Raw genomic sequence first — 57,671 nt, forward strand, 5'->3', positions numbered from 1 at the left:
CCATTTATTATTGTTTACAGGCGATAGTTTCAGGTACAAAGAATCATTAACTCACCGATAATTTAGAGGCGGCAAGTGGCATACATTTTTGAATGCCATTCCCTACATTTTTTACTTGCCAAATACATATTAACTAAACAGTCCTATATGATTGGTGCTTAATTAGCTAATTACGATAAGGAGAAGCATCAGTTCTACCATAATCTTTACGATAAATACTTTAGAAAATTTAAACCAGCTTACTCAAATGGAGATATTGGAAAAAGTAAAGGGATAATTGAGGAATATAAAAAAGGTGTAAAAAATTTCTTAAAAGATATAGAAAATTGATTATTCTTAATCAGCTGCAAAAAAGTTTAACTAGCAAATTATCTTGAATTCAAGTGTTACAGTTTTGGGCGCTAACCTGGAATAAAGGGGAGAGCGCCTTAAGTATATCTTAAGGGAAACTCACTATTGTGTTATTAATGGTCCTTTGAAATAATTGGTAGTAAATTGAAAGGTAGTTTTTATTGAATGTAATTTTAATAGGGGGAGCTTCTTGAAGTAAATAGGGTTAGTAAGTATTATTTTAGGAATTATTCTAATGGCACTTGGTGGCTTAGAGAGAATAATGTTTTTCCAGTCTTATGGTGGTGATATTAATCAAAAGCGGGCTATTATTAATTTAACCCCATCTTACATAGGGAATATAACGAGTTTCACCCTTTGGACAGGTGTAGTAAGTATAATAGTAGGTTTGCTAATGATACTCTCTGAGTTGAATGATAAACGGTTTAGTGAATGAAATTTAACATTGAATAATAGTGGGGCAGATCCAATAATTTGGTATATATAAAGATATTAAAAAGAAGTCTTGAATTTTCTTAAATTAGAAAAGAGGTAGTACTAATGTGTAATAAGCTGAATTTTGAAATCAATGATATCAATAAGGCAGAGATCGAAATAAATATTATGAACTCAAACCCATCTTATAATCTTGTTTCAAAAAATAAAAGCACAATAAAACTCCAAGATATCCATTCAGAATATGAAGAGTCCAATAAATTAAATACTACACGCTTATTAATAAAACAGGATGACGACTATATTGGTTTAGTTGACTATTGCTTAAATAATCCTTCAGATAATTTTCCTTGGATAAGCTTGTTTGTGATTCACAAAGAGTTTCAAGGACGAGGGTATTCAATCGAAGCATATAAGGAATTTGAAAAACTTATAAGAAAGAAAAATAAAGAAAAAATACGGTTAGCTGTTCATAAAGAAAATGAAACAGGGGTAAGGTTTTGGGGGAAATTTGGCTACACCAAGTTCAAGGAAGTATTATTTGAAGGTAAACCTCACTTATGCTTGGAAAAAGAATTAAATTAGTCACTTGTATGCATAATGTAACAATAGCCAAGGATATCTCGACTTTGAGTATTCCGGATAAGACCAGCTATAAACTTAAATAATTAATGGCTTTGTCTCGAGGCGCATATGACTGTAAATATATTATTTCTTTTTATCAAGTTCCCATTTTGTGAATACATTAATTACGAAATAAGTCATTAAGCCAGCAATAAGTGAAATGATTAAATTTCTTATACTTAAAAGACCATAGTCATGATAATAGGAAATTAATGCGTAAGCGTCTTCCTTGTAGAATATCATCATTATCACAAGTGCTATTTTATGTGACAGTGGAAAAAAGAATCCAAATAAAACAATATACAAAGCATATCTTTTCATAAAATGATCCCCTTTTAAGACTATCGTATGAGACAACTATATGTGACAAGCCGTTTAATGATACTAAAAATCACCAAAAACTTACTGTCGAAGATTATACGTCTAGATTTATATATATTAAGTAGAGGAAAAGAGATTTTAACTCGAATACAAGTATTCCATGCGATCGCGCTTTCCTGGAATTAGGAAAGCCTTTTTTATTTGACTTGATTATATAGTAGAGCAGTTTGTTAATTGGATATTTATGTTTATAAGTGAATTAGATTGTGAAGAAATGATCTTCAACTAATGGAGCAGGTTAGTTGCAGCAAAATCGTTATTAAACATAAATTTCTAATTCGGACATACCTATTATTAGGAGGTGTCCAGTTTGAAAAAGAATCCTGAAAGTTTCTCAAATTCATTATTGTACTTTTCTTTAGGTTGTATAATATTGGCTTTTATATTTTCTGGGGTTTTTCAATCGAAAGAATCAGAAAGTTTGCAAGAAAAATTAACAGTATCGACACAAGTACGTTCTCTTCTTAATAATGATTCAAAAGGAATAGAAAATAAACTAAATACAATAGTAGAAAATACTAATCAAATTTCAAAAATTGAAATTTATAATGTTTCAGGTATATCTGAAAGTATAAAGGTATTTGATTATGTCAAAAAAGAGAAACCTAATTTTGAGTATAGTAGAGATTTTGCTTTTACACCATTATTTGTTGACTTCCATCCATCTGGAAGCGGTGACAGTAATTGGTATGTAATAACGGAAAGAAGAAGTTTCCATACATTAAGTGTTTTGGTCTTATTATTAGGTTTTACCCTTTATTGGTTTTCATTCTCTATTTGGGCTTTAAGAAATGCCTATTATCAAAAGAGACTAAATGTTATGTGGGCTTTTTTGTTAGTTTTATTAAATGTTATAGGGTATTCTTTATTTCTATTATATAGAAATAAAACAGATGCAAAGCATGGTTTTTAAATAGCCTTTGTTGAACTAAAGGGTGCTATTGTTAAAGAATAATTTGTTAATTATCTTGAATCCAAGTCTTCCTGATAAGGGCGCGCGCGACAAGTTCTGCTATAAACGCTTTGAGCGTGAAAGGCAGGAAGTTTTACTAGGTGAAATTTCAACTTTATTACGGAGGTTGGGAATGATGGAACCACGTTTCCTGAAACCAACCCGTCAATACTCCTGCATGTGTTAAGACTGACAGGTCTTAGGATGTGAAGCACAGGTAGTCTCGGTAGAACAGAAGCTGAAGCCATTCAACATGAAAAGGTATGCTGATGGATATACCGCACGGCTGAAAAACTAGATAAGGTGAGAATGGTTCTTTGAGATAGGAACTGACGAACTTCCGAATGTAAGGGTCTAATTAAACAACATAGGGAAACCTATGTGTCATCTCACGATGACGTGAGTGGTGTGGAGTAAAATTGCGCCCTCTGAAATACGCTATACCGAACCATGGCGGTATCCAGCTCACAGGCTTATAGGAAGCACCTAACTTTAGAAGGGATAGCTACGTTGTAAGGTACTTGGAAAGCAAGAAACGTCGGTTTATGGGCTGTCACCCTAGACGGTTGCTATAAAGTGAAGACTGAAAAGCATTTATTCTTGTGAGGGTAGGGGAATGACTGATGAATCTCCTGTAATAGGAGGGGAGGAACAGCCCCAAGTCTAATGAATGAAACGATTATTTTCCTAACGTGAATGACACCGATCGGGTAGGAATGTGGGAATATCACTCCACAAGGAGGGATGCCACAGTGTCAACGCTGCGAAACTGGGATTATTACAATATGACGGAGACGTTTACAGAATTACATGAAAAAGCGAGCCAAGGAAATAGCTTTTCTCATCTATATGATTCCATCATATCGAAAGAAAATATCCTGCTCGCTTTTCGCATGATTAAGACAAACAAAGGTTCCAAAACACCAGGGACAGATGGGAAAACCATCGCCGATATGAAAAAGTTATCGGAAAATGAACTGGTAACAGAAGTGAGGGCCAAACTTAAGAACTATCACCCGAAGAAAGTTCGTAGGGAATGGATTGAAAAAGAAAACGGGAAATGGAGACCTCTCGGGATTCCATGTATCTTGGATAGAATCATCCAACAAAGTTTTAAACAAATCCTTGAACCCATCGTAGAAGCACGATTTTTCAAGCATAGTTACGGGTTCAGACCTCTACGGTCTGCTCATCATGCTATGGCTAGGATACAATATTTAATTAACCAAGCGCAATTTCATTTTGTAGTCGATGTAGATATTAAAAGTTTCTTCGATAATGTAAATCACACTCGATTAAACAAACAACTTTGGAATATCGGCATACAAGATAGAAGAGTCTTAGCTTGTATCTCAAAGATGTTAAAGTCTGAAATCGATGGAGAAGGTGTTCCTGATAAAGGCTCACCGCAAGGTGGTATTCTATCGCCTCTGCTCTCGAATGTCGTGTTAAATGACTTGGACCAGTGGGTCTCAGGACAATGGGAGACGTTTCCCTTACACAAACCTTACAGCTCAGATGACGCTAGACGACGTGCTAGAAAAACTACCAATCTTAAACATGGCTACCTTGTGAGATATGCCGATGATTGTGCGCCACGAAGGCGCGGCGCGTAAGCGCCAATGCTATGCTGTACAGAAGATGAGGGAAGGCCCCTCGGAGCCGCTGTGCAGGCGGAGGCTTCAAACCACCTTAAGCTGCTGTAATCAAAAGTTATGGTAGTGAGCGTTAAGGAAAAGGTAGGGCAAGACCCTATCAGGTACATATCACGGAGACGAACACCATTGAAACGCTGATAAAGTGTCGTAAGCATAGGAATGTCATCAAAACCAGGGGGGAGTCGTTAACCTGGGACGAGTCTGGAAGAGACCTGTTTACTGACCAGGCGGTGACCGGCATGAAGGCGGCGTGAACGTGATATAGGCTTCTGTACGGAACGTGGGAACCTACGACTCCGATGCTAATGGAAAAATCCAAGTGGAAACCCCACGAGGATGAAAGTACAGATGCGGAGTATAGGGACGGAACAGCTTGTAGTAGTGATGAGGCTTTTCGAAAGAAAAGAAGAGCAAAGGAGCTGTGTTATCCCGTTTTGAAAACTAGTCAACCAATTATGGGAGGAACTTATGGACAAAACAAAGCCGCATAAAATTTCTAAACAAACAGTGTGGAAAGCTTATAAACTAGTCAAAGCGAAAAAAGGAGCACCTGGCATCGATGATGAGTCAATCCAGTGTTTCGAAGAAAAGCTGAAAGACAACCTATACAAAATATGGAATCGCATGTCTTCTGGATCATACTTTCCGCCTCCAGTTAAAGTTGTAGAGATTCCCAAGAAAAATGGGGGAACTAGAACTCTAGGAGTTCCAACTGTATCTGATCGAATTGCACAGATGACGGCTAAACTTTACTTTGAACCTTTAGTTGAACCATTCTTTCATACTGATTCATACGGTTACAGACCTCATAAGTCTGCAATTGATGCTGTAAGAGCCATAAGAAAAAGGTGTTGGAAGAATGATTGGGTACTAGAGTTTGACATCAAAGGACTGTTTGACAATATAGATCATGAATTACTCATGAAAGCAGTTAGGAAACATACGAACTGCAAATGGTTAATTCTCTATATTGAAAGATGGTTAAAGGCACCATTTCAGAAGAAAGATGGAGAGATGGTTGAGAGAATATCGGGAACACCGCAAGGCGGTGTGATCAGTCCCGTTCTGGCTAATTTGTTCATGCATTACACATTTGATAAATGGATGGAAATCAATTACCCAGATAACACGTGGGCAAGATATGCCGATGATGCAGTAATACATTGTAAAAGTAAAGAAGAAGCCGAGAAGATACTTGAGAATTTAAACCGTCGGTTTAACGAATGTAGGCTTGAACTACATCCCGACAAAACCAAGATAATCTACTGTAAAGACGCAGATCGGACTGAGGATCATCCAAATATCTCGTTTGACTTCTTAGGATATACCTTTCGACCGAGACGATCTAAGAACAGATATGGAAAGTTCTTCATAAACTTTACTCCGGCGGTGAGCAACAAGGCATGCAAAGCCATGAGGCAAACTATAAGAGGATGGCGGCTTCAATTGAAGCCCGATAAAGAGATTAATGACCTCTCTCAAATGTTTAATGCTGTAATTAGAGGGTGGATTAACTACTATGGTCATTTCTACAAATCCCAACTCTACTCTGTCTTACGTCACATGAATCGAGCATTAGTGCAATGGGTAAGAAGGAAATATAAGAGATTTATGAGACATAAGAAAAGGGCAGAGAGATGGCTAGGAAGACTTGCTAGGAATCTACCACAACTGTTTGTGCACTGGCAGATGGGAATTCTGCCTGCGGATGGATAATGGGAGCCGGATGAGCTGAGAGGTTCACGTCCGGTTCTGAGAGGGCCTAAGGGTGAGATTCCCTTGGGCTACTCACCTTAAGATTCTATGTCGTGACGGAAAGACGGCTCAACGTTGGTACCATGCGGTACGCTTATTTCTGAAAGAGCGTTTAAATCTTGATATATCTCCTGAAAAGTCTCAAATTGTGAATCTTCGTAAAAGAGAATCAGAATTCTTAGGGTTTACCATACGTGCCAATCGAAAGGGTAAGAAACGAGTGGCACACACGGGCATTATTTCTTCCAAAAGAATGAAAATAAAAGAGGAAGCTAGGAAATTAATCCGAAGGATTAAGGCTTCCCCAACGGCTCGCAATATCCACCGATATAATAGTTTTGTGTTAGGTATCCATCACTACTTCAACCGAGCGACTCATGTAAGTCTTGAATTCTCACGTCTTGCCTTCGATCTAAAACCATTCTTGTACAATCGACTTCGGACGGTTGGGACACAAGAACATCCATTTCGCCCACCACCCTTATATAAGAAACTTTTCAGCTTGCGTACTAAAACCATCCGTATTAAGGATATGTATCTATTTCCGCTAGGAAACGTTAGAACCATCCATACAATGGGCTTCAGTACAAAGCTCTCCCTCTACACGGAGGATGGAAGGAACCACTTATATAAGAAATTACGTCCTGATATCCAAAAGGAAATTAGTCATCTTATGAAATCCTTTCTACCTGATAGAAGTGTAGAATATATGGATAACCGAATCAGCAGGTATAGTATGAAGATGGGCAAATGCGAAATCACTGGGGAGTATCTTTACGCTCATACCATGCATTGTCACCACTACATGCCTAAATCTCTTGGTGGTAGCGACCAATTTAAAAATCTTCGTATTCTTCATAAGGAAGTCCACCAATTAATCCATATGAAGGATAAAGAGAAGGTGAAACGACTTGTCCAAGTACTAGATATTAATCAATCTCAATTAGATAAAGTCAATAAATACCGAAAGGTATGTAACCTTGAAGGTATCAAAATGTCCCAACTCGAAGAGTAACACTGGAACTTATAATCTAGTACTTAACATTAGATGGAGCGCCGAATGCCGGGAAACTGGCACGTTCGGTGTGGAGCAGGGGAAAAGCTGGAGATAACATCAAATGCTTACCTATTGCTAACGATTCTTTAATAAGAAATTACATCTTTTAATAACTTAAACGGGCTAGGTGGATTAGTTGAATAAGCTTGTATTTAAATAAGCTGTTGGAAAAATACATGGGGGTGTAGATTTGAGTTTAGACTTAAATAGGCTAAATGAAAAATTATTGAATGAGGCAGATGGAATTCTTTATGAGTTAGGTTTGTACGATTCATTAAAAAAGTACGGGGATCCAAAAGTTAGTGGGAGTTATTTTTTAAATTTGATGACTTGGAGAGATTTAGATATATATCTTAAATCAGAAGCAATGGACAATGAAACCTTTTTTGATTTAGGTAAAGAAATTACTATGAAATTGAATCCATCTAAAATGAGTTTTAGAAATGAATTAATTGGTAAAACCCCGCATTTACCAGAAGGATTATATTGGGGGGTACATACAAATCTTTTTGACGAGAAATGGAAAGTAGATATATGGGCAATTAACTCAGAAGAGGTCAAGCGAAAGCAAAGAGAAGTAGAGGAAATAAAGTATAGACTTGATAACTCTAAAAAAGAATCAATTTTAGAGTTGAAAAATCAATTGCATAGTCACCCTTTATATCGCAAAACATTTTTTAGTGTAGATATTTATGATGCGGTACTGAATGATAAGGTAACATCATTAGAACAATTTAAAGAATGGTTATGTAAAAGAAAGGAAATACAAATATAATCCAAGGTTAGGAAAACAGCTTTTTTTATTCTTCGATTTATCAGCTATCTTGGCAGAATAAATTAGTGCTTATCTCGAATGTGAGAGTTCAATAAACGGGCGCGATTCTTTAATAAGAATTTGCGTCTTTTTTATTTAGAACAGAGAATAATTCTTCAGATCATCTATATGGATATAAATGTTAAAATAGTATGGGAATGTAATAAGACGAATGTATAAGATAATTAAAGAATAGGGGGGGATGGGGCGTTGTGAGTTTTGATATAGATAGATACTTTTTAACATTAGCATTAGACGAAGCTGAACAAGCATTAAGTGAAAATACATATCCCATTGGGGCTGTAATTGTAGATGAAAATTATAAGTTAGTCTCCACAGGACGAAACCAAGTCCATCCACATCATGATGCAACTGCTCACGCTGAAATAAATGCAATACGAAATGCAGGTCAAGCAATATTAAATGCAAAAGTTAATCGTGAGAAATTCACTATATTCACTTCTTTAGAACCTTGTCCTATGTGTACAGGAGGAATTTTATTTGCAAATATAAAGAAAGTTGTTTGGATACTTAATGACGATTTAGGATTTGGTGGTTATAAAAAGATTAAAGGAGCTAATGTATTTGATAATAGGTTTAATGAAATTGAAGTAATTGAAGAACCATATAAAGATTTGAAAATAAGACAACAGGAGCTTATGAGTAAATGGGAAGTTAATCCAAATAATATCGTTAATTTGCGAGATGCTTTAATGTAATATCTCATTCTAATTATCGAGCTTTTTTAGAAATAAAGAATATAAGGGGAAGTATTAATGGCTTATCCGTTTGATTGTATTACTGATTTCATTTTCGTAGAAACTGATATTTCTCCAGCAGATGTGATTTTAGTTCCGGGTGCTGACCATCCACAACTAATAGAAAAGGCAGTTGCTTTATATAAACAAGGATTAGCCCCATATATACTTCCGTCTGGTGGATATAAACCACATGTTGGAGCTACGGAATGGTCATATCTAAGTAATATTGGAATTAGAAATGGAGTACCAGAAGGAGCAATTTTAAAAGAAGATAAAGCACAGCACACTTTGGAAAATGCTCGTTTTTCTTTGGAAGTTTTAAAACAAAAGGATATAGCCTTAAATAAAGTTATTATAGTATGTAAAGCATGTCATTCTCGGCGTGCATTGCTATGCTATCAAAAGGTGTTTCCAAAAGAAGTAGAGTTTCTTGTCTCTCCTGTTGTTGATAGATATGGGATAACTAAAGATAACTGGTTTCTTTCTGAAATCGGAATAAGTCGTACAATGACTGAAGTTCAGAAAATCGGTAAATACTTTGGAGATTTTATTCCAAATTGGGTAGACAGATAAATAAACATAGTTCTTCACTAACGGGGCAGTTGAGTTTAAGAGGATTTTAAGGAGGGAGAAAAATAAATATATTAAAAAGAGTAAATGGGGTCATCTTAATCGTAATAATTGGACTTGTTGTATCTTACTTATTTTTGCATATTAAGATACCGATCTATATTGTTCTCGCTCTTGCATCTGTTGCGTATACGCTAACGGCAATTGACATCATCAAATATCGCCAAAACAAGGGCGGCTATAAATATATTGTTGGTGCTATTGTTATGCTTTTCGCAGCGGCTATGATGTTTTTTGAATAAAGGTAATGTAAAAAACTTTAGTACTATCGGGTGCAATAGTGGAACAAGGAGTTGTCGATGCGGCAGCTCCTATTGTGTTAAAGGAGCAGAATAATTGAATAAGAGTTGTTTAGTTTCAAAAACTAAACAGAGGTGATAATTATGAGGAAATTTTCATTTATAATTATAGTCGTAATGTTTCTTACAGTCGCTAACTCACCAGTAAATGCAAAACCAATAAACGAAGCTGATACGGGTTTATATTACACACTTTATTATGCACTTATGAGTAGCCTAAGAGAACCAGTAGATAAAGCGATTGTAGAAATTTATAAGGATGACAAAAACGCCCCAAGAGATCTTAGGTGGGATGCGACTGGAGCAGAAATTCTTAAAATAAAGCAAGTGTATGGTATCGGGGGACTATACGAGATAACTTTAAAGATAATGCCTTTTTATCGTGCTCATATAACATATGGAATTGATGAAGTTGTTATAAATACAAATGGTGAACTGATAAGTTATAAACACTTGAAGACATATCCTCGTTAGTGCAACTAAAGGGTGCAATAGCTGAACAAGGAACTGTCAAATGTGGCACTTAATATTGACAGATGCCAGAAGAAAGTATGTTTACGACTAATGCACAAAGGTTTAACATATGGAGGAGCATATTTTCCTAAAATAAAAGACGTCCTATGAAGTACGTCTTTGCGTATTGCGGCGAGAGACAGCACTCCACATTTGTGCCTTGCCATAAAGGCGTGTCAATCTCGTCTTATGCAAATCAGCTCATCGCGAGATTAGTATAGCATAATGCAACTATTATATCTAATAGGAATTTTCCTTATAGTATTGAACGGGTGAGTTTATTGAAGAGTAAGTTAATTATCTCGAACTCAAGTCTTCCATATTTGGGCGCGAACCTAGAACAAAAGGGGGGAGTGCGTCCCTATTTTTATGGGATTGATTGGGTTAAATATCTAAAGTGGAATAGAAGAATTATCATTCAATAGTTTGATTGCTTTGTAATAATTGGAACTATTTGGATTGTTATAAAGCTTCTGTGAATTTTATTAATTGGGGAAGGTAGGAAAATATGAAGAGAACTTTGATTTTAGTTAATTCTATAATTGTAATAAGTGTGCTGTTTGGTTGTTCAACAAAAAAAGAACAGTTTAATGACGAAAATATAATTTTTAATGTAATTGATATCCAATCTACCAATGAGTTTAATTCCTATAAGATAAAAATATCAAATAAAACTGAATTTGATTTAACTCATCTTTCTCTCGATTTAAGTTATCCAATAAAAACGGTAAACGGTTCTAAAAGTAATCCTTTTGTTGTAGAAGGCGAAGCAGAAAACACAGAAAGACCAGTAAAACTTAAATCAGGAGAGGCAATACAGTTTTCAATTATTGCTCCAATAAATGAGGTGTTTTCTGATAAAGACTTACTTGATTTTGAAAATCCTAGTGTGAAATTACAGGGATATTTTAAAGAAGAAAATACCGAAGTTCCATTTGGTATTTCTGGTGGATTAAGAGTTTTGGTTGACGAGAATTAAATTGTTTAATTTCTATAGTATTTTCATCAGTAATCATTATGTTATCTCGAATTCAAGTCTTCCTGATACGAGGGCGCAAATGTAGAAAAACATACTGTTTTTCATATAGAATTTAAATGTCAAATAAAAGCTTGAAACAACGATTTAATGGTGTAGTAACCAAGCATTTAAAGAAATATCTCAGTTGGTTTCAAGTGATACATCTTCAAAGAATTGAAGATATAATGATTGATATTACAGCGAAAAGGAAATAGTTACCAGTTACCGAAGCGTATGATACAATAAGGTTATCTAGCTTTACAGTGTAACATTATATGGAGTGATTATTTGAAAAATTATTTTTTAGCGTTTGATAATTACTTTGAACCGATTGATTTTAAAAGAGATAATATTCTCACCTACATAGCAATATTTTTATCATTCATTACCAATGCATCTTTTAATGTATCGTCTATTTATATTTTTATTTTCATACCATTGATTCTAATGGTAAGAGGTGCATGGGATATAGCTCAATTTAAATCAAAACAACAAAAGAGGTACAAACAAACATTAAGTATTACTTTACATCTGGCTTTAGTTTTCGGCATTTTATGGTTGGTTCTCAGGGGATTAATCCCCTTTCTAGATTTCTTATTTAAACAATTTAGTTAAATATATCCAATAATAAAAAAATAACATCCTCTAAGGGTGTTATTTTTTTCCTATTTGAACACTGAACTTTAAAATAGTTTGATTTTAACTATTACGCCTCTTTTTATATTAAATTTTGTATTTAAAGGATAATCTGACAGGTTGTTCGAAGTAAATTCATTATATGTAATCAATTTAAATTCATTTAAGGGGGGGGTTTTATTTTGAGATTAGATATAGATAATTGGGATCCAATCACGGTTTCAGAAATAAATGAAGTTTTCTCAAAGATTCCAATAAATTGGTGTATAGCTGGAGGATGGGCCTTAGATATACATATAAGTAAAAAGACTAGAGTACATAAAGATATAGATGTCATCATCTTTAGAGAAGATCAACAAGTATTATATCATTATTTAAATGGAGCATGGGATTTATATAAAGCTGAAAATGGAAAACTTGTGTCTTGGAAACAAGGAGAGTATTTGGGTTCAACTAATGATATTTGGGTAAGTAAGGATGCTTATTCTTCTTGGGCATTTCAAATTATGTTAGTGGACACTGACAATGATGAATGGATATACAGAAGAGACAAATCCATAAGAGCATCGAAAGAGAAGATTATGCATAAATCTCAAGATGGCATTCCTTATATTAAACCTGAGATTCAGCTTCTTTATAAAGCTGGGGCTTCAATAATAAGAAATAAGGATCTTCAGGATTTTCAAAACATTCTTCCTTTTCTAGATACAAGAGAAAAAGAGTGGCTTAAAGATGCTATAAATAAACAATTTCCTTGTGGCCATAGTTGGTTAAAGTGCTTATAGAATTACTTGTGTAGGTTAATTATCTCGAATTCAAGTCTTTAAGATTAGGGGGATTTCCTTTAATATCAAATAGCACTTTTTATTGCTTTATCAATGTATTTGGTGATTTTTTGTGAATTGCTACTTCTTAGATAGTTGAATAAGGTTTGTATGAAAGTGGGGGAAATGTGAATACTAATATTTAGGTGATTTGGGTCCATTTCTAGGAGAGTGAATATAATGCTTCTATCTGTAGTATGGGAGAAATACCAGCTAGATAAAAAAATCGAAGGCTATTCCCCTTTCACAATGAAGTCCTATAGTAATCAGTATAAAATGTTAATTCGACATTTTGGTGATGTCGATATGAATACCATAACAACTGACAATCTTAAGAGTTATTTAGTAGAGTCAAGCGAGCTATTAAAACCTTCAAGTTTAGGTCATAGGATACGTTGTGTAAGGTGTTTGTTTAAATGGGCTTATGATGAAGGATTTATTGAAAAGAACCCCGCAGTTAAATTGAAAGAACCTAAATTGGGGAAGCGCATTCCAAAGTTTCTCTCAGAACTAGAGATAGAACATCTTCGAGAAGCGTGTGAAACAACTATGGAAAATGCTATTTTTGAATTTTTTTATTCAACAGGATGTAGAATTGGAGAAGTAGTAAAGTTAAATCGAGATGACATATCCTTTTCAACAAATTCTGTAATCGTACATGGCAAAGGGGATAAAGAAAGAGAAGTCTATTACAATACCCGTTGTTCACTATGGTTAAAAAGGTATTTGGAGGAACGGGAGGATGATGATCCTTGTTTGTTTTTAACGGAAAGAAGACCTAAGAAAAGAATAAGCAGCGATATGTTGCGTTATATCATTAAACGGATATCAAGTAAGGCTGGTATTAATAAAAACATTCATCCTCATCAACTAAGACATAGCTATGCTACGCATATGATCAACAATGGAGCCCCTGTAGAAGTTATTCAAAGTCTATTAGGTCATGAAAAGAGCGAAACAACTAAGCTATATGCCCAGCTAAGCGGTAAACTGAGACATGATTTATATACTAAATACTTTTAAAAGAACACGTTCATATAGAATGTGTTCTTTTACATTTAGTAAATACAATTAATGATTTTTTAATTTAATACTGAATTCATAAAGAATAATAATGATTATGTTTTTGTGAATTCTTGCGCTTCCGGAGACTTAAGTATATTAACTATAGGATTAATGGATAAATTATCTCGAATTCAAGTGTTCCATATTCGGGCGCGAATCATAAATAAAAAGTTGTGTCCCTTTATACTTTGGGAAAGTTACTATCAAAATGTAATGTAAACAAGGTGGTGCGATTTTTTGGTATCCGTATTAAAAAGGTTTGGAGTTGTTTTATCTTGTATAATTCTTTTAACCGCATGTTCTGAAGCAGAAGAAACAGATGCCAAAACTATTATGGCAACTGGAAAAGTAGTTGAAAAAAACACTGAGGATACAGAGAGATATATAGAAGTGTTGACTATAGTCGAGAACAACAAAAGGAACATAAAGTTACAAGTTAAAAATGAAAATGTATGGAACTTGATCTTAAAAGATAAATTTTACAGGGTCTCATTCGATATTGAAAACGGTACATATAGTCCATTAAAAGAAATAAAGACAATAAAAGTGGATCCTGAAAAGTTCCAAAAAGACTTAATGAACTTAAACTAACATGGAATTATAGTTGAGGGTAATTTGATGATTATCTCAAATTCAAGTATTCCTGATAAGTGCGCAAACCCAGAATAAAAGGGGCATTTTCACTACTCGGGCTACTTTCTTTCATTTTTCCATTACCTTGCTAGATTCAAGTTTTTTCTCCTTTTTAGTGTTTCAACTAGCTTATATGCTTGTTTCTGAAGCAGAGACGCTACCAAACAATGTCAGAGGTGTTGCAACCATAATCAATGTAAGTAGAACTAAAGACAAAATCTTCTTCATAAAGAATTTTCTCCCTTTTTTGGATTCGGTGATAAGGCTATAATAGAGTGAGCTAATAGTAAACAGTTTATAGGAAAATAGTTACTTAAACAGGAGTTGATTACCATCTTTTTTGTTCTCTACGAGAGTTTCGTAGCAAAGTTTTTATTAATAACAATCATTTTATTTTTTACATTGTATATATTACGGAAAAACGGTATTTCTACTAGAAATGCAATTCTAGTTTTAGTAATCGTTTCATTAGGGGCTCTTGTCTTGCTTGGTGTTGTTTTAGCTCCTTTACTAGCTTTGGGAATAACCGTTATATCAAATTTTGTGTATCAAAGTTTTCAAAAAGATTAGGTTATAACAGTAAAAAATGAACTTTCAAAATAATAACCTCACAGCTATTAATCTGGAAGTATTTGTCTTGGTTGTATATAGAGTAGGTAACTAATTAGATATATGTGTTACATTTTGAATTAGATTGTGATGGAATGATCTTAAACGGACAGGTTTCTAGGGGGAGAAAATGAAGAAAATTTTATTTGGTATCTTTATAATTATAGGTATATTTTTAATCGATAGTTTCTCAGGACTGCACTTTAAAGAAATAAATGCTGTACCAGGAGATGTTAAACTGATTAGTTCCAGTGATATTGGCGGTTATGCAAAAGCAGTATTATTTGAAGACAACACTACCAGGAAGTTTGGAGTTGCGGAAATTGAAAAGAAATTTGGTTTTCTGTATCGATATGACGGGGGTTCATGGAGTGGTATGGTAGAGAAAGGTAAACCTTTTCAAGCTAATGGAATTGGCGACGATGATGATTTTTTAGTAGCGATTAAAACTGCAAAAAATTCTAATATTGAGTATATTGCACTAGGAAACCATATGGAAGGTGTAAAACCATCGGATAAATACAAATTAACGCTTGATGATGTAAGAGAAAACATTGACGAATATTATTTGAAAGAAGTAGAAGATAACTATGTGTTGTTTGTAACTGAGGAATATTCAGAGGATACATGGACTATTAGAGCTTTTGATGAAGAAGGTAACTTAATAGCAGATGAATTGTTTGGGGGAGAAGCAAGATACATTGATTGGGAATAGGAGTGTATTTAATTAACGGGTGCTTAAAATAGTAAATATCTCGAATTCAAGTATTCAAGAATCGGGCGCTAAACTGGAGTAACAGTAAATAAACAGACCGCAAAATATGCACATTTTATACAAAACTCATATTTTTTGGTCTGTTTTAATATGCAAAAAACATACTGCCATTTCATACATAAATTAAATGCCAAATACATTTTGGAGAATAAAGTGCAATTTGCACCCTATAAATGAACTACTTTTTTTATGTGTGATTGCAAGCTACATTGTAGAAAAACGCAATTAAAATCGTACTACTAAATAAAGTCAACTTATTTATTAAAGGGATTGGAAATTTTATGGTATTATATATTCAAGAAAAATTCTTTCTTAATGGGAGTGGTTTCTTGAAGAACTGGATTTTAAAGGGGATTTTTACTGTGATTGTAGTAATTCTTTTGTATTCTATTGCCAACAATTGGTATTATTTACAAGATTTAATTCGGAAAAAGAATGACACCCCAATCCCTTATATAAAGTTGACCATATATGGACTTTTAATTGGAATACTCGTTGAATGGTACAGTTTAAAATCTATTTTCCAAGGACACATTAAAGTGAACTGGCTACTTGCGCCTGCATTAGTATTATTAGTGTTAGCTTTTATACCTGACGATAATTGGTTCAAGTGGTTCGGAGTGGGAAGGGACGGATTTGAAGCTGTTATAGCACCATTTAGATTCAGAGAGTCTCAAATGGCTTTTGATATTGTCACAGGAATCTTATTGATCCGTTCATTCACAACGAAGGAATGACATCAAGAGCTTGGACACCTTGCAATATACTCAACGTTTCAAGAACTTTAAACGAGGTTTTTTCCTTCAAAGTAAAGTCAGTAAAACCTTTTATTGATTTCCGTCTAATTTTATAATAAATCTACAATGCAGGATATTTTCAGATCATATATAGGAGAAGCAAATTGAGAAATAAAACAATAATTAGTATTTTAATCTTTTTATTTATTTCTTCTCTCGTTGCTTGTGGTAGCAACAAAGTAGAAGATTCAAATGGTGATAAACAAGAAGTGAATAGTGTAAATGTTTATAAACAGGAGTTCGATGAAGAGGATTCCAAGAAAACATTGCTCTTCACACTACAAAAAGATAAGAATAAGAACAAGTTAGATAAATTTATTAAAGCCGCAAATGAAGTTAAGTATCAAACTTCAAGGGTAGATATGCCTCCTAGTGACTACAAACTAGAATTTGGATTAGCAAATAATAAAAAAGTTTCATATTCTTTATGGCTAGAGCCGAACTTTGAAGGAGGATTTATTATGGAAGACTCCTCGCACTTCGCCCAATTTAATCAAGCTACTTCTAAAGAACTTTTGAACATAATAAACCATAAATAATAATGGTGCTAAATAAATAAACAAAAAGGTTTTATAGTTAAACAATTTACCTTGAATTCAAGACTTCATGAAAAGGGCGCTTTTCTGGAATAAGGAAAGGCCTTTTTTTGTTTAAATTGAACAGGCTATAAACTGGATATTTGTGCTAAAATCTTAAATAGATTGGAGCTTATGTAAAAATTGTAAAGTACGATAAAAAGAATTGTCTATAAGGGGGATGTAAATGGCATCTTTTTTTGTTTGGGTGTTACTCTTGATTATTGGTGGTTTTGCCGGAATTGGGATTTGTAGTGCTTTTGCAGGTAATGAGGTGTTCACAGGATATGCAGCAATGTTAGGAATGATTGTTGCATTATTAAGTGCGATATTCTTTCAATTAAACTTAATGCAGAGGGAAAAATAATAGATTATACGTTAGAATGGATACTTTAGTTGAATACATAATTATCTCGATTTCAAGTCTTCCAGTTTAGGGCGCGATTCTTTAATAAGAATTCGCGTCTGATTAAGAAGTGGTGTACTTTGCCAGGATTGTTTAAGAATAATTTTATCTGGAATGTGGTGTGAAGATGAAAAGAGTATTTGGGGAAAAAATTAATAGAACTGACTATGAAACCAGAAAAGGTGTTTATGCAGTTATTTTCAATTCCAAAAAAGATAAGGTGATGACTGTTCAAAATGGAAGAGGTCATCATTTTTTACCTGGTGGCGGAATTGAAAATGATGAAAGTCACTTCAAATGCCTTGAGAGAGATGTTAGAAGAAACATGTTACAAGGCATTCATTGGTTCCTACATTGGCAATGCAATGAGATAACAGGGGTATATCTACCGCTCAAAGCGATTTGATCACCGTAATAGAAATGGAAACTTAGGGTTTGTTTCAATAATAGTTGACGCAATAAAGCGTTGAGCAATAGATAAAACATTTTAAATCACCATTTCTTTTATTAGGGCTTTATGAAATTACCTTGAATTCAACTCTTCCGTATTTGAGCGCTTTTTTGAAAAAAGGGTGTGCAATCTCAATCAAAAGTTGTATATAATCTCATTCTATTGTTCATATTTTTTTTATTGCCACAAATGTATTATTAATGGCAACTTATAAATGAATTTTGGAGGGATTAGCCTTGGAAATTAGTCAGGTCATTTTGAAAACTAAAGATCTTGAAAGTATGAAAGAGTTTTATACTGAAATTCTTGCAATGTCTTTAACAGAGCATAACAAAGATTCTTTTCAAATTGCAGTTGGATCTAGCCAGCTTAAATTTTCATCAAGGGATGTAGAAGGAGATCCTTTCTATCATTTTGCTTTTAATATACCTTCAAACCAGTTTAAGGAAGCTAAAACTTGGATTAGAAATAAAGTTAGTTTAAATTATGAGGATGGAGAAGATGAAGCGGAATTTTCACATCTGCCTGCACAATCTTTTTACTTTTATGATCCTGCTGGAAATATAGTCGAGTTTATCTCTAGGCATTCAATTGCTAATAATAAGGTTCACCCCTTCTCACCAAACAGTATTCAAAATATAAGTGAAATAAGTCTTACTGTGGAGGATCCTATTAAAATCGGTTATAAGTTATTAGCCATAGGTATTAAAGAGCGTGATAACTACGAATTAAGTGAAAGTTCACTGAATTTTATGGGTGACAATTCTACTGGATCATATCTCCTTTTAATAAAACCAGGTAGAAGATGGATATTTTCTGATAAAATCTCTGTTATTCATCCAATTTACATAAAGGTAAGTAATAATGTTGAAATAGAAGTGAATGACAAGAATGAGGTAGTATGTAGTCAACAGTTATAAAAAACATAACTAAGTTATTCCACATAAGGGCGCGATTCTTAAATAAGAATTCGCGTTTTTTTTAACTTTTGAAAACGATAAGTTGGAATAATTCTCCAATATAATTAGTTAATTATGTTAAAATAATTGCAGATTGTGAATAGTTGATCTTAAACTCTAGGTTAATTAAATTTCGAATTAGCCTGTGAAACATGTGTATAATCAATTCGTCTAATGATTGGGGGGGAGTGTTTTTTGAAAAAAATATATTTTATACTCTTAAGTTTAACATTTGTATTGCTTATGACAGGGTGTGGTTTAAAAGCAAAGTCACTTACCGAATTTTATGAAAAAGATTTAGCAGGCGTGTCTAAAATAGTTTGTTTTTCTTCCGGAATAAATTTTATATCTTTTATCTCATCTAGAAATGAATTTATTTTCTGTTTATCAGTAACTGTTCTTTCGTAGCCTGTATTTCCGTCAACAATTTGGGCGCTAAACTGGAGTAATCAGTAAATAAAAAAACCGCAAAATATGCAATGTTTTATACAAAGCTCTTATTTTGCAGTCTCTTTTAATATGCAATATACATATTGTCATTTCATATTTTATCTCTTTATACTACTTCTCTACTGTAACTTCATTATCTTATATTAAAATCTCAAATTCAACTCTTCCGCAACCCAGTTGAAAAAATTAAACCTGTTGCTTTTTAAAGAAATTCATTATTAATTTTAAAATGATACCCAATAAAACATAAGTAATAAATGAATAGAAAATATTCCAATTTATATACTCATAAACTTCCATCCATCTATAAAACCCTTCAAATAATACTCCAACTACTCCAAATATTATAGTTGCAATTAAATACTTTTTCCATGAACTAAAATGTTGGTATATTAGAATGTACACTGAAGGAAGAATAAAATTAGTTGATACAAAAAAGGAGGGGAAAATTGGTAATAAACTTGTAGGATAACCAGTCAATACATAATTTGTAGTGATTGTATCTATAATTACACCCATATAGACAGTTATACCTCCTAAAGTTAATAACTCAAATAAGCGTTTTTTATCAATTAATTTCCACAGAACAAAAATACTAATAATATTTAGTATTATAATCGCCCACCAAGAAAAATGAAAAAGATTGTTATTAAACCAATATACATTATATTGCTCAATTAATTTTTCTCTAAGATTTATTATATCTTCCCATGTTGGATGTTGTTTCATTATTTTTCTCCTTTATTTTTGATATTAATATCTTTACCAACACCCTTTTCTTTATTACAATTTTAACAAACAACATAATCTTGCCCTTATGGATTCTAAACTGGTTATTACATTGTTTATACATAAGAGGGGAAATAATAAAGGGGTATTAAAGTAACGGGGGCTATAGTGGAAAATCATATTTGCAAGTTATCTCGAATTCAAGTCTTCCTGATAAGGGCGCGATTCTGAAATAAGAATTCGCGTCTTTTTAAGTGTGGTAAAAAGAAAATAAATCTCATAATTATATTGGATATTTATGTTAAGATGTATTGGGATTTAGAATAGTATTCTTCAAATTATGGTGGGATCGGTGGACAAAGTTTTGAAACCTAAAACTTCCGTTTATGTAAGGAGGAAAGTTTGTTGATAAAAGCTAAATTAATTTCTGTGCTTCTATTATTACCTTTCATTTTAATAGGGTGTCAAAATAATAATCTTCATTTAAGTAAAGATGTTTCCAATATTGAGGTTTATAAGTGGAACAGTGAAGAATTGGTCGTTACTATTGATGATAAAGAATTTATTGATGAACTTGTAAAGGAATTAGATAATGCTAAAACAGGTTCCACAGCAAATATGGATTTTGAATCACCTGACTTCGAATTACACTTTAAAAATGAGAATGAAACACTACTTGAAATAGGTTATTACAAAAAAGTGATGAACTTAGATGTAGAGGGTAGATATTGGGATTATAGTGAAGATACTATGTATAACGTGGAACTTCAGTTACCAATTGATTAACTTTATACTCTCCAAGTAACGTTGCGAAGTTGAATAGTAAGTTAATTATCTCGAAATCAAGTCTTCAAGATTTGGGCGCTTATCTGGCACAAGGATCAGCCCCCAATTTTGAAGAACAGGGCATACTATTTAACAATTTTTGGGGCCATTAACACATTATTTAATGTTTTGCCTTTATTATAGTTTTGTAATCTTTTCGTCTGGTATCTATATAGTAACAATATGAAAAAATAACAACTATAGAATTATTCCAATCATCTTTATGATCATTACAGCGCTGTTCACGATCTATCTTTTTTTACATGCTTTGTGGGGGAATAATTTGAGTTAGCTGAAGACTGGTAACGACAAATGTGATGCCTGACACTTCTCGTTCTTTGTCGATTTCGACATATTTCTGATGGCAAAGGCACCTTTATTTTTGGTACATTACTTTTAAAGGAGCTGTATTTAAGGATGGAGGAAAATAAATTTTTGAAATTAATTGGTGGTAAAACCTTTTTTTACATATTAGCTTTCTTTCTTCTTGTTGGAATAACCATTTATATATACACTAAAATTTCATTTATCTTTTATCCACTAGAGGTCATTTTATCTACTATAGTACCTCCAATAATCCTGGCATTCATAGCCTACTATTTATTTAATCCAATTGTAGACTTGCTCGAGAGATTACGGATTAAAAGAATTTGGGGAGTAATCATTCTTATTCTAGGTTTTAGTGGTGCTTTAACTGGAATTATCTTGTTAACTGCTCCATCTATCGAAGCGCAGATTAAAGATTTAGTTCAAACCTTTCCTGATTATCTAAAACAGCTAGGAGATACGATGACTCAATGGGTACAAAGTTCATTTTTAGGTCCATATTATGATGATGGTTATAACTGGGTAATGGAAAGGTTAAGTGAATTGCCACAATTAATTGGAACTTATATTTCTAATGGTTTTCAAGGGGTACAGAATGTCGCTAGTACGATTACAAATACGATTGTGTCCATTGTAACCTTTCCATTTATCTTATTTTTCTTATTAAAGGATGGTAAAAGGTTTCAACGTTTTACCATTAAATTATTTCCACCGAAATTTAGAGATGATACGAAACAGATCTTAACTAATATTGATATTCAAGTTGGGTCATATATCCAAGGGCAGATTATTGTCGCTACTGTTATTGGAATTCTATTATTCATTGGTTACCTTATCATAGGTCTTGATTATGCATTTACATTAGCAATTATCGCCGCAGTAACAAGTGTTGTACCTTATTTAGGACCAACAATTGCAATTATTCCAGCTGCTATCATTGCAATTGTTAGCTCCCCATTTATGTTTTTAAAGCTAGTAATTGTATGGATCGCAGTCCAATTTTTAGAAGGGAATTTCGTTTCTCCGAATATCATGGGTAGAACTATGAAAATTCATCCATTAACGATCATCCTTGTTTTAATGATTGCGGGTAATTTATTTGGTGTTGTCGGTGTGATTCTTGGTATTCCGGGCTATGCAATCGTAAAGGTAATTGGTTCTTATCTTTTCTATAAGTTTAAGAAACGATATAACCAGTATTACGGGGAAGACCGTGGATATTATGAAATGGAAGAGTAATTATGGTTTTTAAGTTAATTAATAGATCCAGCGGTTCATATATACCAAATCAACAAAGTTTTTTGTTTAAGAATGTTTTAGCAAGTTATCTCGAATTGAAGTGTTCCGTTTAAGGGCGCGATTCTTTAATAAGAATTCGCGTCTGATTAAGAAGTGTTGTACTTTGCCAGGATTGTTTAAGAATAATTTTAACTGGAATGTGGTGTGAAGATGAAAAGAGTATTTGGGGAAAAAATTAATAGAACTGACTATGAAACCAGAAAAGGTGTTTATGCAGTTATTTTCAATTCCAAAAAAGATAAGGTGATGACTGTTCAAAATGGAAGAGGTCATCATTTTTTACCTGGTGGCGGAATTGAAAATGATGAAAGTCACTTCAAATGCCTTGAGAGAGAGATGTTAGAAGAAACAGGTTACAAGGCATTCATTGGTTCCTACATTGGCAATGCAATGAGATTTTTCCAATCAACCAAAGGTGAATCACTACTAAGTGACGGTTATTTTTACTTGGCAAATTTATCTAATAAAGTGCAAGAACCAATTGAAGATGACCATTACATAGAATGGATAGATATAGATGGTGCGAAAAAACCTCTATTCCATGAACATCATTATTGGGCAGTAAAAAAAGGTTTAGTTTTATTCCAATAACTGTTGCTTTAATTGAACAACATATTAGTAAATTATCTCGAAACCAAGTCTTCAGCAATCGGGCGCGATTCTTTAATAAGAATCCGCGTCTTTTTAAGTTTGATAAAAAGGTTTAATAAATCCCACAAGTTATATTGGATATTTATGTTAAAATGTATGGAGATTTAGAGGTGGTGTTCTTCAACTAACGAGGCAGTAATGTTTAAGTACAAGTAAACAATTCATAAAAGGTTCTTGTGAAAGATATGGAGGGAATTTAATGAAAATACGTTTGTTAATAATTCTTTCTTTAATGATATTGTTTTCAGGCTGTTCATCTGATAATTATCCAGATTTAATGCCGAACAAACACGGTGATTACTCTGTTCTCTGGATAAAGGATAATGGTGGAGGATATAACGAGTATCCTTTGGTTTTTAATAAAGTAAATAAAGTTACATCTATTATTAGTTTGGAAGAAGCGAAAGATGAATATCCTAAATTAAGCCTAATAAAGCAACCTGCTTTTATTATATTTAACGAGAATGGAATCGTATTAAAAACTTACATTAAGGAAGAAGCGATAGAATTCTTAGAAGAAAACTATAATGATAAGTAAATGATTAGGCTTACGGGTGCTTATCTTTAGGTTCTTTACATAAAATAGGTTCTTATTATGGTGAAAAATTTCATGAAAATGGTGAACCGATATATAGACCTGAATATGAAAAAGAAACAACCCACTTCATTGATGATTGGAAAGTAACTCATAGGCTCGCAAAAATAAGAATGATATTAACAGAAAAATTTGATGCTACACTTGGGGATGACGATATGGATGACTTGGAAAGAGCAATGGAAAGTCTGAGATATTGGTCTAAACCAAGTGATAAAACATAAAAACTCATTTTTCTTATTCAACGAACGGGTGCTATAGTTGAAGATCAAAATAATGATTATCTCGAATTCAAGTTTTCCGCTTTAGGGCGCTAACCTGGAACAAAGAAGGTGACGTCCTTTAATTTTGATTTTTCTTCTTAATATAAATTAACCAAACTGGTGTATATGTTAAAACGTACCATTTTTAGGAGTTATAAGGAGGTGCTATTCTCTATCAAAAAAATATTTCTTTTATTCATGTTAGTATTTATTTTGGCAGGGTGTAACAACCTTCATAAGGAATCAATTTCATATTCTCAAAAAGAACTATTAGAAAGATATACAGATATGGCTGAAGATGGTTATGCAATAAACTATTTTTATGAAAAAGAATCAAATCTTCCTAGTGATATATGGGATTTACATAAGTATGAAAAATGGTCAAGGTTGAGCCTGCATGGTAGTGAAAAGTCAGATAGAATTAATATGTACAAAGAAGCATTTAATAAATCTGAGTACCCTTTTTATATTGTTGTATCAAGAAACGGATTAGAAATACAGACTACCTCAGTTAAAAAAGTTGTTCAGTTTTTTGAGAGGAATGGCGGACAAGTAAAGTAACCAATATCTCGAATTCAAGTATTCAATATTTGAGCGCGATTCTATAATAAGGGTTTGCGTCTTTTTTTACTTATAGAAATATGGGATAGGTAAAATTATTTCATAGTAGACTGAAAATGCGAAGTAAAGTACTGCAGGTATAAAAGAAAAAGAAAGCCCTCAAAAATGAGGGCTAAGATATTAAAATAAGCCTGCTTCTTTTGCAGCATCAAAACTATCTTTTGCAAAATTAAAAGGATTATCAATTTTTTCCCAGTGTATATACATTAACCTTGGTTCATCAAATAGCCAATGGTTATGGAGGGCCGTAACTATTATGCCTCTCTTTCGGAGGGCCGAAATAAATGGATTAATTTCCTTTTGGAGAATTACTGTTTCACCTAGGTTTAGTGTTCTTCCACCTTGTGGATTTTCAAATGATAATGCAAATGGTAAAGATAATGGGGACCTTGTTCTTCTATTTAAGATGGATGCGTCGATGTTTCTTAGTCTCGAAACTACACATACTCCATCTGAAACTTGAGGAGCCCCACCAATAATTCTAGCTAATCTATCACAAGTTGATGCCATTATTTTTCACCTCCTTACACTGTCAAGTTATGCAAGGAGAATTAAGCTTGTATAGGTATTAAACAATGTTTTACAAAAAAACAGACTAAATAATCATCATTTTAATAATGCATAGTTCGACGATTATAGGTCTTAACTTATATAAGACTATTAGGATTTTTTTCTGAATGGAATGTTTACTATTTTTCACTAATCAAATGGTGAATTATGTTGTGTTTAAGATTGAATAATTTTCTAACTGTCAGGAATGTAGAAGAATGAAATAGATTATTATGTTTTAAGAAATAAACTGTAAAAGGGGAGGTTTCTTGAGAAAAGTAGCAATTTATTTTTCTGGTTTAGTGTTAATTGCTATTAGCATATATACCTATAATTATTGGGCAAATTATCAAGCAAGTTATGAAGAAAAATCAATTATTGAAGCAATAGATCTTAAGGACAAGAACATTAACGCTTTGGTATTTATGCCTTCTGGTAAGTCAAGTTGGGATGTACAAGATAAAGAAAAAATAAATGAATTTCTGAAATTTTTAGAAGAATATAGAGTAAAAAAATGAAAATAAGTGGATATGATTGGAAGGGTGAAAATTTTACTATATCTTTATTAACTAAGGATAAAAGTTTTTCAATAAATGTAGAAGAAGACGTTGTTAGGGTGAATCAAGGGGATTTTAATAAAGGACACTATGAAGTACTAAATTCTCCAATAGATATGAAAAGAATTGAGCAATTCAAGTCCAATTAGTTAGTTTTATACAGCTCTGACCCAGTGCTATAGCTCAAGTGCAAAATGATAAAAACCTTGAAATGAAGATTTTAAGATAAGGGCGCGATTATTGAATAAATGGTTGCGTCTATTTTTTAGTAAATGCACTTAAAATGGATATTTATGCTAAAATGAGAGAAGATTTTGAAAGATTGTACTGAGAGTAAAAGGCAGTAGCAATTTAAAAGTGCGTATTAGATTTTATAAAGGAGTGTTGGAAATTAAAAGGATAACATTCTTAGGAGCAACCTTATTTATTACAGGTACATTGTTATTTGGAATTGTACATCTTGCAATCGCCAACTACATTCCAAATATGCATGGTTGGAGTGACCCACCGGGTAAGTTTCAAAAAGCACGAAATGAAATTGGGGTAAATGTTCCTTATATTCTAAGCATTTTTTTTATGATTTTAGGTTTTATTCTTTTAATACTAAACGAGGTCAAAGTAATTAGAAATTTCTTTAAAGGTGAAAAGCAATCTTAAAAAATGGTTACGTTAATTGAAGATCTACTTGTGAATATCTTGATGCTGAGTCTTCCAGAAACCGGCCCTATTATTTAATAACGCGTCTTATGCAAGGGTGATTTATCGAGGATATTTTACCCTTTTGAAATAATTGGTACTAAAGTGTTGAGGGGGGATTATTTGAAGAAGAAAGTTTTTTGGGAACACATCGGAGGAGCCGGATGTGAATATTTAAGTATTAATAAAAATAATTCAAGCTTAATTAGCGAAGGGTTAGTCTTATTCACAACTAACGAAGATGTACATAATTTTTCATATAAAGTTGTAATGGACTCTAGTTGGATAACGAAAAGTGTTGAAATAAGTGATAGAGAAACCAATCACACATTAAACTTGCAATCCGATGGCAAAGGTAACTGGTATGCAAATAAAAGTCAACTACCAGACATGTTTGGGGCGATTGATGTTGATATTTCTATTACTCCATTTTCAAATTCATTACCAATAAATCGATTTAAATGGCGTGAAGGAGAAGAAAGAAACTTTCAAATGCTCTATATAGATATTCCTTCACTTGAATTAAAAAAGCTGGAACAACGATACAAGTTTATTGGAAACTCTACTCAAGGAAGAAAGTTTCAATACAATTGTAGAGATTACGAAACTATAATTACAGTAGATAAGTTTGGTATAGTTGTGGACTACCCTGATTTATTTATTCGTAGGTTTTAAAAGTTATCTCGAATTCAAGTCTTCAACATTTGGGCACTATTGTGGAACTATAATGGCTAGTTTAATCAATGGTAAATTATTCCTAGCTGGGGTGAAAAGGAGTTTTATTTTGAAAAATATATATGAAGAAAGATTGAAAGAAGCATACCCTGAATTAGAAATCAAACATATGGAAGAGAATGAAATTGGTCAGAATAATGATGTGATAATAATAAATAAAGACCTCATTTTCAGATTCCCTAAATACATTGAAGGTATTAAGAAATTGGAAAAAGAAACTAAAGTTTTAGATTATATAAAAGATAGAGCGAGTCTATCTATACCTTTTGCTCAATACAGAGCTTTTGAGCCTAATGAAGTTGGTAAAGTTTTTACAGGTTATAACCTTATTGAAGGTAAACCCTTATGGCCAAGTACTATGAATAGTATTAATAATGAAGAGGTGATACAAAAAATTGCTTCTCAATTGGTCCAATTCCTTGTTAATTTACATAATCACCCTATTAAAGACTTAGAGATTGAAGATCAAAATGTGGATGATATACGTTTGTCTATAGAAAATCTATATGCCAGAATACAAAGCAAATTATTCCCATATATGAGTTTGGAGTCACAGCTCGAAGTTTCTCGAAATTTTGAAAACTTTTTATCCAATGATAAATTTTTGGGTTTTGATACGGTTCTAATTCATGGAGATTTTGGAGCGTCGAATATACTATGGGATCCAAAACGCGAAAGGGTATCCGGAGTAATTGATTTTGGAGAAACTGAAATTGGTGATCCAGCATATGACTTTGCAGGTCTATTAGCAAGTTACGGTGAATCTTTTATCAAGAGATGTCTTAGTTTATATCCAGAGGGAAGTAAAGTTCTTGAAAGATTAAACTTTTATAAAAGCACATTCGCTTTACAAGAAGCCTTACATGGAATTGAGAATAAAGACGAAGTTGCTTTTGAAAATGGTATAAGAACATATAGATAACTTTATCTAAAATAAAGGAACACATTGTAATATGTCAGTTTCAAATATTCAACAATCGGGCGTTGATTGCGGAAGAAGTAAGGAGTGTAGAGTAAGAAATATTAAACTTAAGTATGGGTTACGCAGAAAGGGATGGAAATGTGCTTAGATTACAAGAAGTTGATACCAAAGAGAAAGATGTATTACATAATATAATGCAATTCTATATTTATGAATTTAGTAGATACATTCCTATAATAAAATTAGAACCAAATGGTTCTTTTAAGCCGTTTAATTTAGATAAATACTGGGTTGAAGATAACTGCTATGCCTATTTTATAAAATTAAATGAAGAATTAATTGGATTTGCACTTGTAGAGAGTTCATTAGAGTTAAATTCCAATATAATTCAAGAGTTTTTCATTATGTCTAAACATAGTGGAAATGGATATGGAAAAAGAATTGCAAGAGAATTATTTTCTATCCATCCAGGTGACTGGAAAATAACTCAAATAGAAAATAATGAACCTGCGTATTACTTTTGGAGAGGGTTAATTAATGAAATCAGTAATGGTGAGTTCAAAGAACGATTTGAAGATGGAGAGTTTATTCAAGAGTTTAACACTGAAGTGATAAAAGATTAAACTTGCTCATTTTAGAGCCTAATATAAAATCAGTTATCTCGAATTCAAGTCTTCCTGTTTCGGGCGCTTAACTGGAATAAAAAGTAAATAAATCAACTGTAAAATATTCGAATTAATATACAAAGCTAGGTTCTATTAAGGTATAGATAATATAAGATATATTATCAAGCGGATGTCTCGCCGACCCATTTTAAAGAACATACATCCACATCAACCCTGACATAGCTTTGGAACCTACATGATTAATAAAGGTGCTCCAGTAGAGGTTATTCAAAGTTTACTAGGTCAAACTCCTGAAGTAATTCGTATATAAATCATGTCTCATCTTACCACTAAGTTGTGCGTATAACTTCTTATAAAAAGCGTGTTTTTTTGTGACTTATAGCTTTTTTGGGGCCACTATCTAGAATGCTTGAATTCGTTATAATGTAAAAAAATATATTACTAAGTGGTGCGCCATAGGAGAAATTCGTTTCACCACATTGGTTTTAAAATCAATTATTTATATGGAATTGGTGTAAACAACTATACAACTATAATAGATGTATTTCATAGATTATTCGCCTTTTTCTCTATTATTAGTAAATCCGTTTAGAGCATGTCTGCATTCTATACATAGAATGTGTATTGTAAGAACAACTTAAACTTCTTACAAAATGACATTTATAGGAGTGAGGGAAAATGGAATTAGGATTAGTAACATTTCTAGTTGTTGTATTGTTGCTTGTTGCCTGGCTATTAGTTTCAATTCTTAGCCCAGGAAGTGATGATACTCAGAATGCCCTGAAAAGTGCTGTATGCTCTATTCTTGAATGTGGGAGCTAAAAACTTGAATAAGTAATATAGTAGGCCCCATGTTTATTGGGGTCTACTTTAATAATTTTATAAGATTCCTAGGTTTTTATAAGAAACTTTCCTAAAAAAGTACCTAAATAGAACGACTTTAAACCATAGCTGATTTACTAGGTTTTTAGTCGTTCTATTGGCTACTTACTTAATTTTTCTAACAATAGGGTATTTTGCTCTTTAATAATTTTAAGCTCATCTCGAATCTCTGTAATTTTTAGCACAAGATCCTCTAATAGGTTCGCTTCTGATTCCTCTGTGTTTGTTTCGCCTAATTCACTTGGATTAGTCTTTCCAATGTTTTTAACGGTATCTAATAATTCCTGATCGTTTACTAGGTTTGATGCAACCTTGATAATTGACCCAAAATCAAGGCTTTCTTCATTTTCAAAAAGATTTGTGGCAAGTTTATTAATTTCATCTTCTTTCGCATTACTTACTTTTTTTTGATTTTCTTCTTTTTCCTTGTTATCTTTACCTTCCATTATTAATCCACCTTTACATGATTTAGGAACTGATGGTTTATCATATGACTAAAACTTGTAAATGGAATGGATGTTAGTCCTATCTGTTGCATTAATTATTTTTTAAGTTGCTTCAATTCTTCTAATATTCTTCGTGTCTTTCTGTTGCATTACTTCATGATGTAGTAGAGGATACAAAGTCAAATATTACTGACATAGAACATCAATTTGGCCATCATGTTTGATGGGGTAACTAAAACAGAAAAAGGTTCATTGGACATCTTTTATACTCCCTATGGGAATAATATTATTGCATCGTTAATCCCTTTTCTGATCCAATATTTCCTCAATTTCTTTGATTGCTTTAGAAGTCTGAGCATAATTTGACCATTCTGACTTCACCATATCTTGCTTACTTATCTCAATATCAACGGCTCCTTTGGGTTATCTTGAAGTTATTCCAATTGTGGATTAAGAAAAAATTATATACATCTTCATATTTGCAATAAATAGCACTTGTTCAACGAAATGGTGCTTTAGTTGAAGAACTAATTAGTAGAATACCTCGAATTCAAGTCTTCATGATAAGGGCGCGAATCTGGAAGATATAATTGTCCTTTAATTTTATAAAAAGAATTGTGAAAATTTCACTCATTTGAACTAATAAACTTTATGTACATAAATGATTCATTATTCTTTAAATTTAGGAGTGTTTGTTTTGGCTGTAGTAGGTATCCTGGGCATGACACATGATGAAGAAATGCAGTGGAGATATAATTTCCCTTTATCATTAGTAGAAGAGTTAATAACTGAATTTAACCCTGATGAAATTTGTGGTGAAGTACATCCTGATAGTTGGGAATTTTATCAAAGAAAAGGTGAACCTTATGGAATTTTAGGTGAGACACAGGAAGAATACCCTAGTTTTATTTTTCCCCTATGTGAAGAAAGAGGCATTGAGTTTGTACCTGTAAATTGGTTTGAAGTGGATGTTTTTGAAGAGGAGCCTTTTGATAAATTTGATCATGAAACTAGGCAAAGATTAGAGAATGAATTAAAACAATGGAATGATAAGCAACTTTCTATTTGGAATAATGGGAACATTCCTCTGAATTCATTTGATTACGATACAATAACCAAGGATATGTATAACTGGTTACATACTATTAACCCAGATATTCAGAATATTGTGTGGAATTCCAGACATTATATAATGGCTGCTAGAGTGAAACATACAGTAGCGAATTATCCAGATAAAAGAATTCTTTGTATTCATGGTGCTGATCATAATTACTGGTATTACCAATCACTGAAAAAAGAAGAAAATATTGAATTTTAGTTTACCCTTTAAGGTGATTAATGACAACTTGAATGCAAAAATACTATATTAAGTTAACAAGATGGTTAACATGAAGGTAATAAATACAATTATCTTAAAATCAAGTCTTCCAGTTTCATGCGCTGATTATAGAATTTTTATAAGAAAAATAAGGTCACTTTAAATCTGGTATTTAATAAGAAAGGGGACAAAAAAGGCAACGCTGATATATCAGCGTTGCCTTTTTTGTATGTTCAATTAAATTATAGCACATATTTTCACGAATTATCAGACTTTATTTCTTCCATTTTATTGGTAGTGTTGTATTTAATATAGAATGGAGGTAGGTTGATGATTGATTATAGAATAAAACCAAAAGAAAACTTTACTGAAAGAATTGGGGAACTTGTATGTATGCTTGAACATTCGAGGGAAGTAACATTAAGCGAAATTTCTAATTTAAAAAAAAGCGATTTAGATTATTTAATAAATGATAGTTCAAATTCAATTGGAGCTCTATTATCACACATTACTTCAATTGAATTTATACATCAAATTATCTCGTTTGAAAGAAGAGATTTAACAAATGGTGAATTTCAAAAGTGGGGAACAGCTTTGGAATTGGGAGATAAGGCAAGGAAAGTAATTAGGAATCATTCTATTGATTACTATTTAGATGAATTATCACAAGTTAGACAAAATACTCTAAGATACATGAAATCGAAAAAAGATAGTTGGTTATTTGAAGAGAATAAATGGGGAAATGGTGTATCCTACAATAATTACTATTTATGGTTTCATGTAATGGAGGACGAGATCAATCATCGTGGACAGATTAGAGAAATCAAAAGAGCAATAAAAAAGGGAGAATAACCATGTTTCCTAGATTAGAGACAGAAAGATTAGTATTAAGAGAAATTACAAAAGATGATGCAAAAGGGATATTCGATTGTTTTTCTAATGAGCATGTAACCCGTTATTACGGTCAAGATACATTAGAAAATTTAGAACAAGCAGAAGCCTTTGTCGATTTTTTTTCAAATAGTTACAAAGAAAATAAGGGGATACGTTGGGGAATTGAAAGAAAAGGAACTAAAGGCATAATTGGAACCATTGGATTTAATGCTTGGTCCCCTAAACATAAACGAGCAGAAATAGGGTATGAAATCCATCCCGAACAATGGAGAAGAGGTTATACTTCTGAAGCAGTATTAGAAGTGATTCAATATGGTTTTGATGTATTAGGTCTTACTCGTATAGGAGCTGTTGTATTTATCGAAAATGAAGCCTCCAATAATTTACTTACTAAGATTGGATTTCGGATAGAAGGAGTTCTAAGGGATTATATGTATCAAGATGGTAGAGCATATGATACATATGTTTATTCACTACTTAAAAGGGATAGGAAGATTAGCTTGTTAAATTAAAGGGTAAATATACCATTCCATATATCTCGAATTCAAGTCTCCCGTGTTTGAGCGCGAATCATAAAGAAGGGGTATCTAGTTTTTTGTTAGATTCCTCTCCTTAATATGGAATATTGTGCTAACATTGAACTGTTTAACACGAGAAAATTCAGGTTTTAAAGGGGAGGAAGATTGTGAAAGAGGAACAATTATTTGAACAAATGAAATTGTGGCGTAAATGGACTGTGGAATTTCTTCGTACAATCCCTGAAGAGGTTGTTGATCAAATCCCGCAAGGTCATAATAACAGTGTACGATGGAATAGTGGTCATATCTTGGTAGGTTGGGATAATACATTATTTCCAGCTGTTAACGAGGAGAGACAAATTCCTCAATACTATCATTTGCTATTTCCTAATGGAAGTAAACCGGATGATTGGACAGAAGAACCACCGTCAATGGATGAGTTAATTAAGCAACTTGAAGAGCAACCCATTCTTATTGAACAAGCGTGTAAGGGACATCTTAATGAACCACTTAATGAATCTTTCTTAGGTATGAAAACATTAGGTGACATGCTTGTTTTCCATATGAATCATGAAAATCTACATATGGGGATAATTAAAAGTATGAAACAAATGCTTTTGATTAAATAACCATAATGGTAATGGACTATTGGGTTTAATTGGATAAGAACTAAAAGTCAGCGAACTAACAGGGCTTTCAATTGAAAAAGAAAGAATTAAAGTCAGCATTAGGTGGCTGGCTTATTATTAATTTTGAAAGTGGTGGTATTGATGTAATTCTTGCGCATCCGGAGGCTTAAATGTCTAAACGATAAATTATCTCGAATTCAAGTTTTCCATATTTTGAGCACAAAACTGTAATGAACAGTAAATTACACAACCGTGAAATATGCAAAGTGTTATAAAAATACTTATTATTTCACGATCTTTTTACTATACAATAAAATCTCCCATTTCATAGTTTGGATAGTTAAACTATGAAAGTTTGGCGGCTACTTTGTCTTAGGTGCTTGTCACTTCCTGAACTATATAGAATCTCATAGTTGCAGGAAATATGAATTTTTAGGTGATGACAGAAACTGTTCTAAGAGTAATTCAAAAAATTTTTAAATTCATAGACACCAACCAATCGACTCCTTGCGATTACTAATACGAAGAATACTTATTCGTTATAGTAGAGGGGTCGATAGAAATGAATTATGTTAGTTTAGCGATGAAGCATCAACCGTTTCAAACAAAAGAAGAGATGAATAAAGCCATTAAGTTTCATATTGGAGAGCATGGGAATCAATTATCAGATACGATGGTCGAGATGATTCATCTCCTGTCCAGGTATGCGTGTAAGTATGCAGGCGTTGCTTATCTTAAAAATGATACGATTGCCAAATTAATTGGGAAGAGCAGAAGAACGGTGATTCGAGTATTGAATAAGCTAGTCGATCTTTCTATTATTACACGCCTTGAAAATATGCGTCTTCAACGTGGAGGAAATGGGGCAAATTTATATATTATTAACCCTACTGTCACACAGAATGTGACACACAGAAAGGAAGCTGAAAACGAAGAAGTATCAACGCATACAACTCAGGAAATGCAAGATGAACCATTATCTTTTAAAAACATAAATAAAAAAGAATCTAAAGAATCGTTACAGGTGGAAGGTTCCCATCTTAAGAACTCCTATCGAGAATTTAAACAGTTGGTGTATTGCTTTATTCCAGAAAAGGAGTTTTTCTACCGTTTGTACCGTTCCTATAAAGCGCAAATTAAGTCATTAGAAAATATCTATGCTGAAGAAACGCTGCATGAAGTAGGCATTCATGCTTTAAAAGCGATGTTCTCTACCATGAAAGTGAAAGACGTACATAATCCTGTTGGTTATTTCAGTCGAATTGTGAAACAAAAATTAGATGATCTATACTTGGAGTGTTTGAGGGAATTGGAGGAAGAGCCTAAGGGAGAGTATGGTTACGGAATTTAGAGAAGGGGGAGGTGCCTGAATAATGAAGAACCATTAGATAAAATATTGGGGCCAAATAATGCTCAACCATCACAGTTAGAAAAGATGGATAATGATACCATTACTGAAGTGGATAAATCTATAGGTGAGGGTGATTTGTGTTACGTATATTGATGGAAAACCCATGAATCTTTTTTCAATCTGAATTAAAGGAGATTGAATTAGAATTCGCAGGAGATATGCTAGTTGTCTGAGACGGTTTAAGCTACTTGATGTAAATAGAAAGTAAATGAAGCGCTAAAGATTGTATATTCTTCTATTTCATATTGAGTTCGTTTACTTGTTTTGTAATAATAGATGTTAGTTTAAGACCAAGTATATATTTATTCTGTAAGATGTAGGTGAAAATATGAGCTTAATGAATTGTCCAGCATGTGATAATCAAGTATCTCCTCAAGCGAAGTCCTGTCCGAAGTGTGGTCACCCATTAAAACCAACACCAAGTACACCACCTCCAGTAGAAAAGAAGGAGGGACTAGGATTTTGGGGCGTCGTTGGAGCAGTGGTAGTAGCAATCATTATCCTATCATTTATTTAAACTATTTTTCCATTATTGTCATTGGAGTGTTATATGGGATAAATCGTTTCTACATAAAAGAACTAACGTTACATCCATTCGTCCATGGATATTTACACGATGTGATGGCAGGGTGGTTTATGATTGCCTTCCTGCAAATTGTATTGGCTTGGAGTAAATATAGGTATTCATATGCACTCAATAGTTTGAAGTTTCAGCTATTGGTAGTGATAGTAGCAGGTATCTATTGGGAGCTCTTCACACCTTTATATTTACCTGATAGTGTTTCTGATCCATTAGATATCGTTGCTTATCTAACAGGATCATTATTCTACGGTTTCGTTTTACAATACTTGTATAGAAAAAGGAAATAAGAATCTTAAAACATAATTATTCCAACAAAATAGGGATCGTTTAAGAAACTCTTCATAACTTTTGGTATAGTAGAGTATACAAATGAACGAAAGGGTGTCTGCTATGGATCTTAGGACAATTCAAGATAAGCTAGCCAAACACACACCTTCCATAATTGGAGATGAATCTCTTAAAAGGTATTCATTACTTATACCATTAATGGAGCAGCATGATGAACTACATATATTGTTTGAGGTTCGTTCTTATGAGATGCGCAGGCAACCTGGTGAGATATGCTTTCCAGGTGGGAAAATGGATGGTCAAGATAGTAGCACTCAAGTGACAGCTATTCGAGAAACCAGTGAAGAACTCGGTATAAGTTTTAAGCAAATTAAAAATGTCCAATCATATGGTTATATGGTATCACCATTTGGAATGAAAGTAGACGTGTATGTAGGGTTTTTGGATTGTAAGGAAGAATCATTCTATCCAAATAAAGACGAAGTTGCAGCGTTATTCACGGTTCCGTTAGACTATTTCCTAAAAACGAAACCTGAACTTCACTATGTTCATATGGAAGTAGTTCCAGAGGAAAGCTTTCCAACTAGTATAATTCCGTATGGTGAAAATTATCAATTTCCCAAGCGACGTTATGAGGAGTACTTTTATCACTATCATGAAAGAGTAATATGGGGATTAACTGCACGTGTGCTGTACGATTTTATAAAGAAGATGACATAGTGAAAAAGCCTAATTGCAATTAGGCTTTTTTTATCGGTAAAAAACATCATAAGTACATGTCTATCAACTGGGTCTAAGTAGCAACTTTGAGTCTTGTAGGCCTAAGCATATATGTTCCTAAAGGGGTGTCCTGAGTTTTTGTTCTCTTATAAGGTTAGTGTGACAAGAAGTGCTGTACCATTAAATAAGGCATGAATGATCATTGATGATACAACAGAATTGGTTTTTTCAAACATCCACCCAAAAACAAGACCAGATATAAACACCACCGGTAATGTGTTGTAATGAGGAATGTGGACGATCGTGAAGATAGCGGAGCTACTGAACAAGCTTATTCCAACATTCCATCGGTCGCGGAGCCAGCTATATATAAATCCACGGTAAAATATCTCTTCATAAAATGGAGAAATTATGGTTGCTGATACAAACCCAACTATGAATCTCCATGCTGAAAAACTTGATTCTAGGCTGTCTGTCTTGCTGCTAGAAGAACTAATCCCCAACCACTCCATTACAATAATTACCCCCACGCTACTTATAGTCAACAAAATGAAGTAAAAAACGATTAGTGGAAGTTTTTTTATAGAAAAAGATTGAAGGCCTATGTCATCCCACCCTAAGGAACTAGGTTTAAGTGCAATATAATAGATCCCACTTAAAAAAAGGAGAGCCATAATGAATCCAGTTGTTGTTCCTGCATAAAGTGAATCCTGTAATGTAGCATATAACCAACTTTGCATCCATCCTTCAATAAAAATGGGAACGAATATCAAAACCAATAACAGTAACAACATAAACTCTTTCCATGACCAATTTCTTATAGTTGATTTCCTCAAAACCCAACATCACCTTCCATTTTATGATAATTTCATTGTAGAGGGTTACGTTACGTAAGTAGCAAGGAGGGAAGGGTAATGAGTGTATTTTCTACGGGTGAAGTATCTAAACGATTAGAAATCTCTGTTAGAACCTTACGATACTATGATCAAATAGGATTAGTTCACCCAAGTGTTAGAGCAGAGAATGGCACACGGTATTATTCAGAAGAAGCTATTTTGACGATTGAAAAGATTACGATATTAAAGCAACTATCGCTATCTCTTGAAGATATTCACAAACTTTTAGACCAAGTCTCAATGAAAGAAATTTTAAGAATTAACAAGCAATTTCTAGAAACAAAGAAAGAAGAGATAGACAACTCCATTAGCAAATCCAATACACTTCTTCATGTACTTGACCTAGAAGGGAAGATAAGTTGGGAGCACTTAATACCTCTAATTAAGCAATATCCAATACCAAATGATACATATGAAGATTTATTTACCGAGAAAGAGGAGGAAGCTCTACAAAGGACGCTCCCTAAAATGGAAGAAGACGACGACCAAATAAAAAGATGGATAAATATCATTAAAAGGATAGAGAAATGCCTAGAAAAAAACATAGATGTTTCTTCAGATGAAGGGCAAATTATTGCTTCTGACACCATCCTTTTATCAAAAGAAACATTTGGTGGAGATGAGAGTTTAGCAGAAAAGTTTTTTGATGCAAGAAAGTCTAATAAACAGCCTAATTCATTAAACCTGTACCCAGTAAAAGAAGAAATAATGGAATTTATGGATGAGGCGATTAAGAAATATGAAGAGGATAACTAGGGGAAATTTCTTATTAGGAGAGATATAGATTGTATAACGTGTTAATCATAATCCATATATGCATCACTTTTGTGGCTCTTTTAATTTCTAATGTAAAAGAACAGTCTATCATTACTGATCGAGTAAATAAATATATTTTTTCTGGAATTAGTTTTATTTATAGTTTCATTGGACCTGTTATGATAAGAGATGTTCTATTAACGAAACATCAAAATCCGTTCCTTTATCTCTCTTCATGGAGTATGATTGTAGGTTTTATATTCGTACAACTACTGGTGTACAGGTTGTTAAATAGGGTGGAAATTGCAGATGAGGATTGATTGCATGAACCTTATGCGGTTAGAAAGAAGAGAGTCAGTACTATTGCATAAACAAGTCTGTGATTAGAAAAATAAAAGGAGAGATTTTTCTAGTATGTCAAACCAAGGGAAAGTACTATGGATTACTGTAATCTTTGTGTTGTTCCTAACACACTCTCTTTGGTATTCAAGTTCCTAGGGTGGAGTGGCTATTAAAAACGAGATAAAAGAATCCATTATAGAAAGATACAACAATCATGTTAAATTTGATCAGATGGAATATATTAATCATGGATATAGAGAAACAGGGGAGGAGTGGATGGTGAAATATCGAGTTATAGAGGAAGGTCACTGCAGTTCCTAAAGAGCTTGGTTTTCACCAGATGGCAGTGAGCGAACCCATATTGAACCATTAAACTCATGTAACTAAATACCCTGGTGAGAGTTTAGGGAAGTATTTAGCTTACCGTCTAGAATAGTGATCTAATTAATAGAGAGGGTCGTAAGTAATTGAAAGGGATCAACTTATTTATTTTTACAATCATAAGTAGTATTATTCTTATTTTATTCCGTATAATCTGGCAAGTTATTGGCTTTGTATCTTTATTGCTTCTAAGTCCTTTTCTTGTTGTATTAGCAATCGTACATATCATGTTAGTAGTATGGGCAGTAGTAGTGTTAATTAGAAAGAGGAATTGGAGACCGATTCTAGTTCATGTCATTACGATAGTAGTATTATTCATTCCATTTAATAACATGATGGTACATGTGAAATTCAATATGAACAAATCAGATTTTAAAAAGGTAGTAGAGATGGTGGAAAGCAAAGAGTTGGAACCGAATGTACCGAATCAACCAACACTAATTAAATTGCCAGATTCTTATGATCATTTGTCCAGTGGAGGTGGAGAGATTCGTATAAAAGACAATGGTAACCAATTATCTATCTTATTCTATAGAAATCGGGGTATATTGGATAATTATACAGGTTATTTATACGCTGAGGATTCTTCTGATTTTGGTGAGTTTGGTTTAGAAAGAAATGATGTAAACCAATTAGAAGACTATTGGTATTACGTAACATCCAATTAAGACTTCTTATGACTATATTTTTCTAAAGGAGTGAAAAAAATGAATATCCTAATTCAGTTAGTAGGCACACACTCTTAATTATTGGAGTGATCGTATTCATCCTTTACTATCTACCTATAATATCAAAGGATATATATATAAGATAACGAAACAGAATGACGAGATTATTAGACTTTCAGAAAAAACATCAGATGAACAAAACAAATAATCGTATTCGGTACGACCAAGTTATTGAGGATTAAGAAGCTAGAAAAAAGTTATTAGAGAATCTCGAAGGTATTACAAACAAGGAAGGGAGAGTATAAAAGGACAAACTCTCCCTTATCTTTTACTTCAGTATGTCCTGTAACACCGGGTCCTGCTCCAAAAACTGCAATGCCTTTTGTCGGTATGTTTCCTCATGCAGATAGGTGTATCGATAAGGCTTCATAAGATGACTTTGTTCGATTGCATGAGAAAGGTCTTTTTTATTAATGTGTAGCGTTTTTACATATTCAAAAAATCCAGTACGATGAAACACCTTGCTCATCCGATCTGCTCTGTGTTCTTGGACGTGCGCCATAATGTATGTGGCAATACCGACTTGAATGCCGTGCATGTGAGGATGTTCTGCATATTGGTCGAGTGCGTGAGATATTAAGTGTTCTGATCCACTTATTGGAGCACTATTTCCACTAATGACTGTAGCGACTCCACCCATGGTTAAAGAGCTGACGAGTTCTTTTAATAGCGTAGGGTTCTGAATGTCATGCATCGGCGTCCGAATAAAGCTGTTTACTGCTTTTTTACTTAGCATCGACGCAAATGCATTAACGTGCGTTACCCCATGAGATTCCTCGAATTCCCAGTCATAAAGAGCTGTTATGTTCGACATTAAATCTCCTATACCAGCTAGTATAAACTTAGATGGAGCGCTTTGAATGATGGTTAGGTCTGCAATGATCCCATAAGGAACTTTTGCAGGAACAGTTGTTTTTTTACCATTAATAAGAAGGGAGCAGTTGCTGCTGGCAAAGCCATCGTTTGAAGCAGAGGTAGGAATACTGATAAAGGGTGTCTGTCTTGAAAAACCGATATATTTACCATAATCAATAACAGAACCTCCACCAACAGCTACAATCACATCATATACTTCCATAGAAAATGCTCGATTAATTAAGTCATTAATGTCTAGGTTTGCTTCTAAGCTCATCGTAACGACCTTTGTGTTCGTAAAGGATTCTTTTACCTTCTTTTCATAATGGTGATAGGTGAAATCATCAAATAACATAAGGACATTTCCAAAGCCATGTTTCTCTAGTATTTCTTCTAGCTTATAAATCACATCTTTCTTGATCTCTAAAATAGCAGGTATCGGGACACTTGTAATTGGACTAGACATCAGCTATAAACCCTTTTTGTATTAACGTATCTTCAACGTCTCTAAAGTCGTTAACAGGATTAAAAGAGATATTCTTAGCTTCTAGAATATCTTGTAAGGCATCTTTTGCAAAGGTAAGGTCAGCATAAACGGCAGGATGTGAATCAGGTTCACTGTCTCCTACGAAATGAACCGTATCGTATTCTGTTTGTAATTCTTGTATTACTTTGGATTTATCAATACCGTATCTTTCTGAATAATGTCGGTGTTCTGGATCGATATTCATATGTACATTTTGATTGTGATAGTACCCTTCATTCGAAAGGACAATTACATTCTGAATATCATATTTTTGTAAGATATGATGGATGTAATAATCCGTACCAGCACTTAATATATAGACGTCCCCACCGTTTTGTTGAACGTGATGAATCAAAGAAGGTACGTATTCATCAATTGGGATATCCAGTATATCCTTTATAATTTGCTCTTCATCCTGGTTTATGGAAGAAAAAACAGTACTGAGAAAATCTATATCCTTCATCTGACCTGCTTTCCATTTCTTGAATAGCTCTTCACCTTCAGGAAAATATTTCTCAATGATTACCCAGTAAAAATCTTTGTTGGAAATCGTGCCATCAAAATCGGAAACAAATGCCCATTTCTTCATGTATTTCCCCTCCATATGTATAAGAATTTTCTATTCCATTGTACAGAATTTTATCAATGCACACTACTAATTGTAGAACTAAAAAAGCACCCGTTGTGGACGGGTGCTTTTATGTTATTCGTTCTCTTCGTTTGAGACTTCATTAAACCATAAAGGTGTCTCATTATCGACTTCACCATTGTAGTTTATGAGAACTTCTTCCCCTTCTTCAATATCAGTATAAGCATAAAACTCGAACGTTCCGCTTTCAAAGTTGATTTCATAGTATGCATTTGGTTGATAAGAATGGTTAAACATCATGCCGTAACCTAAAAGAAATGCTGAATGATGCTCTCCGTACTCAAATACATAGTCAGCCAGTTGTGTTTTCTCAATGTGATGGTGTTCATCATTAGGATAAGGAATTACAGGTGCTTCGTGCAATAACTCATCTTTCGGTATATCTTGTTTGGCAAAAACGCCTTTATTTAAATCATCATCTGTAATGGAGGATGTACGTACTTCTATCAATTTTCCACCTTGCCTTTCTAGTCATTTTAGTCTTTCTACAGTTTGACAGGTGATGCGGGAGAATGCAATTTTCTTACTTTTCAATTAATAAGGGGGTTGTGGAATAAGTATTGGTTAGCAGGATTTTTATCTCTTTAACAAGAAAATTTCAGGGAGGTTTCATATCTTATAAAAGGTTAGGATGACAATGTATGGATGCTTGAAGGAATGATTTTTTATTAGATTCCACATCATGAGATATTTGCTTCAAATACAGATTTATATAAACATACAAAATAGATACCAATTCATGTTATAAGAAATGGATGGGAGAGTTTAAGATTTATGTTCTCCCTATTTATCATTCTTGCAAAAGGAGACAAATAATGGAGAAACAACACCCGAAACACATCATTGCAGTATCGGCTTATATTACTGATGATAATGGAGAGGTTCTCTTAGTAAGAACGCATGATCGAGCAGACACTTGGGAATCTCCAGGAGGGCAAGTAGAAGAAGGGGAACCATTGGATCAAGCAGTTTGCAGAGAAGTGTATGAAGAAACGAATATTGAAATAGATCTAATTGGGATAACAGGCATCTATTATAGTGTTTCAAAGAACTTGCTATCGGTTGTCTTCAAAGCAACTTATAAAAGTGGAGATATAGATATTCAAGTAGATGAAATCCAGGATGCAGCATTTATCCCTTTGAATGAATCAAACATTGATGATTACATAACACGTCCACATATGAAGTCAAGGACATTGGATGCAATGAACGCGAAACATACCATTCCTTATGAAACTTGGGATGCAAGAACTCAGCAATTATTAGGTAGAATAAATTGAGGAGGAAGATTATGGGAAAGAATTTATATGTCATTAGACATTGTAAAGCAGAGGGACAGGCATTTGACGAACAACTGACGGATGAAGGACATAAACAAGCTCAACAATTACGCGATTTATTTTCAACGGTTCAAGTAGATCGTATAATCTCAAGTCCGTACACGAGAGCACTACAATCTATTAAACCAATAAGTGGAGCAAAAAGAGTAGAAATAGAGACCGATAGTCGCTTAGAGGAAAGAAAACTAAGTAGTAAGCAATTACCGGATTGGTTAGAAAAACTCGAGTCCACCTTTTCAAACATGGACCTAGCGTATGAAGGAGGAGAATCTAGTAGAGAAGCTACAGCACGTGTAGTTCAACTGATGGAAGAATGTAAAGCAGACCAAAATGTAGAATCTATCATAATTGTTACTCACGGTAACTTGATGTCATTACTACTGAACCACTTCTCGCAAGATTTTGGATTTGAAGGTTGGAAGAAACTAAGTAATCCAGATGTTTATGTGGTGCAATTAGGCGAAGATGGAACTAATGTTAAGAGGATTTGGGAAGAGAGGAGGAAATGAATGTAATCAAAATAATATTCGTTGATATAAAAAAGGAACTTCTTATTTTGGAAGTTCCTGAGCTAGCTATTAAAGTACTATAGGTGAAATATATTCCTCTAATCTCGAAGCTTTAGATTTAACACTTCGAAGCTCGACTTCTTGCCATTTTCATTCATTGTCCAGCTGGTTAACAGTTGGAATGGGCCGAGGTCTCCGATTTCCCAGGTCGATGATTGCCCTTCATTTGTCACCTGATAGTTGTACGTATTCATTTTGGTATCACCGATTTTCTTTTCTCCGTCACCTACCTTCGACACTGTTACATTGGGATGTTGTTTGTCATTATTAAGTATGTTCTTGATGTTCATACCTTCTGTCATGTTGAAAGGCATAAGAAGTAACATGACATAAGATTTTCCTGCCATTTTTAATACTTCTCCCTCCATTACCTCTGTTCCCGATACGAGCTTCTCTGTGTCGCCTTCTTCATTTATCCATAGTTCTATGACCTCATTAGTAGCGGTACTATCCTTCATGTTGACTTTGATATGATTAGTCAATTTGCCATTAATCTCTTCTTCACCAATCAATTGCATCGTAATATTCATACTACTTTCGGGAGTTTCAAATGCATAGGAAATAAGTGAAAATTTATCAAGGATATCAGAAAATCCATCGATTCGCTGCAATTTACTGACATCCCATTCCGCTTTTACTTCTTTACTCTCAGTTAGATCCTCATCCTTTGTGTCTTCACTGTTACTTTCTGAAGTATTTTCTTTTGTTTGTTCTCCGTTGGGTTGCTTTACATCTTGCTGTTGATTTTCTTCAGGTTCAGTGGTGTTTCCACAACCTGTAAGTATCCATAACAAAAGAAAAACTAATGAAAATAAACGAATGATTAATGACTTCTTCATCATAGTGAGTGACTCCCCTTAAAAAAGTATAGTCCGTCAATCAACCTGTTTCTAGTTCAACATATCAAAGAAAGAGATAGATGGGAATTATACTTAGGTATAATTCTTTTTGATTAGGTAGAAGAGTACAATAGAAGTAGTACAATAACTACTTTGTGCAGAAAGGTGTGGGCATATGGACTCGAAAAACGTCAATGATGATAATGAAGCAATCGCAGCGGACATCCAAGAGAACAAAGTAATCGGTATTCTAGCGTACTTCCTTTTTTTTATTCCGTTGTTAACATCGAAGGATTCTAAGTTTGCTATGTATCATGCTAATCAAGGGCTCTTATTGTTTTTACTCGTACTGGCGGTAAATACGGTTGGTACCATTCTTCCACTTATAGGGTGGCTGCTTATACTGCCGATTGGAAATCTATTGATTTTATGCCTTCTAATCATGGGAATCATTAACAGCTCTAAAGGAGAAATGAAGCCACTTCCAGTGTTAGGAAAGTACACTATCATCACACCCCCTGATAAAAATTAATTCAGGGGGGATTATTAATTTCAGTTGGTATTTGATATTTCAAGAAGTCTCTTCATGAGCTGTGTACGGTTTTTTACATTAAATTTTTTTAAGATTTTACTTACATGTTTTTTTACTGTGATTTCGGTGATAAACAGTTGTTCAGCTATCGATTTATTCGAGTATTCTTCAAGGATACACAGAAGGATTTCTTCTTCTCGTTGCGTAAGTTGGTGACGCTTAGCTAGATGAAGTACATGTTCTTTTTCCGATGAATTTGACTGAGTAAATTGCTTAAGATATTGGATCAGTCGAGGACCTCTTACATCAAGAATATACGTGGGAGAAGGGTGTTCTGCTCCGAAATCATAATGAGTTGCTCCTGGTACCTTTTCAAATCCAAACGCCTTACTCAACTTTTGAAAAAAAGGAATTGGAGTGGAAGTGATGATTCTCCCTCCGGATAATAATAATGGGAACAAGTTATACAAAAGAAAAGATCTCGTATTGGAATCTTCTGGATTCAAGCAATCTAGCATACGGATAAACCATCCTGAAAAGGAATCTCCCGGGACACGGTATTCTATCTCTTCTTCTAAAGACAATTTGTTGAAGTAAGCACGGGAGACGGGTTCCTTTTTTAAGTAATGCATCGTATGCTCATTGATGGGGACTACAATAGAAAGACCAATTGTCTTTCCTTCTTCATCCTTAACGAGATTGCTCACACTATATCCTAATTTCTTTACATACTCCGCGCCAATGAGGTTATTCTCCCTTTGGTTGTGTTCTGCAGATACGAAATATTTGAACATTTTGTCTGTCTCCCGATGATAATAATGAGCAATACTTTCATTAAATTGCTTACGTCTCTTCTCGAAATATTCTTTAACTTCTTCGAAATTATGAGGACCGACTTGCTCCATGTATTTTTTTGAATATGCTGACTCTTGAAAGAAAACTGACTGAATTACTTCTTCACCAAGGTGATAGAAAAACTCTGAAATTTCCCAATCCGACTTTGGCTTTGTATTTATCCGCTGAAGGTAATAAGAAGCACAACGATCTTTCATCGAATGATAATGATCAGGTGTACGTTTTTGTATATCTAACAGGATGGCTGATCTTATAATTTCGTGAATCCCCCAACCATGATTAGTATTATGGACAAAAGAAAGGGATGTAAGTTGCGAGAATGTGGTGGTTGATATTTTACAGTTTAAAATATAACTTAACGTAGCTTGATCAAAGTGACGAAGTACAGCAGCAGCTTCCAGTAATTCTTGCAGTTCCTGACTACTGACTTCGCTTAACCACTTAGATGTAAGATAGGTAAGGATTTCTTGTTTATTTTGAGGATGATGGCTGTCATAGATGTTAGGATCTCCAGCCATAGCCGATAGCGAGAGGGTTAGGGGGTGTCCTCTGGTGAAATTCCAATACTCTTGAATGTCTTCTTTATCCTTAACACCTGACTTATTCAAATACAAACGAGTCTGATCATAATTGAAAGGGTGAAGTTCCATATGGGTTATAACCGATCTCCACGCAGGGGAATCATTCCATCCTTCATTAAGCGGGTGTCTGCCTGCAATGATGACAGAAATAGAACTTGGCAGATTTCTTAGAAAAAATTCACGGAACCAGCGATCACGATCCTCCATCTTTTCGTAAGTATCTACAGCAATGATGATGTGATGTTCTTGTGTGGCTTCCTCCAGTAAATAAAAGCATTTAGTAAGAGCTGAATTGTTAGAAATAACTGACGCATCAACAGTAACCTTTGACTCCATTAGTAACAGAATTTGTTCGGCCAACATTGAAGTGGAATGTAAGAAATCTTCACTATCCAAAAGTATAAATACCAATCCATTAACATTCTCTGCTACTCGTTGAAAAGCTTGAAGCATAGTTGTCTTTCCAATGCCTCCTGTGCCATAAAGGTTTAAGACATTTTTGGTATCTCCATAACTATCAAGAAAATCTCTAAATAATTCGATTTCTTTATCACGACCGACAAAACAGTCATCCTCCAACATCCTTATAATAGAGTGCCATTTCTCTTGATGTAGTTTACGATTCGAATTAGACAACCACATGCTAAGTCCTCCCTTGTAGAATGCACATTAGACAAATCAGCATGATAACAGAATGTTTGATTAAAAAGTCAGGGCTGTTACCTATTACAAAAGTAACACATTTACATCTTTATTCTATTAAAAAATGAATATTCATCCTTGGAACTGTGAAAAATTTCATAATTTTTTGGGAACAGGTCAAACCCTTGAATAACTTTGTTAAAAATGAAGTAGTACATATTAAGAGGGATAAGATAAACCAGTTAGTTTTTACAAAATCCTGTGCTTACTCGAAAAGATCTCCTTACATATTATTTTATATATGAAAAAGGGGGGGACCAACAATAAAACGGTTCTCCCTCTTACTTATGTTTTGGACAATATGTTAAAGACATTAGGCCTCGGTTTCATAAATGTAAAAATGATATAATATATAGAAGATATCTCAACGTAGTGGATGGCCTTTAATGTTTTTTGATCCATCATATGTTCTGCAGAATATATGAATTATGATAAAAAGATAGATGAAATGGGTGAAGACCTAATGTCATTGACGAAGCTTACGTACTACATGGAAGAATTCCCGTACTTGGTTTTTTATCCTGGTGGTAAAAAGAATAAATCGATTCGCTCTATAAACAATAAAGTAAGAAAAGAATCAATTCATAGAATTCATACGATGGTCGAAGAATCAGTTCAACATATAACTCAAGAAGATGTGACAGCTTTGCAAGCATTTTTAGGTTTACAGGGAGCAAGTGTACTCCCACTGTTGATAAGCAAAGAAGGTGATTTGTACCTTGGGGGCCTTGTGAAACCTGAATTATTTCTTTTTAAAACCTTCTCAAATGAACACGGTGTACCAATTCATCAGGAATATGTTTTCGAAACAAAGATTAATACATTATCTAATGACAAGTTAGAGCCTCTTATCCAGTCCCTTATAAATCAATATATTTTCTGTGCCAAATTAGCAAAATACTCAAGAGAGAATTGGATTGCTTACCTTGAAAGTCGATTCCAGTCTCATTCTTTGGTTACATTTGCACAATCCAAAAAGGAAGAAGTTCAAGCTGTTGAAAAGATGAACAAATTAAATTTGTTATCACAGCTAAAATACCCTGAAGATATTGCATTTTGGAGACATAGAGTTGAAATTGTAATGCGGCCTTTTCGCTCGATACCAATGCATTGGTTATGGTCTAGTGGATCAACTTGTAATCATCAAAAAGACCTTATTGTACATTCAGAAAAGCGAGTGATGGAATTACATTGTGACATATGTGATTATCAGTTTTTTTTCTATTACGAAGAGGATGCTCTACAGTTAAATGAAGAATTTGATTTAGAGAAAGTAAGAAAACGTGTTAATACAATAGAAAGGCAATTTAATGAGATTGTTGAGAAGAATGACTCATTACTAGACAAACTGAAACGAATTCGATCCATACAACTAACGTTAAAACCATTTCAGTACAAATGGAAGTCTGTTTGTGATTTATTGGAACAAATAAACAAAATACCTAAGCAAACAGGTGATATTCCTTTCAGTCCGTTTGTAGAAATCTTTACGCAATTAAATAAAATCACCATACCTAATCATGAAGACGAATCTTATCTGCTTTGGTTCAGTCAAATAGAGTTACCTAATGTTCATGTCTTAAAAACTATTGATAATTGGGAGCAATTATTGAATCAAGATATAGGAAGACTACTGACAGAATATGAGAAACAGTTAGAAGAATATCTCGAACAAAATAAAATATCTAGGCAAGAAGAATTCATGAAGGTTAATAATCATTCCTTATATTGGGGAGAGGTGGAACAAATGCTTCAATTAATCCATGATTATGCTGGTCTCTATCCTGCACATGTTATTACTCAAGTGTTAATTGGTAAAACGAGCAACAAAATTAGGACAGAGAAATTACATTACACTTCTCAATTTGGTGTTCTTGATCAATGGCTAGAGAAAGATGCTATGAAGGCTCTGAAAACGTTAGAAAAAGAAGGATGGTTACAAAAACTCTCAAAAGGATTCGCATTAACGGATAAATCAATTCCTTTTGTAGAAAAAGCTGTGTGAGTAGTATTTTCTAATTTGAAAATACTAAAAGAACTATTTTTTCATGAAGAAGGAAGTGAATCGAAATGGGAAGTCTAATCCCTCTAATTTCTGTAGGAGGTGCGGCTTTAGTCATTGGAATCGTTAAGTATCGAGATTATAAGAAGAAAAATATAAAACCTCCGAGGAAATGGGAAGGTAAAACAGAAGAAGAAATGGAACAGGATATGGAAGATGCAGAGAGAAAAACAGAAGCACAGAAAGGTATGGGAAGAGCAGGAGGCCCTTTTTAATAGTAGGTAAATGAAGTTAGATTTAATTTATGTGGAGGTCGTAACATGGATAGACATGATGAATACTTCATGGAGAAAGCGATTGATTATGCTTTGAAGTCTAGAAGAGAAGGCAATGAACCCTTTGGAGCTATTTTAGTTAAGGGGGAAGAGGTCGTGAAAGTTGGGGAAAACAAAGTTCACTCTCATTCTGACCCTACCTACCATGCTGAAATTGGGCTTATAAGAGATTTTTGCTCTGAGCATAATGTGTTTGATTTAAGTGATTACACCCTTTACACAAGTTGTGAGCCTTGCGTTATGTGTTCTGGAGCCATGGTGTGGGCGAACCTTGGTAAGGTAGTATATAGTGTTTCCCACGATCAATTAGCTGAAATTGCTGGAGACAATATCATGATTTCTTGTAAGGAAGTTTTTGAGAAGAGTCCAATTCGCCCGCAAGTTGTGGAACGTGTGTTGAACGAAAAAGGGTTAGAAGTGTTTGATGGATACACGTTTGGATAGGAAATGTACTTATGAAGAAACAAGTATGAAACTTATAAAATAGAAAGGAGTCAGCTTTGACTACTCAATTTATTCTGTTAACAGAACCAACATTACCTATTGTTGAAGCCTTTAATAGATGGGAAAGCAATCCTTTTTTAATTCCTTTTACTCGTCCGCACAAAAATAAAGAGGAACTTGAGAATGTTACGTTCTTAACGAAGGAAGACCTTAGCAAGCGTCTAGAGAATCATCATATCTATTTAATCTATCATGACGGTATGTTAATTGGTGAAATGAACTATATGGTAGACCCTGGACATTTGTATAAAAAAGAACCTGAAACAGCATGGATTGGCATTACAATCGGTGAACAGGAAGGAAGAGGTAAGAGGATAGGCGTAAAAGCAATGCAATACATAGAAGACCAAATTAAGAAACAAGGATTAAAGCGAATCGAATTAGGGGTTTTTGAATTTAATACGCAAGCTCAGAAGTTATATCATAAGCTTGGCTATCAAGAAATAGCTCGCTTAGAAGACTTTACTTATTGGCAAGACAAAATGTGGGCAGATATTCGAATGGAGAAGTATTTAATGTAAGAGGTGTCAGAGTACTTAGTTCTGACACCTTTTATTTACCTTGTCTAAATCCAGCACCTAACTCTTTCTTTTCTTATCCCACTGGTCTATTTGGTGAAAAACGCCGAGGCGTTGCTAATGTTTTGTGTTTTATCAACATGGCACCCTGATTTGTTCGTGTCTAGGAAATTATAAAATTCAATGCTTGTGTATAACTGAAAAAGGTGAAGTAGCCACGTCCAGCGCCCAGCGACTAGTATGCTTCCCTCGCCTCCGTACGATAAGTTAACATCGAATCACGCACGTTTTCTTGTTTCCTTTATCTCCTACGGCTCAGTCCAGCATATACGTCGCTAAATCGGGCGCTTGCGCTTTTGTTCTTAGAAAGGGTTGGTCGCCCATTGTAAGGATGTTTTTATAAAGATCCGTTGATGTAATTTTAATTGAGATACCATATATTCGGCTAGATCTTCTGGTTGCATAAACTTTTCTTTGTTTTGCTCATCGACATCTTCCCCAAATGCCATTTCCGTTGCTACGAGGCTAGGGTTGAGGGTGAAAACGCGAATGTTATTTTTACGTACTTCTTGCATGAGCGCTTCGGTCATGCCTTGGATTGCAAATTTCGAACCGCTATAAGCAGACGAACCTGCTGTTCCTTTTAATCCGTTGCTGGAGGAGATATTAATAATATCACCCTTATCTTTTTCAATAAGCTGAGGTAACACCGCTCTGGTAACGTGGTAAGTTCCAAACACATTTACTTCGAATGTATGTTTCCATTCTTCTGGATCCATTTCTAAAAGGGAGCCGTGGGCACCTATGCCGGCGTTATTGATTAGAATATCAGCAGGACCTAAGTCTTTCTCTAATTTGGATATGGATTCATTTACTTCTTCCATGTTTGCAATGTCTGTTACAGCAATACTAGCATTTACCCCAAGAGCTTGAGCTTCTTCTTGAACTGCTTTCAATTTACTTTCCGTTCTGGCAATTAATCCTACATGAATGCCTTCTTTTGCAAATTTAAGAGCTGTAGCTCGTCCAATACCACTACCTGCTCCTGTAATATAAGCGATTTTTCCTGAAATTTCTTGTCCCATTTCAAATCATCCCTTCCATGATTTTCTATAGATAAGTGTAATCCTTCTTATCTACTCATTCAAAGATAATGTTTACATAAGCTAACAGCTGCAAGACGAACATATAACAGAACCCTAACGAATATATTTTAGGTTCGTGAATACAGGGTCTTTCAATTCAAATTCATACGTTTTTTCATCAACCAGACCAAGTGTTTTATCACTATCGTAAAGTTGCAGCATAAATTGTGCCATTTCTTTTGCTGTATGGAAATTTGGCATCCTTTCTTTATAATCAAACTTATCTGTATCAAGAGCACGTTTCGCAAATTCGGTTTCCGTAATTCCAGGAGCTAAAATTTTCGCTTGTAAGCTTGCGCCTTTTGATGCTAACTCTTCTGCAAGCCCTTCTGTAAACGAACTGACAAAAAATTTCGTAGCTGTGTATGTAACCGCATTTGGTAAAATACTGTATCCTCCGCTAGAAGCTACATTAATAAGCTGTGAACCTTCCACATTGGTATAATCACGGACGTAGAGGGTTGAGAGAATAGTGAGTGCTTGTGTATTCAATAGAATCATGTTCTCCACTTTGTCTAAGTCTTGGTCAGCAACAGGTGATTTCACCCCGAATCCGGCATTATTTATCCAAGTATCAATCTCATACACTTTTAACTTTTCGTAGATGGCATAAACGTTTTCCATAATGGATAGGTCTGTTGGTTCAACGACAACGTCAATCTCAGCGTTATGTTGACGGATTTCAGCTTTCAAATCCTCTAATTTATGTTCCCTTCGTGCAATAAGAATTAAATTTTTCCCTCGTTCTGCAAAAGCTAAAGCAGATTCATAGCCTATTCCTGAACTAGCCCCTGTTATGACAGTATATCTCATGGTTCTACCTCCTGAAATTCAATTAGAATATATTAAGCTTAAGGTTCTTTCATGAAAAAGGTCAAGTTATACGGTAGTCCATTTATGTTTTTGAAAAGATATTGTTCTGAATAATATGGTAGAATATAACAATAGCATCGATTGAAAATGTAAAGGAGATTACAATGAAAAGATTTTTTAAGCAACCATTGAAGGTATCGTTTTGGTCTCTCATTTTTACGTTTGTTGTACTCTCGGTTTTATTGATCGATTTAGAGTTTTTCTCAAACACAGATTCTGATTTTGTGTATACAGCATCGAAAGTATATATTGCTATTGCATTACCTGTATTAATAGTGAATCCTTTGTTTGGGCTCATTTACTCGTTTTTTGTAGAAGGGTATAGGAAAATCATTTTTATTTTGCTTCATTTCGCTAGTGCAGGAACGATCTCAATCTATGCGTTTCTGGCCTTCATGTTCCGTTATTTTGTTCCATTTGCACCTTAGCAAATATTAAAAGATGAGCGAGTTTAATTCGCTCATCTTACTACGTCGCAATTTAAACCTACTTACTTTGTTCCACGTCACTGTACTTAGGGTTTTTTGAAGCATTGCCTTTTTGGGCAACGCTGCTTTCAGTTGGATTGTCTGAGGCATAGCTTTTTTCTTGCGCGATAGAGCTATTCACAGGTTTCTCGACAGCATTGCTGTCCTTAATTCCAATAGCTGATTGTTCTATATGACCAAGTGATATTTGTTCTGGATTTTGTTCCTGAGTAACATTGAGATAAATATTTATCTCAAGTGGTCCATCATAAGATGTTTTATCCTTGCGTTTACATTTTGAATATTTGTTGCAATATTTTGGTTCTTTGTCTACATTTACTTGTAGCGGAATATTTGGTGCTTCCTCGTCCTTATTTTCTAGAATTTCTTCTTTTAATTCTTTTAAAAGTTCTTTCTTTAGTTTGCGTTTCAATTTCTTTTTATTATATTTTTCTTCCTTATCTCTGCACACTTTACTTATCCAACCTTTCTTCATTCTAATAAAAAGACGTTATCCCCACAAAAATGTGGGGATTCAAGGGAAGGACTATTCTTCTTTTTTGTTTTTAGCTTCACTATCTTCTTGAGCAACTGCGCTATTATAAGGATTATCAGAGGCATTGCTTTCGTCTTGAGAAACTGCACTATTATAAGGATTATCGGAAGCGTTACTATCCTTAATAGCGATTGCACCGTTATCTACATATCCAAGAGAAATTTGTACTGGATATTGAGTTTGTAGGCAACCATGCTTTTTGCCTTTAAAGTCATCATGGGTTTTCTTACCATCATGTTCCTTATGATCGTAATCATAGTCAAATTCATAATCAAACTCTTTTTTCTTACATTTTTTTCGATTGCGCTTACCCATAAATTCATCTCCACCTTTATTTTAATTCATGCAAGCATCAGAAAGATTTTGATGTCTGACACTTAATACAAGTTATGTCATTAAAATTAAGAGGGTTGGATGGATATAATATTTGAAGAATAAATGATGCATTACTCTATTACTCATTTTTTAAGAATAGAGTTAGAAGTCTAGCTTATTGGAAGGGTTTGATAAAAAGATAGTAACGTTTATAGAATAAATAATTTTCTTATTCTATAAATAAAGGGAATTAGAATCTCTACTCCATTAAAGAATAGCGTTAAATCTTTTCCTAATAATAAAAACACTGGATAGGTTGGTTTACTTGTCATAAGGTATAGATATGGAATAAAATAAAATTATATATTCAATGTGAAATGTTTCACAAAAGCTTGCCTAGAAACCGATATTTATTAAGGTTTTATTTAAGGGGAATGTCTTATGAACGATTTAAAAAAGTTGGCTAAAGAGCAGAAAGGGTCACGGATATGGCTAATAGTAAGCTCTAGTGGATTAGCCTTGAGTGTCATTGCTCAAGCTTATTTGATAGTAAAGATTGTGGATTTAGTTTTTTTACAACAAGCTTTATTTGAAAAAATTATACCCTTGGCCGTTTGGCTTGCGATTGCACTTTTAGCAAGAGTTGGTTTTACCTATTTTAATGGATGGATAGGCGTTAAGATGGCCACGACTATGAAAAGGAAGTTTAGAGAAAAGTTGTTTGAGAAATTCTCTTCTAATCCTTTACAAGCTTCCATTGCAGGGCAATCTGGTCATAAAGTTAGTGTAACCATGGATTCGGTTGATGAATTGGATAGCTATTTTAGTAAGTATGCTCCTCAAGTAATTCAATCTACAATCGTTCCCTTAAGTATTTTAATTGTGGTAGCCATTCAGCATTTTCCATCTGCCGTTATTATGATGGTCACTGCGCCTTTTATACCACTTTTCTATGCCATAATTGGTATTATGACAAAGAAAAAATCAGAGGAGCAAATGGATAAAATGGCAATATTCTCGGGCCATTTTTTAGATACTTTACAAGGGCTGACAACGTTAAAACTATTCGGAAGAAGTAACCAAAAAAAAGAGTCTATAGAACAAAGCAGCTTAGACTTCAGGGATGCCACAATGGAAGTGTTAAAAGTGGCCTTTGTTTCTTCCTTAATGCTTGAGCTAATATCCATGCTAAGTATCGGTATTATTGCTTTAGAGATTGGATTGCAGTTAGTTGTGTTTGAAAATATTACGTTTGTTCCTGCATTCTTTATTTTGGTACTGGCTCCAGAATTTTATTTAGCTCTTAAGGATTTAGGAAGTGCGTTTCATACGGGTAGAGGAAGTATGGGAGCGGCTAATAAAGTTAATGAAGAATTGCAACAGGACATTCAGCCTGTAAATTGGGGGAATAAACCCCTTCATCACTTAACAGAACCACCTCATATTATGCTCGATCATGTTGGTTATCAGTACGAGGAAGATGAGTTTGAGTTACATCCTGTCACGGCTGAGATTCCAGCGTACAAACAAATAGCTATAGTTGGAAAAACCGGGGCTGGGAAAACGACCCTGTTACACCTATTGGCAGGGTTGCTCCCCCCAACTTCAGGTGAATTAAAAGTGAATGATGCCTCATTGAATGAGTATCAAGAAGAAGAGTGGTTAGGGCAAATAAGTTATATATCACAACATCCCTATATTTTCTCTGGGACATTAGCTGAAAATATAGCGTTAGGTAGTAAAAAAGATGTTACCAGAAATGAAATAGAGGAAGCAGGGCAACAGGCTGGAATTTCAGGGTTTGTAAATGGGCTCGCTCAAGGGTATGACACCATAGTTGGTGAAGGAGGCAGAGGACTTTCAGGTGGAGAGAAACAGAGAGTCGCTTTGGCAAGGGCTTTTTTAAAGAAGCCGTCCTTTATCATATTTGATGAACCTACAACTGGACTTGACCTCTTTACGGAACAGATATTGCAGCAGTCTATTCAAACCTTATCTAAGCAAGCAACTATGGTTACAGTTGCTCATCGTCTGCATACTATACGTCAAGCAGATGAAATTTGGGTAATGGAACAAGGAACAATTGTTGCTAAAGGCACACATGAGGAACTCCTACAAACAACAAGCGTGTATCAAGATATGGTCGATGTGCAAAAGAGGAGCGTAACGCTATGAAGGATTTACAGTATGTCATCAAAGAAATTGTGACAGAGAAGAGAGATGTTATTCTTTCTGTGCTATTTGGAGTTATTGCAGGTTTGACAGCAGTTGCTCTGTTTGCAGCCAGTGGATATTTGATTTCAAAAGCAGCACTGAAACCTCCATTTTATACGCTTTCTATCATGATTGCCTTTTTAAAGTTATCTGGGTTTATGAGAGCATTTGGTCGATATTTGGAGAGGTACTTTTCCCATCGAGCTACCTTTACGATTTTAAGTAAATTGCGAGTGAAGTTTTTTGAAAGAATTGAACCATTGGCGCCTTCCATTTTGCAGAGACAACAGAGTGGGGAGTTGTTAGCACGAGTTGTTGGAGATATTGACCGGCTTCAATATTTCTTTTTAAGAGTATTTTATCCGCCTATTCTACTTGTTCTTGTATTTGTGAGTACAATTTTGTTCACCACCTTTTATTCTCTATCAATTGCTCTTATTTTATTAGTAGGATTGTTGATAACAGGTGTGGTTATTCCTGCGTTATTCGCATGGAAGCAACGTAGGATAGAGAGTACGATAAGAGAAAAGAGAGGGAAGTTATCGACTGATGTTACCGAATTTCTCTATGGCTTTAGAGATTTAAAAATTCATCAAAAACTACCGGAAAAATTGGATCATTTACAGCACAAATCCTCAGATTACCTTCGGGAACAGGAAAGAGAAGGAGTCATCGAAAGATTAAATCTATCCCTGCATACTGGGGTTTCTTTACTCATTTCTTGGTTAGTCATTATGGTAGGAGCTTATTTGGTTTCAACTAATCAGTTGGACGGTATTTTTCTGGCCATGCTTGTGATGATTTCGTTAACCGTATTTGAAAATGCGACTCCTATGGCTGTGCTACCAGGATATTTAGAGGATAGTCGTAGGGCAGCTAATAGGTTACAGGATGTAGAAGGAGAAGACAGAAGCGAAAAACAGGAGAACAAATGGCTTCTTCCATCGACGAAAGCATTTGATATAAAGGCAAACAATATCTCTTTTGCTTTTCCGCAAGAAGCTCGTTCTTCTATTCATTCGTTTTCAATCCACCTTCCCCCAGGTTCTAAAACGGCTATTGTTGGACCGAGTGGTTCAGGTAAATCTACTCTCTTGCAATTGCTCTTAAAATTTCATTTGCCAGTTAATGGGGAGGTTTTACTCGGAGGAAACGATATCAAACACATTGCTCAAGAAGATATATGGGCCCATACGAATGTGGTTTTGCAAGAGAATCATTTCTTTTACGGAACCATTCGGGACAACCTAATGCTTGCTAAGTCAGAGGCAACAGATGAAGAAATGAATGCAGCATTACAACACATGCATTTAGATCATTTTTCTCTAGATCAAAAGGTTCTTGAAAAAGGAGAAAACTTATCTGGTGGAGAAAAACAACGTCTTGCGATTGCAAGAACTTTTCTCAAACAAGCATCCGTTTGGTTATTGGATGAACCAACCTCTTCTGTGGATGTTGTTACGGAACAATCCATCTTCCAACACATTTTACGCTTGGCGGAACAAGATACGCTCCTGTTGATTAGCCATCGATTGAATGGGCTAGAACAAATGGATTACATTATCGTCATGGACCAAGGTGAAATCGTTGAAGAGGGGACTTATCAGGAGTTAGTGGCTCAAGAAGGATATTTTTATGAAATGAAACAGATTGAGGATAGTGTTCTTATGCAGTGATTC

68 protein-coding genes and 1 pseudogene are annotated in these 57,671 nt (G+C 34.1%); 55 read left to right on the forward strand and 14 right to left on the reverse strand.

Annotation, left to right across the window (positions count from 1 at the left end; translation table 11 throughout):
• The first annotated feature begins 586 nt into the window (after positions 1-586).
• Together GLW08_RS16265 and GLW08_RS16270 are read left to right on the forward strand one after the other, a co-directional pair.
• Positions 587-787 (forward strand): hypothetical protein, encoded by a 201-nt coding sequence (locus GLW08_RS16265; protein WP_160849714.1) that lies wholly within the window; start codon positions 587-589, stop codon positions 785-787.
• Between the two features lie 104 nt (positions 788-891).
• Positions 892-1,371 carry a GNAT family N-acetyltransferase gene (locus GLW08_RS16270; RefSeq protein ID WP_160849715.1) on the forward strand — a complete coding sequence of 160 codons (480 nt, stop codon included), beginning with the start codon at positions 892-894 and terminating at the stop codon, positions 1,369-1,371.
• Positions 1,372-1,494: 123 nt separating this feature from the next.
• Here the strand turns inward: GLW08_RS16270 and GLW08_RS16275 are convergent, their stop codons facing one another.
• Positions 1,495-1,731, reverse strand: coding sequence for a hypothetical protein (locus GLW08_RS16275; protein WP_160849716.1), 237 nt, complete (start codon positions 1,729-1,731; stop codon positions 1,495-1,497).
• Between the two features lie 370 nt (positions 1,732-2,101).
• On the opposite strand from GLW08_RS16275, the gene GLW08_RS16280 reads away from it, so the two are divergent.
• From GLW08_RS16280 to GLW08_RS16365, 19 genes and pseudogenes are all read left to right on the forward strand, one after another.
• Positions 2,102-2,704, forward strand: coding sequence for a hypothetical protein (locus tag GLW08_RS16280; RefSeq protein WP_160849717.1), 603 nt, complete (start codon positions 2,102-2,104; stop codon positions 2,702-2,704).
• A gap of 791 nt (positions 2,705-3,495) precedes the next feature.
• Positions 3,496-4,359 carry a reverse transcriptase domain-containing protein gene (locus tag GLW08_RS16285; RefSeq protein ID WP_160849718.1) on the forward strand — a complete coding sequence of 288 codons (864 nt, stop codon included), beginning with the start codon at positions 3,496-3,498 and terminating at the stop codon, positions 4,357-4,359.
• 510 nt (positions 4,360-4,869) lie between these two features.
• Positions 4,870-6,117 carry a group II intron reverse transcriptase/maturase gene (gene ltrA, locus GLW08_RS16290; RefSeq protein WP_160849719.1) on the forward strand — a complete coding sequence of 416 codons (1,248 nt, stop codon included), beginning with the start codon at positions 4,870-4,872 and terminating at the stop codon, positions 6,115-6,117.
• Between the two features lie 52 nt (positions 6,118-6,169).
• A complete protein-coding gene (locus tag GLW08_RS16295) occupies positions 6,170-7,171 on the forward strand; it encodes a hypothetical protein (protein ID WP_337193953.1) in 1,002 nt (333 codons plus the stop codon).
• A 232-nt stretch (positions 7,172-7,403) separates the two neighbouring features.
• Positions 7,404-7,988 carry a hypothetical protein gene (locus tag GLW08_RS16300; protein WP_160849720.1) on the forward strand — a complete coding sequence of 195 codons (585 nt, stop codon included), beginning with the start codon at positions 7,404-7,406 and terminating at the stop codon, positions 7,986-7,988.
• A gap of 251 nt (positions 7,989-8,239) precedes the next feature.
• Positions 8,240-8,746 carry a deaminase gene (locus tag GLW08_RS16305; RefSeq protein WP_160849721.1) on the forward strand — a complete coding sequence of 169 codons (507 nt, stop codon included), beginning with the start codon at positions 8,240-8,242 and terminating at the stop codon, positions 8,744-8,746.
• A 57-nt stretch (positions 8,747-8,803) separates the two neighbouring features.
• Positions 8,804-9,361 carry a YdcF family protein gene (locus GLW08_RS16310; protein ID WP_160849722.1) on the forward strand — a complete coding sequence of 186 codons (558 nt, stop codon included), beginning with the start codon at positions 8,804-8,806 and terminating at the stop codon, positions 9,359-9,361.
• A 440-nt stretch (positions 9,362-9,801) separates the two neighbouring features.
• Positions 9,802-10,191 carry a DUF3888 domain-containing protein gene (locus GLW08_RS16315; protein WP_160849723.1) on the forward strand — a complete coding sequence of 130 codons (390 nt, stop codon included), beginning with the start codon at positions 9,802-9,804 and terminating at the stop codon, positions 10,189-10,191.
• 547 nt (positions 10,192-10,738) lie between these two features.
• Complete coding sequence (locus tag GLW08_RS16320; RefSeq protein WP_160849724.1) at positions 10,739-11,209, forward strand: hypothetical protein; 471 nt, start codon at positions 10,739-10,741, stop codon at positions 11,207-11,209.
• Between the two features lie 857 nt (positions 11,210-12,066).
• The gene (locus GLW08_RS16325) at positions 12,067-12,669 is read left to right on the forward strand and encodes a nucleotidyltransferase domain-containing protein (RefSeq protein WP_160849725.1); all 603 of its coding nucleotides are present in this window, start codon (positions 12,067-12,069) and stop codon (positions 12,667-12,669) included.
• A gap of 219 nt (positions 12,670-12,888) precedes the next feature.
• Positions 12,889-13,731 carry a tyrosine-type recombinase/integrase gene (locus GLW08_RS16330; RefSeq protein ID WP_160849726.1) on the forward strand — a complete coding sequence of 281 codons (843 nt, stop codon included), beginning with the start codon at positions 12,889-12,891 and terminating at the stop codon, positions 13,729-13,731.
• 279 nt (positions 13,732-14,010) lie between these two features.
• Positions 14,011-14,364, forward strand: a complete 354-nt coding sequence (locus GLW08_RS16335; protein ID WP_160849727.1) for a hypothetical protein — start codon at positions 14,011-14,013, stop codon at positions 14,362-14,364.
• 781 nt (positions 14,365-15,145) lie between these two features.
• Positions 15,146-15,730 (forward strand): hypothetical protein, encoded by a 585-nt coding sequence (locus GLW08_RS16340; RefSeq protein ID WP_160849728.1) that lies wholly within the window; start codon positions 15,146-15,148, stop codon positions 15,728-15,730.
• 389 nt (positions 15,731-16,119) lie between these two features.
• The gene (locus tag GLW08_RS16345; RefSeq protein ID WP_160849729.1) at positions 16,120-16,527 is read left to right on the forward strand and encodes a hypothetical protein; all 408 of its coding nucleotides are present in this window, start codon (positions 16,120-16,122) and stop codon (positions 16,525-16,527) included.
• A 164-nt stretch (positions 16,528-16,691) separates the two neighbouring features.
• A complete protein-coding gene (locus GLW08_RS16350) occupies positions 16,692-17,126 on the forward strand; it encodes a hypothetical protein (RefSeq protein ID WP_160849730.1) in 435 nt (144 codons plus the stop codon).
• Positions 17,127-17,349: 223 nt separating this feature from the next.
• On the forward strand, positions 17,350-17,529 hold the full coding sequence (locus GLW08_RS16355) for a hypothetical protein (RefSeq protein ID WP_160849731.1): 180 nt from the start codon (positions 17,350-17,352) through the stop codon (positions 17,527-17,529).
• A gap of 166 nt (positions 17,530-17,695) precedes the next feature.
• Positions 17,696-17,974 carry an NUDIX domain-containing protein gene (locus tag GLW08_RS16360; protein ID WP_160849732.1) on the forward strand — a complete coding sequence of 93 codons (279 nt, stop codon included), beginning with the start codon at positions 17,696-17,698 and terminating at the stop codon, positions 17,972-17,974.
• Positions 17,946-18,038 (forward strand): annotated as a pseudogene (locus GLW08_RS21690) (class I SAM-dependent methyltransferase); the annotation flags it as partial. The gene GLW08_RS16360 and the pseudogene GLW08_RS21690, both read left to right, overlap by 29 nt.
• A gap of 217 nt (positions 18,039-18,255) precedes the next feature.
• Positions 18,256-18,939, forward strand: a complete 684-nt coding sequence (locus GLW08_RS16365) for a VOC family protein (protein WP_160849733.1) — start codon at positions 18,256-18,258, stop codon at positions 18,937-18,939.
• Between the two features lie 675 nt (positions 18,940-19,614).
• Here GLW08_RS16365 and GLW08_RS16370 read toward each other — a convergent pair.
• Positions 19,615-20,157: a CBO0543 family protein gene (locus GLW08_RS16370; protein WP_160849734.1), complete on the reverse strand. Its 543-nt coding sequence runs from the start codon at positions 20,155-20,157 to the stop codon at positions 19,615-19,617.
• A gap of 405 nt (positions 20,158-20,562) precedes the next feature.
• Between GLW08_RS16370 and GLW08_RS16375 the strand changes: the two genes are divergently transcribed.
• From GLW08_RS16375 to GLW08_RS16395, 5 genes are all read left to right on the forward strand, one after another.
• Entirely contained in the window at positions 20,563-20,943 is a 381-nt protein-coding gene (locus tag GLW08_RS16375) for a hypothetical protein (RefSeq protein WP_160849735.1), read from the forward strand.
• A gap of 456 nt (positions 20,944-21,399) precedes the next feature.
• Positions 21,400-22,548: an AI-2E family transporter gene (locus GLW08_RS16380; protein WP_160849736.1), complete on the forward strand. Its 1,149-nt coding sequence runs from the start codon at positions 21,400-21,402 to the stop codon at positions 22,546-22,548.
• Positions 22,549-22,758: 210 nt separating this feature from the next.
• On the forward strand, positions 22,759-23,199 hold the full coding sequence (locus GLW08_RS16385) for an NUDIX hydrolase (RefSeq protein WP_160849737.1): 441 nt from the start codon (positions 22,759-22,761) through the stop codon (positions 23,197-23,199).
• Between the two features lie 259 nt (positions 23,200-23,458).
• Positions 23,459-23,797 (forward strand): hypothetical protein, encoded by a 339-nt coding sequence (locus GLW08_RS16390; protein WP_160849738.1) that lies wholly within the window; start codon positions 23,459-23,461, stop codon positions 23,795-23,797.
• A gap of 608 nt (positions 23,798-24,405) precedes the next feature.
• Complete coding sequence (locus GLW08_RS16395) at positions 24,406-24,678, forward strand: hypothetical protein (RefSeq protein WP_160849739.1); 273 nt, start codon at positions 24,406-24,408, stop codon at positions 24,676-24,678.
• 180 nt (positions 24,679-24,858) lie between these two features.
• On the opposite strand, the gene GLW08_RS16400 is transcribed toward GLW08_RS16395, so the two are convergent.
• Positions 24,859-25,248: a DUF1259 domain-containing protein gene (locus GLW08_RS16400; protein ID WP_160849740.1), complete on the reverse strand. Its 390-nt coding sequence runs from the start codon at positions 25,246-25,248 to the stop codon at positions 24,859-24,861.
• Between the two features lie 308 nt (positions 25,249-25,556).
• On the opposite strand from GLW08_RS16400, the gene GLW08_RS16405 reads away from it, so the two are divergent.
• The 7 genes from GLW08_RS16405 to GLW08_RS16435 all read left to right on the forward strand — a co-directional run bounded on the left by GLW08_RS16405 (position 25,557) and on the right by GLW08_RS16435 (position 29,645).
• Positions 25,557-25,805: a hypothetical protein gene (locus GLW08_RS16405; protein WP_160849741.1), complete on the forward strand. Its 249-nt coding sequence runs from the start codon at positions 25,557-25,559 to the stop codon at positions 25,803-25,805.
• Positions 25,802-25,993 (forward strand): hypothetical protein, encoded by a 192-nt coding sequence (locus GLW08_RS16410; RefSeq protein ID WP_160849742.1) that lies wholly within the window; start codon positions 25,802-25,804, stop codon positions 25,991-25,993. The genes GLW08_RS16405 and GLW08_RS16410 overlap by 4 nt, the downstream gene beginning before the upstream one ends.
• A gap of 235 nt (positions 25,994-26,228) precedes the next feature.
• Positions 26,229-26,501, forward strand: coding sequence for a hypothetical protein (locus GLW08_RS16415; protein WP_160849743.1), 273 nt, complete (start codon positions 26,229-26,231; stop codon positions 26,499-26,501).
• Positions 26,502-26,663: 162 nt separating this feature from the next.
• A complete protein-coding gene (locus tag GLW08_RS16420; RefSeq protein ID WP_160849744.1) occupies positions 26,664-27,215 on the forward strand; it encodes a putative glycolipid-binding domain-containing protein in 552 nt (183 codons plus the stop codon).
• Positions 27,216-27,267: 52 nt separating this feature from the next.
• Positions 27,268-28,197 (forward strand): phosphotransferase family protein, encoded by a 930-nt coding sequence (locus tag GLW08_RS16425; protein ID WP_202406214.1) that lies wholly within the window; start codon positions 27,268-27,270, stop codon positions 28,195-28,197.
• Positions 28,198-28,337: 140 nt separating this feature from the next.
• Positions 28,338-28,820, forward strand: a complete 483-nt coding sequence (locus GLW08_RS16430) for a GNAT family N-acetyltransferase (protein WP_337193954.1) — start codon at positions 28,338-28,340, stop codon at positions 28,818-28,820.
• 681 nt (positions 28,821-29,501) lie between these two features.
• Positions 29,502-29,645, forward strand: coding sequence for a hypothetical protein (locus GLW08_RS16435; RefSeq protein WP_160849746.1), 144 nt, complete (start codon positions 29,502-29,504; stop codon positions 29,643-29,645).
• A gap of 161 nt (positions 29,646-29,806) precedes the next feature.
• Here the strand turns inward: GLW08_RS16435 and GLW08_RS16440 are convergent, their stop codons facing one another.
• Entirely contained in the window at positions 29,807-30,151 is a 345-nt protein-coding gene (locus GLW08_RS16440; RefSeq protein WP_160849747.1) for a hypothetical protein, read from the reverse strand.
• A gap of 697 nt (positions 30,152-30,848) precedes the next feature.
• Here GLW08_RS16440 and GLW08_RS21970 point away from each other — a divergent pair.
• The 8 genes from GLW08_RS21970 (at position 30,849) to GLW08_RS16485 (ending at position 36,512) form a co-directional block, all read left to right on the forward strand.
• Entirely contained in the window at positions 30,849-31,469 is a 621-nt protein-coding gene (locus GLW08_RS21970) for a hypothetical protein (protein WP_237458484.1), read from the forward strand.
• A 330-nt stretch (positions 31,470-31,799) separates the two neighbouring features.
• A complete protein-coding gene (locus GLW08_RS16455) occupies positions 31,800-32,321 on the forward strand; it encodes a DinB family protein (RefSeq protein ID WP_160849748.1) in 522 nt (173 codons plus the stop codon).
• Positions 32,322-32,323: 2 nt separating this feature from the next.
• On the forward strand, positions 32,324-32,875 hold the full coding sequence (locus GLW08_RS16460; RefSeq protein WP_160849749.1) for a GNAT family N-acetyltransferase: 552 nt from the start codon (positions 32,324-32,326) through the stop codon (positions 32,873-32,875).
• Positions 32,876-33,048: 173 nt separating this feature from the next.
• On the forward strand, positions 33,049-33,510 hold the full coding sequence (locus GLW08_RS16465) for a DinB family protein (protein ID WP_160849750.1): 462 nt from the start codon (positions 33,049-33,051) through the stop codon (positions 33,508-33,510).
• A gap of 562 nt (positions 33,511-34,072) precedes the next feature.
• Positions 34,073-34,861, forward strand: coding sequence for a helix-turn-helix domain-containing protein (locus GLW08_RS16470; protein WP_160849751.1), 789 nt, complete (start codon positions 34,073-34,075; stop codon positions 34,859-34,861).
• A gap of 388 nt (positions 34,862-35,249) precedes the next feature.
• Positions 35,250-35,438 carry a zinc ribbon domain-containing protein gene (locus GLW08_RS16475; protein WP_152600730.1) on the forward strand — a complete coding sequence of 63 codons (189 nt, stop codon included), beginning with the start codon at positions 35,250-35,252 and terminating at the stop codon, positions 35,436-35,438.
• Positions 35,384-35,791 carry a hypothetical protein gene (locus GLW08_RS16480; protein WP_160849752.1) on the forward strand — a complete coding sequence of 136 codons (408 nt, stop codon included), beginning with the start codon at positions 35,384-35,386 and terminating at the stop codon, positions 35,789-35,791. Before GLW08_RS16475 ends, GLW08_RS16480 begins: the two co-directional genes overlap by 55 nt.
• Positions 35,792-35,894: 103 nt before the next feature.
• Positions 35,895-36,512: an NUDIX hydrolase gene (locus GLW08_RS16485; protein WP_160849753.1), complete on the forward strand. Its 618-nt coding sequence runs from the start codon at positions 35,895-35,897 to the stop codon at positions 36,510-36,512.
• 146 nt (positions 36,513-36,658) lie between these two features.
• On the opposite strand, the gene GLW08_RS16490 is transcribed toward GLW08_RS16485, so the two are convergent.
• Entirely contained in the window at positions 36,659-37,252 is a 594-nt protein-coding gene (locus GLW08_RS16490; RefSeq protein WP_237458485.1) for a CPBP family intramembrane glutamic endopeptidase, read from the reverse strand.
• Between the two features lie 174 nt (positions 37,253-37,426).
• Here GLW08_RS16490 and GLW08_RS16495 point away from each other — a divergent pair, with 174 nt between their 5' ends.
• The 4 genes from GLW08_RS16495 to GLW08_RS16510 all read left to right on the forward strand — a co-directional run bounded on the left by GLW08_RS16495 (position 37,427) and on the right by GLW08_RS16510 (position 39,555).
• Positions 37,427-38,164: a MerR family transcriptional regulator gene (locus tag GLW08_RS16495; RefSeq protein WP_160849754.1), complete on the forward strand. Its 738-nt coding sequence runs from the start codon at positions 37,427-37,429 to the stop codon at positions 38,162-38,164.
• Positions 38,165-38,193: 29 nt separating this feature from the next.
• Positions 38,194-38,484: a hypothetical protein gene (locus GLW08_RS16500; protein WP_160849755.1), complete on the forward strand. Its 291-nt coding sequence runs from the start codon at positions 38,194-38,196 to the stop codon at positions 38,482-38,484.
• A 184-nt stretch (positions 38,485-38,668) separates the two neighbouring features.
• Positions 38,669-38,827: a hypothetical protein gene (locus GLW08_RS16505; protein WP_160849756.1), complete on the forward strand. Its 159-nt coding sequence runs from the start codon at positions 38,669-38,671 to the stop codon at positions 38,825-38,827.
• Between the two features lie 146 nt (positions 38,828-38,973).
• Positions 38,974-39,555 carry a hypothetical protein gene (locus tag GLW08_RS16510; RefSeq protein ID WP_160849757.1) on the forward strand — a complete coding sequence of 194 codons (582 nt, stop codon included), beginning with the start codon at positions 38,974-38,976 and terminating at the stop codon, positions 39,553-39,555.
• Positions 39,556-39,883: 328 nt separating this feature from the next.
• Here GLW08_RS16510 and GLW08_RS16515 read toward each other — a convergent pair whose 3' ends face one another.
• The 3 genes from GLW08_RS16515 to GLW08_RS16525 all read right to left on the reverse strand — a co-directional run bounded on the left by GLW08_RS16515 (position 39,884) and on the right by GLW08_RS16525 (position 42,095).
• Positions 39,884-40,936 carry an iron-containing alcohol dehydrogenase family protein gene (locus tag GLW08_RS16515; protein ID WP_160849758.1) on the reverse strand — a complete coding sequence of 351 codons (1,053 nt, stop codon included), beginning with the start codon at positions 40,934-40,936 and terminating at the stop codon, positions 39,884-39,886.
• Positions 40,929-41,585 (reverse strand): MtnX-like HAD-IB family phosphatase, encoded by a 657-nt coding sequence (locus tag GLW08_RS16520; protein WP_160849759.1) that lies wholly within the window; start codon positions 41,583-41,585, stop codon positions 40,929-40,931. The genes GLW08_RS16515 and GLW08_RS16520 overlap by 8 nt, the downstream gene beginning before the upstream one ends.
• A 114-nt stretch (positions 41,586-41,699) precedes the next feature.
• Entirely contained in the window at positions 41,700-42,095 is a 396-nt protein-coding gene (locus GLW08_RS16525) for an SET domain-containing protein (RefSeq protein WP_160849760.1), read from the reverse strand.
• Between the two features lie 365 nt (positions 42,096-42,460).
• On the opposite strand from GLW08_RS16525, the gene GLW08_RS16530 reads away from it, so the two are divergent.
• Together GLW08_RS16530 and GLW08_RS16535 are read left to right on the forward strand one after the other, a co-directional pair.
• Positions 42,461-42,925 (forward strand): NUDIX hydrolase, encoded by a 465-nt coding sequence (locus GLW08_RS16530; RefSeq protein WP_160849761.1) that lies wholly within the window; start codon positions 42,461-42,463, stop codon positions 42,923-42,925.
• An 11-nt stretch (positions 42,926-42,936) separates the two neighbouring features.
• A complete protein-coding gene (locus tag GLW08_RS16535) occupies positions 42,937-43,494 on the forward strand; it encodes a histidine phosphatase family protein (protein WP_160849762.1) in 558 nt (185 codons plus the stop codon).
• A 98-nt stretch (positions 43,495-43,592) separates the two neighbouring features.
• Here the strand turns inward: GLW08_RS16535 and GLW08_RS16540 are convergent, their stop codons facing one another.
• Positions 43,593-44,396 carry a hypothetical protein gene (locus GLW08_RS16540; RefSeq protein WP_160849763.1) on the reverse strand — a complete coding sequence of 268 codons (804 nt, stop codon included), beginning with the start codon at positions 44,394-44,396 and terminating at the stop codon, positions 43,593-43,595.
• Between the two features lie 172 nt (positions 44,397-44,568).
• Here GLW08_RS16540 and GLW08_RS16545 point away from each other — a divergent pair, with 172 nt between their 5' ends.
• The gene (locus tag GLW08_RS16545) at positions 44,569-44,925 is read left to right on the forward strand and encodes a DUF4870 domain-containing protein (RefSeq protein ID WP_160849764.1); all 357 of its coding nucleotides are present in this window, start codon (positions 44,569-44,571) and stop codon (positions 44,923-44,925) included.
• Positions 44,926-44,945: 20 nt separating this feature from the next.
• On the opposite strand, the gene GLW08_RS16550 is transcribed toward GLW08_RS16545, so the two are convergent.
• A complete protein-coding gene (locus tag GLW08_RS16550; protein ID WP_160849765.1) occupies positions 44,946-47,003 on the reverse strand; it encodes a LuxR C-terminal-related transcriptional regulator in 2,058 nt (685 codons plus the stop codon).
• 523 nt (positions 47,004-47,526) lie between these two features.
• On the opposite strand from GLW08_RS16550, the gene GLW08_RS16555 reads away from it, so the two are divergent.
• The 4 genes from GLW08_RS16555 (at position 47,527) to GLW08_RS16570 (ending at position 50,425) form a co-directional block, all read left to right on the forward strand.
• Entirely contained in the window at positions 47,527-49,068 is a 1,542-nt protein-coding gene (locus GLW08_RS16555) for an RQC-minor-2 family DNA-binding protein (protein WP_160849766.1), read from the forward strand.
• Between the two features lie 65 nt (positions 49,069-49,133).
• On the forward strand, positions 49,134-49,340 hold the full coding sequence (locus GLW08_RS16560) for a hypothetical protein (protein ID WP_160849767.1): 207 nt from the start codon (positions 49,134-49,136) through the stop codon (positions 49,338-49,340).
• A gap of 45 nt (positions 49,341-49,385) precedes the next feature.
• Complete coding sequence (locus GLW08_RS16565) at positions 49,386-49,844, forward strand: nucleoside deaminase (RefSeq protein WP_160849768.1); 459 nt, start codon at positions 49,386-49,388, stop codon at positions 49,842-49,844.
• A 56-nt stretch (positions 49,845-49,900) separates the two neighbouring features.
• Complete coding sequence (locus GLW08_RS16570) at positions 49,901-50,425, forward strand: GNAT family N-acetyltransferase (RefSeq protein WP_160849769.1); 525 nt, start codon at positions 49,901-49,903, stop codon at positions 50,423-50,425.
• A gap of 359 nt (positions 50,426-50,784) precedes the next feature.
• Here GLW08_RS16570 and GLW08_RS16575 read toward each other — a convergent pair whose 3' ends face one another.
• A complete protein-coding gene (locus tag GLW08_RS16575) occupies positions 50,785-51,507 on the reverse strand; it encodes a 3-ketoacyl-ACP reductase (RefSeq protein WP_160849770.1) in 723 nt (240 codons plus the stop codon).
• Positions 51,508-51,621: 114 nt separating this feature from the next.
• Positions 51,622-52,380, reverse strand: a complete 759-nt coding sequence (locus GLW08_RS16580; RefSeq protein WP_160849771.1) for an SDR family NAD(P)-dependent oxidoreductase — start codon at positions 52,378-52,380, stop codon at positions 51,622-51,624.
• Positions 52,381-52,544: 164 nt separating this feature from the next.
• Between GLW08_RS16580 and GLW08_RS16585 the strand changes: the two genes are divergently transcribed.
• Entirely contained in the window at positions 52,545-52,868 is a 324-nt protein-coding gene (locus GLW08_RS16585; RefSeq protein WP_160849772.1) for a hypothetical protein, read from the forward strand.
• A 58-nt stretch (positions 52,869-52,926) separates the two neighbouring features.
• On the opposite strand, the gene GLW08_RS16590 is transcribed toward GLW08_RS16585, so the two are convergent.
• Together GLW08_RS16590 and GLW08_RS16595 are read right to left on the reverse strand one after the other, a co-directional pair.
• Entirely contained in the window at positions 52,927-53,379 is a 453-nt protein-coding gene (locus GLW08_RS16590) for a hypothetical protein (RefSeq protein WP_160849773.1), read from the reverse strand.
• Positions 53,380-53,454: 75 nt separating this feature from the next.
• The gene (locus tag GLW08_RS16595) at positions 53,455-53,778 is read right to left on the reverse strand and encodes a hypothetical protein (RefSeq protein WP_160849774.1); all 324 of its coding nucleotides are present in this window, start codon (positions 53,776-53,778) and stop codon (positions 53,455-53,457) included.
• Between the two features lie 441 nt (positions 53,779-54,219).
• On the opposite strand from GLW08_RS16595, the gene cydD reads away from it, so the two are divergent.
• Entirely contained in the window at positions 54,220-55,953 is a 1,734-nt protein-coding gene (gene cydD / locus GLW08_RS16600; protein WP_160849775.1) for a thiol reductant ABC exporter subunit CydD, read from the forward strand.
• Entirely contained in the window at positions 55,950-57,668 is a 1,719-nt protein-coding gene (gene cydC / locus GLW08_RS16605; protein WP_160849776.1) for a thiol reductant ABC exporter subunit CydC, read from the forward strand. The genes cydD and cydC overlap by 4 nt, the downstream gene beginning before the upstream one ends.
• Positions 57,669-57,671: the final 3 nt, after the last annotated feature.

Origin of the sequence: Pontibacillus yanchengensis (assembly GCF_009856295.1) — a bacterium.
Lineage (GTDB): Bacteria > Bacillota > Bacilli > Bacillales > BH030062 > Pontibacillus > Pontibacillus yanchengensis_A.

What these genes read in the sequence shown, in the direction of transcription:
- GLW08_RS16265 (WP_160849714.1), top strand. Translation starts at nt 587, where the DNA reads ATGGCACTTGGTGGCTTAGAGAGAATAATGTTTTTCCAGTCTTATGGT.
- GLW08_RS16270 (WP_160849715.1), top strand. Translation starts at nt 892, where the DNA reads ATGTGTAATAAGCTGAATTTTGAAATCAATGATATCAATAAGGCAGAG.
- GLW08_RS16275 (WP_160849716.1), bottom strand. Translation starts at nt 1,731, where the DNA reads ATGAAAAGATATGCTTTGTATATTGTTTTATTTGGATTCTTTTTTCCA.
- ltrA (WP_160849719.1), top strand. Translation starts at nt 4,870, where the DNA reads ATGGACAAAACAAAGCCGCATAAAATTTCTAAACAAACAGTGTGGAAA.
- GLW08_RS16310 (WP_160849722.1), top strand. Translation starts at nt 8,804, where the DNA reads ATGGCTTATCCGTTTGATTGTATTACTGATTTCATTTTCGTAGAAACT.
- GLW08_RS16315 (WP_160849723.1), top strand. Translation starts at nt 9,802, where the DNA reads ATGAGGAAATTTTCATTTATAATTATAGTCGTAATGTTTCTTACAGTC.
- GLW08_RS16320 (WP_160849724.1), top strand. Translation starts at nt 10,739, where the DNA reads ATGAAGAGAACTTTGATTTTAGTTAATTCTATAATTGTAATAAGTGTG.
- GLW08_RS16330 (WP_160849726.1), top strand. Translation starts at nt 12,889, where the DNA reads ATGCTTCTATCTGTAGTATGGGAGAAATACCAGCTAGATAAAAAAATC.
- GLW08_RS16340 (WP_160849728.1), top strand. Translation starts at nt 15,146, where the DNA reads ATGAAGAAAATTTTATTTGGTATCTTTATAATTATAGGTATATTTTTA.
- GLW08_RS16355 (WP_160849731.1), top strand. Translation starts at nt 17,350, where the DNA reads ATGGCATCTTTTTTTGTTTGGGTGTTACTCTTGATTATTGGTGGTTTT.
- GLW08_RS16360 (WP_160849732.1), top strand. Translation starts at nt 17,696, where the DNA reads ATGAAAAGAGTATTTGGGGAAAAAATTAATAGAACTGACTATGAAACC.
- GLW08_RS16370 (WP_160849734.1), bottom strand. Translation starts at nt 20,157, where the DNA reads ATGAAACAACATCCAACATGGGAAGATATAATAAATCTTAGAGAAAAA.
- GLW08_RS16380 (WP_160849736.1), top strand. Translation starts at nt 21,400, where the DNA reads ATGGAGGAAAATAAATTTTTGAAATTAATTGGTGGTAAAACCTTTTTT.
- GLW08_RS16385 (WP_160849737.1), top strand. Translation starts at nt 22,759, where the DNA reads ATGAAAAGAGTATTTGGGGAAAAAATTAATAGAACTGACTATGAAACC.
- GLW08_RS16390 (WP_160849738.1), top strand. Translation starts at nt 23,459, where the DNA reads ATGAAAATACGTTTGTTAATAATTCTTTCTTTAATGATATTGTTTTCA.
- GLW08_RS16395 (WP_160849739.1), top strand. Translation starts at nt 24,406, where the DNA reads ATGGCTGAAGATGGTTATGCAATAAACTATTTTTATGAAAAAGAATCA.
- GLW08_RS16400 (WP_160849740.1), bottom strand. Translation starts at nt 25,248, where the DNA reads ATGGCATCAACTTGTGATAGATTAGCTAGAATTATTGGTGGGGCTCCT.
- GLW08_RS16410 (WP_160849742.1), top strand. Translation starts at nt 25,802, where the DNA reads ATGAAAATAAGTGGATATGATTGGAAGGGTGAAAATTTTACTATATCT.
- GLW08_RS16425 (WP_202406214.1), top strand. Translation starts at nt 27,268, where the DNA reads ATGGCTAGTTTAATCAATGGTAAATTATTCCTAGCTGGGGTGAAAAGG.
- GLW08_RS16435 (WP_160849746.1), top strand. Translation starts at nt 29,502, where the DNA reads ATGGAATTAGGATTAGTAACATTTCTAGTTGTTGTATTGTTGCTTGTT.
- GLW08_RS16440 (WP_160849747.1), bottom strand. Translation starts at nt 30,151, where the DNA reads ATGGAAGGTAAAGATAACAAGGAAAAAGAAGAAAATCAAAAAAAAGTA.
- GLW08_RS16455 (WP_160849748.1), top strand. Translation starts at nt 31,800, where the DNA reads ATGATTGATTATAGAATAAAACCAAAAGAAAACTTTACTGAAAGAATT.
- GLW08_RS16460 (WP_160849749.1), top strand. Translation starts at nt 32,324, where the DNA reads ATGTTTCCTAGATTAGAGACAGAAAGATTAGTATTAAGAGAAATTACA.
- GLW08_RS16470 (WP_160849751.1), top strand. Translation starts at nt 34,073, where the DNA reads ATGAATTATGTTAGTTTAGCGATGAAGCATCAACCGTTTCAAACAAAA.
- GLW08_RS16475 (WP_152600730.1), top strand. Translation starts at nt 35,250, where the DNA reads ATGAGCTTAATGAATTGTCCAGCATGTGATAATCAAGTATCTCCTCAA.
- GLW08_RS16485 (WP_160849753.1), top strand. Translation starts at nt 35,895, where the DNA reads ATGGATCTTAGGACAATTCAAGATAAGCTAGCCAAACACACACCTTCC.
- GLW08_RS16490 (WP_237458485.1), bottom strand. Translation starts at nt 37,252, where the DNA reads ATGCAAAGTTGGTTATATGCTACATTACAGGATTCACTTTATGCAGGA.
- GLW08_RS16495 (WP_160849754.1), top strand. Translation starts at nt 37,427, where the DNA reads ATGAGTGTATTTTCTACGGGTGAAGTATCTAAACGATTAGAAATCTCT.
- GLW08_RS16515 (WP_160849758.1), bottom strand. Translation starts at nt 40,936, where the DNA reads ATGTCTAGTCCAATTACAAGTGTCCCGATACCTGCTATTTTAGAGATC.
- GLW08_RS16520 (WP_160849759.1), bottom strand. Translation starts at nt 41,585, where the DNA reads ATGAAGAAATGGGCATTTGTTTCCGATTTTGATGGCACGATTTCCAAC.
- GLW08_RS16530 (WP_160849761.1), top strand. Translation starts at nt 42,461, where the DNA reads ATGGAGAAACAACACCCGAAACACATCATTGCAGTATCGGCTTATATT.
- GLW08_RS16535 (WP_160849762.1), top strand. Translation starts at nt 42,937, where the DNA reads ATGGGAAAGAATTTATATGTCATTAGACATTGTAAAGCAGAGGGACAG.
- GLW08_RS16540 (WP_160849763.1), bottom strand. Translation starts at nt 44,396, where the DNA reads ATGATGAAGAAGTCATTAATCATTCGTTTATTTTCATTAGTTTTTCTT.
- GLW08_RS16545 (WP_160849764.1), top strand. Translation starts at nt 44,569, where the DNA reads ATGGACTCGAAAAACGTCAATGATGATAATGAAGCAATCGCAGCGGAC.
- GLW08_RS16550 (WP_160849765.1), bottom strand. Translation starts at nt 47,003, where the DNA reads ATGTGGTTGTCTAATTCGAATCGTAAACTACATCAAGAGAAATGGCAC.
- GLW08_RS16555 (WP_160849766.1), top strand. Translation starts at nt 47,527, where the DNA reads ATGTCATTGACGAAGCTTACGTACTACATGGAAGAATTCCCGTACTTG.
- GLW08_RS16560 (WP_160849767.1), top strand. Translation starts at nt 49,134, where the DNA reads ATGGGAAGTCTAATCCCTCTAATTTCTGTAGGAGGTGCGGCTTTAGTC.
- GLW08_RS16565 (WP_160849768.1), top strand. Translation starts at nt 49,386, where the DNA reads ATGGATAGACATGATGAATACTTCATGGAGAAAGCGATTGATTATGCT.
- GLW08_RS16575 (WP_160849770.1), bottom strand. Translation starts at nt 51,507, where the DNA reads ATGGGACAAGAAATTTCAGGAAAAATCGCTTATATTACAGGAGCAGGT.
- GLW08_RS16580 (WP_160849771.1), bottom strand. Translation starts at nt 52,380, where the DNA reads ATGAGATATACTGTCATAACAGGGGCTAGTTCAGGAATAGGCTATGAA.
- GLW08_RS16585 (WP_160849772.1), top strand. Translation starts at nt 52,545, where the DNA reads ATGAAAAGATTTTTTAAGCAACCATTGAAGGTATCGTTTTGGTCTCTC.
- GLW08_RS16595 (WP_160849774.1), bottom strand. Translation starts at nt 53,778, where the DNA reads ATGGGTAAGCGCAATCGAAAAAAATGTAAGAAAAAAGAGTTTGATTAT.
- cydD (WP_160849775.1), top strand. Translation starts at nt 54,220, where the DNA reads ATGAACGATTTAAAAAAGTTGGCTAAAGAGCAGAAAGGGTCACGGATA.
- cydC (WP_160849776.1), top strand. Translation starts at nt 55,950, where the DNA reads ATGAAGGATTTACAGTATGTCATCAAAGAAATTGTGACAGAGAAGAGA.